The 57,253-nt window shown below is 39.9% G+C and carries 61 protein-coding genes and 1 tRNA gene; 26 read left to right on the top strand and 36 right to left on the bottom strand.

Translation table 11 applies throughout. From position 1 onward, the window contains the following. Window positions 1-65: 65 nt before the first annotated feature. Both BAU16_RS12105 and BAU16_RS12100 read right to left on the bottom strand, forming a co-directional pair. A complete protein-coding gene (locus BAU16_RS12105; RefSeq protein ID WP_137605685.1) occupies window positions 66-911 on the bottom strand; it encodes a TIGR03943 family putative permease subunit in 846 nt (281 codons plus the stop codon). Window positions 912-976: 65 nt separating this feature from the next. Beyond that, on the bottom strand, window positions 977-1,873 hold the full coding sequence (locus BAU16_RS12100; RefSeq protein ID WP_137605684.1) for a permease: 897 nt from the start codon (window positions 1,871-1,873) through the stop codon (window positions 977-979). A 308-nt stretch (window positions 1,874-2,181) separates the two neighbouring features. On the opposite strand from BAU16_RS12100, the gene BAU16_RS12095 reads away from it, so the two are divergent. Further along, the gene (locus BAU16_RS12095) at window positions 2,182-2,526 is read left to right on the top strand and encodes a thioredoxin family protein (protein WP_137605683.1); all 345 of its coding nucleotides are present in this window, start codon (window positions 2,182-2,184) and stop codon (window positions 2,524-2,526) included. Window positions 2,527-2,573: 47 nt separating this feature from the next. On the opposite strand, the gene BAU16_RS12090 is transcribed toward BAU16_RS12095, so the two are convergent. After that, complete coding sequence (locus tag BAU16_RS12090) at window positions 2,574-3,221, bottom strand: redox-sensing transcriptional repressor Rex (RefSeq protein WP_048604049.1); 648 nt, start codon at window positions 3,219-3,221, stop codon at window positions 2,574-2,576. Window positions 3,222-3,485: 264 nt separating this feature from the next. Between BAU16_RS12090 and BAU16_RS12085 the strand changes: the two genes are divergently transcribed. The 3 genes from BAU16_RS12085 (at window position 3,486) to ald (ending at window position 7,491) form a co-directional block, all read left to right on the top strand. Next, the gene (locus BAU16_RS12085) at window positions 3,486-5,420 is read left to right on the top strand and encodes an ABC-F family ATP-binding cassette domain-containing protein (RefSeq protein WP_137605696.1); all 1,935 of its coding nucleotides are present in this window, start codon (window positions 3,486-3,488) and stop codon (window positions 5,418-5,420) included. A gap of 159 nt (window positions 5,421-5,579) precedes the next feature. Then, window positions 5,580-6,251: a C39 family peptidase gene (locus tag BAU16_RS12080; RefSeq protein ID WP_137605682.1), complete on the top strand. Its 672-nt coding sequence runs from the start codon at window positions 5,580-5,582 to the stop codon at window positions 6,249-6,251. 130 nt (window positions 6,252-6,381) lie between these two features. Next, window positions 6,382-7,491 (top strand): alanine dehydrogenase, encoded by a 1,110-nt coding sequence (ald, locus tag BAU16_RS12075; protein WP_137605681.1) that lies wholly within the window; start codon window positions 6,382-6,384, stop codon window positions 7,489-7,491. Window positions 7,492-7,563: 72 nt separating this feature from the next. Here ald and BAU16_RS12070 read toward each other — a convergent pair whose 3' ends face one another. The 6 genes from BAU16_RS12070 to BAU16_RS12045 all read right to left on the bottom strand — a co-directional run bounded on the left by BAU16_RS12070 (window position 7,564) and on the right by BAU16_RS12045 (window position 12,621). Then, window positions 7,564-8,031 (bottom strand): YbaK/EbsC family protein, encoded by a 468-nt coding sequence (locus BAU16_RS12070; protein ID WP_137605680.1) that lies wholly within the window; start codon window positions 8,029-8,031, stop codon window positions 7,564-7,566. A 217-nt stretch (window positions 8,032-8,248) separates the two neighbouring features. Beyond that, window positions 8,249-9,322 carry an ABC transporter substrate-binding protein gene (locus BAU16_RS12065; protein WP_161527174.1) on the bottom strand — a complete coding sequence of 358 codons (1,074 nt, stop codon included), beginning with the start codon at window positions 9,320-9,322 and terminating at the stop codon, window positions 8,249-8,251. Next, window positions 9,319-10,155: an ABC transporter permease gene (locus BAU16_RS12060; protein WP_048604042.1), complete on the bottom strand. Its 837-nt coding sequence runs from the start codon at window positions 10,153-10,155 to the stop codon at window positions 9,319-9,321. Before BAU16_RS12060 ends, BAU16_RS12065 begins: the two co-directional genes overlap by 4 nt. Continuing rightward, window positions 10,152-10,967 carry an ABC transporter permease gene (locus BAU16_RS12055; protein ID WP_137605679.1) on the bottom strand — a complete coding sequence of 272 codons (816 nt, stop codon included), beginning with the start codon at window positions 10,965-10,967 and terminating at the stop codon, window positions 10,152-10,154. The genes BAU16_RS12060 and BAU16_RS12055 overlap by 4 nt, the downstream gene beginning before the upstream one ends. Window positions 10,968-10,979: 12 nt before the next feature. After that, window positions 10,980-12,062: an ABC transporter ATP-binding protein gene (locus BAU16_RS12050; protein ID WP_137605678.1), complete on the bottom strand. Its 1,083-nt coding sequence runs from the start codon at window positions 12,060-12,062 to the stop codon at window positions 10,980-10,982. 16 nt (window positions 12,063-12,078) lie between these two features. Beyond that, window positions 12,079-12,621: a helix-turn-helix domain-containing protein gene (locus BAU16_RS12045; protein WP_048604039.1), complete on the bottom strand. Its 543-nt coding sequence runs from the start codon at window positions 12,619-12,621 to the stop codon at window positions 12,079-12,081. 262 nt (window positions 12,622-12,883) lie between these two features. Between BAU16_RS12045 and BAU16_RS12040 the strand changes: the two genes are divergently transcribed. Genes BAU16_RS12040 through BAU16_RS12025 form a run of 4 tightly spaced genes read left to right on the top strand, consistent with a single transcriptional unit; the run spans window position 12,884 to window position 15,831 of the window. Then, entirely contained in the window at window positions 12,884-13,864 is a 981-nt protein-coding gene (locus BAU16_RS12040; protein ID WP_137605677.1) for an acrylyl-CoA reductase family protein, read from the top strand. Between the two features lie 8 nt (window positions 13,865-13,872). Then, on the top strand, window positions 13,873-14,631 hold the full coding sequence (coaB, locus tag BAU16_RS12035; RefSeq protein ID WP_137605676.1) for a phosphopantothenate--cysteine ligase: 759 nt from the start codon (window positions 13,873-13,875) through the stop codon (window positions 14,629-14,631). Then, on the top strand, window positions 14,628-15,182 hold the full coding sequence (gene coaC, locus BAU16_RS12030) for a phosphopantothenoylcysteine decarboxylase (RefSeq protein WP_137605675.1): 555 nt from the start codon (window positions 14,628-14,630) through the stop codon (window positions 15,180-15,182). Before coaB ends, coaC begins: the two co-directional genes overlap by 4 nt. A 4-nt stretch (window positions 15,183-15,186) precedes the next feature. Then, a complete protein-coding gene (locus BAU16_RS12025) occupies window positions 15,187-15,831 on the top strand; it encodes an ECF transporter S component (protein WP_137605674.1) in 645 nt (214 codons plus the stop codon). A gap of 66 nt (window positions 15,832-15,897) precedes the next feature. Here BAU16_RS12025 and murB read toward each other — a convergent pair whose 3' ends face one another. Further along, the gene (gene murB, locus BAU16_RS12020) at window positions 15,898-16,797 is read right to left on the bottom strand and encodes a UDP-N-acetylmuramate dehydrogenase (protein WP_272927847.1); all 900 of its coding nucleotides are present in this window, start codon (window positions 16,795-16,797) and stop codon (window positions 15,898-15,900) included. Window positions 16,798-16,862: 65 nt separating this feature from the next. Then, window positions 16,863-17,774 (bottom strand): Gfo/Idh/MocA family protein, encoded by a 912-nt coding sequence (locus BAU16_RS12015; RefSeq protein ID WP_137605673.1) that lies wholly within the window; start codon window positions 17,772-17,774, stop codon window positions 16,863-16,865. Between the two features lie 84 nt (window positions 17,775-17,858). Here BAU16_RS12015 and BAU16_RS12010 point away from each other — a divergent pair, with 84 nt between their 5' ends. After that, window positions 17,859-18,617: an exodeoxyribonuclease III gene (locus BAU16_RS12010; RefSeq protein ID WP_137605694.1), complete on the top strand. Its 759-nt coding sequence runs from the start codon at window positions 17,859-17,861 to the stop codon at window positions 18,615-18,617. Window positions 18,618-18,689: 72 nt separating this feature from the next. Then, entirely contained in the window at window positions 18,690-19,223 is a 534-nt protein-coding gene (locus BAU16_RS12005; RefSeq protein ID WP_048604032.1) for a 3'-5' exonuclease, read from the top strand. A gap of 57 nt (window positions 19,224-19,280) precedes the next feature. On the opposite strand, the gene BAU16_RS12000 is transcribed toward BAU16_RS12005, so the two are convergent. The 4 genes from BAU16_RS12000 to BAU16_RS11985 all read right to left on the bottom strand — a co-directional run bounded on the left by BAU16_RS12000 (window position 19,281) and on the right by BAU16_RS11985 (window position 22,202). Further along, complete coding sequence (locus tag BAU16_RS12000) at window positions 19,281-19,805, bottom strand: GNAT family N-acetyltransferase (RefSeq protein WP_137605672.1); 525 nt, start codon at window positions 19,803-19,805, stop codon at window positions 19,281-19,283. After that, entirely contained in the window at window positions 19,798-20,271 is a 474-nt protein-coding gene (gene tsaE, locus BAU16_RS11995; protein ID WP_137605693.1) for a tRNA (adenosine(37)-N6)-threonylcarbamoyltransferase complex ATPase subunit type 1 TsaE, read from the bottom strand. Before tsaE ends, BAU16_RS12000 begins: the two co-directional genes overlap by 8 nt. A 111-nt stretch (window positions 20,272-20,382) precedes the next feature. Further along, entirely contained in the window at window positions 20,383-21,366 is a 984-nt protein-coding gene (gene pta / locus BAU16_RS11990) for a phosphate acetyltransferase (protein WP_048604029.1), read from the bottom strand. A gap of 155 nt (window positions 21,367-21,521) precedes the next feature. Further along, window positions 21,522-22,202 carry a uracil-DNA glycosylase gene (locus BAU16_RS11985; RefSeq protein WP_137605671.1) on the bottom strand — a complete coding sequence of 227 codons (681 nt, stop codon included), beginning with the start codon at window positions 22,200-22,202 and terminating at the stop codon, window positions 21,522-21,524. 133 nt (window positions 22,203-22,335) lie between these two features. On the opposite strand from BAU16_RS11985, the gene BAU16_RS11980 reads away from it, so the two are divergent. Further along, on the top strand, window positions 22,336-23,205 hold the full coding sequence (locus BAU16_RS11980; RefSeq protein ID WP_137605670.1) for a Cof-type HAD-IIB family hydrolase: 870 nt from the start codon (window positions 22,336-22,338) through the stop codon (window positions 23,203-23,205). A gap of 24 nt (window positions 23,206-23,229) precedes the next feature. Beyond that, window positions 23,230-23,748, top strand: a complete 519-nt coding sequence (locus BAU16_RS11975; protein WP_048604026.1) for an LURP-one-related/scramblase family protein — start codon at window positions 23,230-23,232, stop codon at window positions 23,746-23,748. A gap of 36 nt (window positions 23,749-23,784) precedes the next feature. Here BAU16_RS11975 and BAU16_RS11970 read toward each other — a convergent pair whose 3' ends face one another. Beyond that, on the bottom strand, window positions 23,785-24,357 hold the full coding sequence (locus tag BAU16_RS11970; RefSeq protein ID WP_137605669.1) for a GNAT family N-acetyltransferase: 573 nt from the start codon (window positions 24,355-24,357) through the stop codon (window positions 23,785-23,787). A 98-nt stretch (window positions 24,358-24,455) separates the two neighbouring features. Beyond that, complete coding sequence (locus tag BAU16_RS11965) at window positions 24,456-25,889, bottom strand: basic amino acid/polyamine antiporter (RefSeq protein WP_161527173.1); 1,434 nt, start codon at window positions 25,887-25,889, stop codon at window positions 24,456-24,458. Between the two features lie 173 nt (window positions 25,890-26,062). Between BAU16_RS11965 and nrdI the strand changes: the two genes are divergently transcribed. From nrdI to BAU16_RS11950, 3 genes are read left to right on the top strand one after another with little or no spacing between them, the layout of a single operon-like run. Next, window positions 26,063-26,533 carry a class Ib ribonucleoside-diphosphate reductase assembly flavoprotein NrdI gene (gene nrdI, locus BAU16_RS11960; RefSeq protein WP_048604023.1) on the top strand — a complete coding sequence of 157 codons (471 nt, stop codon included), beginning with the start codon at window positions 26,063-26,065 and terminating at the stop codon, window positions 26,531-26,533. Window positions 26,534-26,584: 51 nt separating this feature from the next. After that, window positions 26,585-27,421: a LysR family transcriptional regulator gene (locus tag BAU16_RS11955; RefSeq protein WP_137605667.1), complete on the top strand. Its 837-nt coding sequence runs from the start codon at window positions 26,585-26,587 to the stop codon at window positions 27,419-27,421. Window position 27,422: 1 nt separating this feature from the next. Then, on the top strand, window positions 27,423-29,069 hold the full coding sequence (locus tag BAU16_RS11950; RefSeq protein ID WP_161527172.1) for a MutS-related protein: 1,647 nt from the start codon (window positions 27,423-27,425) through the stop codon (window positions 29,067-29,069). A 49-nt stretch (window positions 29,070-29,118) separates the two neighbouring features. On the opposite strand, the gene BAU16_RS11945 is transcribed toward BAU16_RS11950, so the two are convergent. From BAU16_RS11945 to BAU16_RS11930, 4 genes are all read right to left on the bottom strand, one after another. Further along, on the bottom strand, window positions 29,119-30,930 hold the full coding sequence (locus BAU16_RS11945) for an LTA synthase family protein (protein WP_137605665.1): 1,812 nt from the start codon (window positions 30,928-30,930) through the stop codon (window positions 29,119-29,121). 232 nt (window positions 30,931-31,162) lie between these two features. Beyond that, the gene (nadE, locus tag BAU16_RS11940; RefSeq protein ID WP_137605664.1) at window positions 31,163-31,990 is read right to left on the bottom strand and encodes an ammonia-dependent NAD(+) synthetase; all 828 of its coding nucleotides are present in this window, start codon (window positions 31,988-31,990) and stop codon (window positions 31,163-31,165) included. Beyond that, window positions 31,987-33,471, bottom strand: coding sequence for a nicotinate phosphoribosyltransferase (locus BAU16_RS11935; protein ID WP_048604018.1), 1,485 nt, complete (start codon window positions 33,469-33,471; stop codon window positions 31,987-31,989). Before BAU16_RS11935 ends, nadE begins: the two co-directional genes overlap by 4 nt. Before the next feature lie 174 nt (window positions 33,472-33,645). After that, the gene (locus tag BAU16_RS11930) at window positions 33,646-34,011 is read right to left on the bottom strand and encodes a DUF1827 family protein (RefSeq protein WP_048604017.1); all 366 of its coding nucleotides are present in this window, start codon (window positions 34,009-34,011) and stop codon (window positions 33,646-33,648) included. A gap of 151 nt (window positions 34,012-34,162) precedes the next feature. Here BAU16_RS11930 and BAU16_RS11925 point away from each other — a divergent pair, with 151 nt between their 5' ends. Beyond that, a complete protein-coding gene (locus BAU16_RS11925) occupies window positions 34,163-34,930 on the top strand; it encodes a MerR family transcriptional regulator (protein WP_137605663.1) in 768 nt (255 codons plus the stop codon). Between the two features lie 93 nt (window positions 34,931-35,023). On the opposite strand, the gene BAU16_RS11920 is transcribed toward BAU16_RS11925, so the two are convergent. The 5 genes from BAU16_RS11920 to groES form a co-directional block, all read right to left on the bottom strand. Beyond that, entirely contained in the window at window positions 35,024-35,944 is a 921-nt protein-coding gene (locus tag BAU16_RS11920; RefSeq protein WP_137605662.1) for a LacI family DNA-binding transcriptional regulator, read from the bottom strand. A gap of 10 nt (window positions 35,945-35,954) precedes the next feature. Next, entirely contained in the window at window positions 35,955-36,227 is a 273-nt protein-coding gene (locus BAU16_RS11915) for a hypothetical protein (RefSeq protein ID WP_048604014.1), read from the bottom strand. 140 nt (window positions 36,228-36,367) lie between these two features. Next, window positions 36,368-36,715, bottom strand: coding sequence for a DUF6176 family protein (locus BAU16_RS11910; protein ID WP_048604013.1), 348 nt, complete (start codon window positions 36,713-36,715; stop codon window positions 36,368-36,370). A 119-nt stretch (window positions 36,716-36,834) separates the two neighbouring features. Beyond that, entirely contained in the window at window positions 36,835-38,460 is a 1,626-nt protein-coding gene (gene groL, locus BAU16_RS11905) for a chaperonin GroEL (RefSeq protein ID WP_048604012.1), read from the bottom strand. A 22-nt stretch (window positions 38,461-38,482) separates the two neighbouring features. Then, window positions 38,483-38,767, bottom strand: a complete 285-nt coding sequence (groES, locus tag BAU16_RS11900; protein WP_048604011.1) for a co-chaperone GroES — start codon at window positions 38,765-38,767, stop codon at window positions 38,483-38,485. 232 nt (window positions 38,768-38,999) lie between these two features. On the opposite strand from groES, the gene BAU16_RS11895 reads away from it, so the two are divergent. Both BAU16_RS11895 and BAU16_RS11890 read left to right on the top strand, forming a co-directional pair. Beyond that, window positions 39,000-39,632 carry a CPBP family intramembrane glutamic endopeptidase gene (locus tag BAU16_RS11895; protein ID WP_161527171.1) on the top strand — a complete coding sequence of 211 codons (633 nt, stop codon included), beginning with the start codon at window positions 39,000-39,002 and terminating at the stop codon, window positions 39,630-39,632. A 78-nt stretch (window positions 39,633-39,710) separates the two neighbouring features. Beyond that, on the top strand, window positions 39,711-40,340 hold the full coding sequence (locus tag BAU16_RS11890; RefSeq protein ID WP_161527170.1) for an NAD(P)-dependent oxidoreductase: 630 nt from the start codon (window positions 39,711-39,713) through the stop codon (window positions 40,338-40,340). 42 nt (window positions 40,341-40,382) lie between these two features. Here the strand turns inward: BAU16_RS11890 and BAU16_RS11885 are convergent, their stop codons facing one another. The 5 genes from BAU16_RS11885 to yycF are packed head-to-tail and all read right to left on the bottom strand — an operon-like array spanning window position 40,383 to window position 45,923. After that, the gene (locus tag BAU16_RS11885) at window positions 40,383-41,189 is read right to left on the bottom strand and encodes an MBL fold metallo-hydrolase (RefSeq protein WP_048604005.1); all 807 of its coding nucleotides are present in this window, start codon (window positions 41,187-41,189) and stop codon (window positions 40,383-40,385) included. Between the two features lie 48 nt (window positions 41,190-41,237). Continuing rightward, window positions 41,238-42,089 carry a two-component system regulatory protein YycI gene (locus tag BAU16_RS11880; RefSeq protein ID WP_048604004.1) on the bottom strand — a complete coding sequence of 284 codons (852 nt, stop codon included), beginning with the start codon at window positions 42,087-42,089 and terminating at the stop codon, window positions 41,238-41,240. Continuing rightward, window positions 42,090-43,388 carry a YycH family regulatory protein gene (locus BAU16_RS11875; RefSeq protein WP_161527169.1) on the bottom strand — a complete coding sequence of 433 codons (1,299 nt, stop codon included), beginning with the start codon at window positions 43,386-43,388 and terminating at the stop codon, window positions 42,090-42,092. After that, window positions 43,385-45,211 carry a cell wall metabolism sensor histidine kinase WalK gene (gene walK / locus BAU16_RS11870; protein ID WP_161527168.1) on the bottom strand — a complete coding sequence of 609 codons (1,827 nt, stop codon included), beginning with the start codon at window positions 45,209-45,211 and terminating at the stop codon, window positions 43,385-43,387. The genes BAU16_RS11875 and walK overlap by 4 nt, the downstream gene beginning before the upstream one ends. 7 nt (window positions 45,212-45,218) lie before the next feature. Then, window positions 45,219-45,923 carry a response regulator YycF gene (gene yycF, locus BAU16_RS11865; protein ID WP_048604001.1) on the bottom strand — a complete coding sequence of 235 codons (705 nt, stop codon included), beginning with the start codon at window positions 45,921-45,923 and terminating at the stop codon, window positions 45,219-45,221. Between the two features lie 362 nt (window positions 45,924-46,285). Between yycF and BAU16_RS11860 the strand changes: the two genes are divergently transcribed. Then, window positions 46,286-46,358 (top strand) — tRNA-Lys (locus BAU16_RS11860). 139 nt (window positions 46,359-46,497) lie between these two features. Here BAU16_RS11860 and BAU16_RS11855 read toward each other — a convergent pair. Beyond that, the gene (locus BAU16_RS11855) at window positions 46,498-47,169 is read right to left on the bottom strand and encodes a hypothetical protein (protein ID WP_161527167.1); all 672 of its coding nucleotides are present in this window, start codon (window positions 47,167-47,169) and stop codon (window positions 46,498-46,500) included. A gap of 238 nt (window positions 47,170-47,407) precedes the next feature. Between BAU16_RS11855 and BAU16_RS11850 the strand changes: the two genes are divergently transcribed. From BAU16_RS11850 to BAU16_RS11835, 4 genes are all read left to right on the top strand, one after another. Next, window positions 47,408-47,710 carry a MazG-like protein gene (locus BAU16_RS11850; protein ID WP_048603999.1) on the top strand — a complete coding sequence of 101 codons (303 nt, stop codon included), beginning with the start codon at window positions 47,408-47,410 and terminating at the stop codon, window positions 47,708-47,710. Between the two features lie 75 nt (window positions 47,711-47,785). Next, window positions 47,786-48,118 carry an inorganic diphosphatase gene (locus BAU16_RS11845; RefSeq protein ID WP_161527166.1) on the top strand — a complete coding sequence of 111 codons (333 nt, stop codon included), beginning with the start codon at window positions 47,786-47,788 and terminating at the stop codon, window positions 48,116-48,118. 360 nt (window positions 48,119-48,478) lie between these two features. Beyond that, a complete protein-coding gene (locus BAU16_RS11840) occupies window positions 48,479-49,033 on the top strand; it encodes a DUF1836 domain-containing protein (protein ID WP_161527165.1) in 555 nt (184 codons plus the stop codon). Further along, window positions 49,026-49,883, top strand: coding sequence for a DegV family protein (locus tag BAU16_RS11835; protein ID WP_161527164.1), 858 nt, complete (start codon window positions 49,026-49,028; stop codon window positions 49,881-49,883). The genes BAU16_RS11840 and BAU16_RS11835 overlap by 8 nt, the downstream gene beginning before the upstream one ends. Window positions 49,884-49,934: 51 nt before the next feature. Here BAU16_RS11835 and BAU16_RS11830 read toward each other — a convergent pair whose 3' ends face one another. The 3 genes from BAU16_RS11830 to BAU16_RS11820 are packed head-to-tail and all read right to left on the bottom strand — an operon-like array spanning window position 49,935 to window position 52,686. Further along, window positions 49,935-50,066 carry a FeoB-associated Cys-rich membrane protein gene (locus tag BAU16_RS11830; RefSeq protein WP_161527176.1) on the bottom strand — a complete coding sequence of 44 codons (132 nt, stop codon included), beginning with the start codon at window positions 50,064-50,066 and terminating at the stop codon, window positions 49,935-49,937. Further along, entirely contained in the window at window positions 50,066-52,219 is a 2,154-nt protein-coding gene (gene feoB / locus BAU16_RS11825) for a ferrous iron transport protein B (protein ID WP_161527163.1), read from the bottom strand. The genes BAU16_RS11830 and feoB overlap by 1 nt, the downstream gene beginning before the upstream one ends. A gap of 2 nt (window positions 52,220-52,221) precedes the next feature. Beyond that, complete coding sequence (locus tag BAU16_RS11820; protein ID WP_161527162.1) at window positions 52,222-52,686, bottom strand: FeoA family protein; 465 nt, start codon at window positions 52,684-52,686, stop codon at window positions 52,222-52,224. Between the two features lie 361 nt (window positions 52,687-53,047). On the opposite strand from BAU16_RS11820, the gene nrdH reads away from it, so the two are divergent. The 3 genes from nrdH (at window position 53,048) to nrdF (ending at window position 56,780) form a co-directional block, all read left to right on the top strand. Next, window positions 53,048-53,272 (top strand): glutaredoxin-like protein NrdH, encoded by a 225-nt coding sequence (nrdH, locus tag BAU16_RS11815; RefSeq protein ID WP_048603993.1) that lies wholly within the window; start codon window positions 53,048-53,050, stop codon window positions 53,270-53,272. Between the two features lie 102 nt (window positions 53,273-53,374). Further along, window positions 53,375-55,534, top strand: a complete 2,160-nt coding sequence (nrdE, locus tag BAU16_RS11810; protein WP_161527161.1) for a class 1b ribonucleoside-diphosphate reductase subunit alpha — start codon at window positions 53,375-53,377, stop codon at window positions 55,532-55,534. Between the two features lie 277 nt (window positions 55,535-55,811). Further along, on the top strand, window positions 55,812-56,780 hold the full coding sequence (gene nrdF / locus BAU16_RS11805) for a class 1b ribonucleoside-diphosphate reductase subunit beta (protein ID WP_161527160.1): 969 nt from the start codon (window positions 55,812-55,814) through the stop codon (window positions 56,778-56,780). Between the two features lie 134 nt (window positions 56,781-56,914). Here nrdF and BAU16_RS11800 read toward each other — a convergent pair. Continuing rightward, on the bottom strand, window positions 56,915-57,253 hold a 339-nt coding region (locus tag BAU16_RS11800; RefSeq protein ID WP_161526377.1), incomplete at its 5' end, for a transposase.

Raw genomic sequence — 57,253 nt, 5'->3', positions numbered from 1 at the left:
TATTTTCACAACTTTTTTCAGTATAGCATACTTCTTTTTGAGTTTCAGCCCTCACCGTTTTTCTACTAAAAAGAACGATAAACATATTGATTTTCCGGAGCAGCAATCGTCACCGTGTTTTCTGCCTGAACCAACGGAAGTTCCCGTTTTAATGGCTGATAAAATTCCGTTGTTAGTGTTCCTTCAATATGGACCCACTCATCATTTTTATACGCGGTTTCCTCCGGCATCCGTACCCGCAAGCCAAAAACGCCTGAATCGGCGACACAATGGATAATTCCAAAACGAAAAACAAAATCATCCTGCGAAGCGTCTTGTTTTGCGTGATAAATAAAACCTTCAAAAATAATTTTCCGACCGATAAACTCGCTGGGATAGTTATAAATCAGTTCCATGACTTCCAAATAATTGGCATCAGTGATTTTTAATACCCCGTTTTCGCCATATTTTTTCATCAATTTGTTCATTTGTTTTTGGTAGTCGGATTTATTGAAATAAATGCTGGTGTTCGGCTGCAAATATTGTGTCTGCATCTCCGGATCACCTACGGATTCTTTACTGACAGGAAATTGAAATCCTTTTGCTTCAACGATCGTTGTATCCAAACTTACTGTTGGGAAAAAAGTTCCTACAAGAATTGGTAATGCCAGCAATAGGTACGCAATTACCCGTTGGTATCTTTTTTGCAATCCATGGTCATGGTCGTGAAATGCGTGTTCCTGCGTTCTATCGGTTTTCGGATCACTTTTCACCCATTGAATCAATTGAACCATTGCCAATAAGAAAGATAAAATCATAGATAAAATAGCTAAATACCGGTAATGAATATTGATAAATTGATCGAGTTTTCCAGAAACCTGCAGATACATCATTAATTCAAAATAGCCTGCTAAAATTAAAAATCGAACCATTTTTTTCTCCTCAATGTTTGAAATAGAAATTTTCTCTCTTTATTATTTCTAAAGAAATTGTTTGCCTAAACAATCAAAGCATAGCCGGTCACACAAAGTAAAATGAGCCCCACCATCGAAGCAATGAATTTCTTATTGAAATACCGGTTCATCATTAACAAATTTTTGATATCCACCATTGGACCAAATACTAAAAAGCCAACTACCGGACCGGTTCCAAATAAACTGAGCAACGAAGAACCGATAAATGCGTCTGCTTCGGAGCATAACGACATCACTACTGCCAAAAACAGCATCACTAAAACGGCTAATAATTTATTTGAACCTAACGTCAGCATAACGCCTGTTGGTAAGTAGGTTTGCATTGCCGCTGCTAACAGTCCGCCGATCATCAAGTAACGTCCTGTATCAAAAAATTCATCGATGCTATGGTGCAATACCCGCTGAATTTGTTGCCAGAAAGTTGGTTTTTCCTGTGTGTCCGAAGAATGTTTGGCTTCTCTTACGACAACCTGTTTTAAAATCGGTTTTTTATTGACATAAGCTAACCACGTGCCAATTACGATTGCTACAAATAAACTACCCAGCACCCGCAAAATCGCATACCGCGCTGAATTTCCAAAAGCAATAAAGGTGGAAAAAATTACAATTGGATTTACGATCGGTGCTGTCAGCATAAATGCAAAAGCTGTGTGTTCTGGAACATCCTTTTTGACAAACTGATTCACGATAGGCACAATTCCACACTCACAGGAGGGGAAGAATACACCCAATAGGCAACCCACCAAAATTGACGCAAATTTATTTTTTGGTAAAAAAGCATTGACTCGTTCCGGGGTCAAAAATACATACAACGCTCCGGAGATAATACATCCCAACAAGACGAAGGGAAAGGCTTCGATGACGATTGAAAGAAAAATCATACTCATCTGCAGCACAGAATTAGGAAGCTGATTGAACATTGGTTTCTCCTATTCACATATTTGATGAAATTTTTTCAAAATTTCTACGGATTTTCATTACGTATACCATTCCACTAGGCTTCTTAGTTAAAGTGGAATTGCATCCTTCCTATTTTAAAATAACTTCTCCTTTGAAAAGTTCACTTATTTTCGCGCTTTACTATACTGCCGAATGGAACTGGAAACAAGGGGCCACAAAAAATTTTAGAATCTCCTTAACAAAAAGCAGAACGCCATTTAATTAAAAACAGAAAAATTGACATTTGTTTAAACAGCTCTTATCGTTACTTTTAGTAGGAGGTGAACGCATGTTTCATGCCACCACGATCAAAGAAATCAACGAACAACTTGCTGCGACTCCATTAGCATTGGTCTATCTCTCCATGCCAAATTGTAGCGTTTGTGTGTCCGTCAAACCACAGCTTCTTCAACATTTTGAAGGAAAAGTACCCATTATACATGGCGATGCCGCTGAAATTCCAGAAATAGCCGGTGAATTTCAAGTGCTGACTGCTCCTGCCGTATTGCTTTTTGCCCATCAAAAGGAAGTTGCCCGTCAGGCTCGCTTCATTGATTTTCATAAACTGGAAACGTTGATTGAAAATTATTTAGCCGCACCGGAATCTGTTGATTATGAGCAATTATTCCATTAAAAATACCGCGACTTCACCAGACGCGGTATTTTTTTCTATTCAAAAAATTATTCTTCGTTGCCAATAACATTTCCAGAATGCAGGAAATAAATCAAGGTTTGCAACTCATTTGTCAAGTCAACATTTTGAATCAAGACTTCTTTGGGTGCGTTCAAACGAACTGGCGTGAAGTTCAAGATTCCCTTGATTCCAAATTCCACCAATTTATTCACGATATCTTGAGAGTGTTGAGAAGGCACGGTTAGAATCGCCACTTCGATTTGTTGGATCTTAATTTGTTCCTTCATATCCTCCATTGGATAAACAGGAATGCCATCAACGATTCGCCCAACAATATCTTTATTGACATCAAAAGCTGCACTGACACGAATGCTATTGCTTTGATGAAATTTGTATTTCAATAATGCACTACCGAGATTCCCCACCCCGACCAGCGCCACATTTGTCATGTGATCATCATTTAATGTACGGGCAAAAAAATTCATTAAGTCTTGGACATCATAGCCATAGCCACGCTTGCCTAATTCACCAAAATAGGAAAAATCTCTGCGAATCGTTGCGCTATCTACTTGAACGGCCTCACTCAACTCTGTGGATGAGACTTTTTTCTTGCCAGCATTATGTAAGATTCGTAAGTAGCGATAATATAAGGGTAAACGTTTGGCTGTAGCTTTAGGAATAACATGTTCTTTCACGATATAACCTCCATTTGTGAAGTTTTCACTTTTAACGAATATCATCATAACAGGAATACCACTATAAATGCAATCTACATGCTTACAATTTGTGAACTTTTATCTGACGAATGGGATAGGAATCCCTCGCACCGCTCTTTAAAATGTGATAGACTAACACATGATGAAAAAATAGATGACGAAAAAAACTTTCACAAGGTTTTGCTGGAGAATTTTCAGCAACGAACTTTTTAACAATAAAGAAACGTCAGGAAAGAGGAAATGATGATTTTATTGCAAGCAAATCAAATTGCCCGTCTGTTTGGTGCAGAGGTTTTATTTGAAAATATTCATCTGGAAATCAGTTCTCACGCTCGAATTGCACTAGTAGGTAGAAATGGTGCTGGCAAATCAACGCTGTTAAAAATTCTGGCAGGAATCGAAGCGCCCGATCAAGGAACGATTGCCAAAAATAAAACGGCAACCTTGGGCTATCTTGCACAGGATACCGGTTTAGTCTCAGAAGAAACTGTTTGGAATGAAATGCTGAAGGCCTTCACGACATTAAGACAAATGGAAAACCGAATGCGGGATTTGGAGCTTGCTATCAGTGAAGCTGCCCCTGATTCTGCCAATTATCAAGCAATTTTAAAAGAATATGACACCTTACAGCATGATTTTTCTGATCAAAATGGTTATGGTTATGAAAATGAAATTCGTTCAGTGCTCCACGGGTTTCAATTTGATGAAAGTTTTTATGAGCAGTCGATTGCAACCCTTTCTGGCGGACAAAAAACTCGATTGGCATTAGCGCGAATGCTGCTGCAAAAGCCTGATATCCTCATTCTGGATGAACCGACGAATCATTTGGATATTGATACCCTTTCATGGCTCGAAACCTATTTGCAGGGTTATTCCGGCGCTTTATTGATTGTTTCCCATGACCGCTACTTTTTAGATAAAGTAGCAAATGAGGTCTACGAACTTTCAAGACAAAAAATGCGCCATTACAAAGGAAATTACAGTCGCTATTTGGATTTAAAAGCTGGTCAACTAGCCAGCGATTGGAAAGCCTACGAAAAGCAACAACAGGAAATCAATAAGTTGGAAGATTTTGTGGCAAAAAATCTGGTGCGGGCTTCTACCACCAAACGCGCACAAAGCCGCCGTAAACAGTTAGAAAAAATGGAACGGTTGGATCGACCTCAAGGCAAAGAAAAGTCAGCTCATTTTTTATTTGCCATTGACAAGTCCTCGGGAAATGTCGTTTTGCAGGTGGAAGATGCCGCAATCGGCTACCAAGACGGCGAAGTATTGTCGCAACCGATTGACTTGGATATTCGCCGCAAAGATGCCATTGCACTGGTAGGTCCTAACGGTATCGGCAAATCAACTTTGCTAAAATCTTTGATTGGTACCCTGCCTTTTCTAAAAGGAGAAACCCATCTTGGCGCAAACGTAACGATTGGGTATTACGATCAAGGGCAAGCCGAATTGAATACCAACAAAACGATTTTGAAAGAACTTTGGGATGAACACCCCACCACACCTGAAGTGGAAATTCGTAGTGTGCTCGGCGGCTTTTTATTTTCCGGTGAAGACGTTGAAAAGCCGATTGGTCTGCTTAGCGGTGGCGAAAAAGCCCGCGTGGCATTGGCGAAGCTTGCCATGAATCGGGAAAACTTTTTGATTTTAGATGAACCGACGAACCATTTGGACATCGACAACAAAGAAGTGTTGGAAAATGCGCTGATTGATTATGAAGGCACCCTGCTTTTTGTTTCCCATGACCGCTATTTCATTAATCGAATCGCCACCAAAGTCGTTGAATTATCTCATGAGGGCAGCCGATTATTTTTAGGAGATTATGATTATTATCTAGAAAAGAAAAAAGAAGAAGCCGAAATTGCTGCATTATTGGCAGAGGAAGCTCCAGAAAAAACTATATCAACTGGAAAAAAATCATTCCAGCAAACGAAAGAAAGCCAAAAACTTCTTCGAACCCTTCAACGAAAGGTCACTGAAGTGGAAGAAAAACTGGCCACTCTCGATGAAACCATCGCAGAACTAGAAACTGCCATGACTGCACCGGAAGTTTTGGAGGACCACCTGCAACTCAATGAGTTGAACACCCAACTTGAAGAAAACCACGCAGCTCAAGAAGAACTATTGGCTCAATGGGAAGAATTAAGTTTGGAGTTAGAAGAAATGGAAGAATAGCGAACACCTCTTTTTCAGTTAATTTACTGAGAAGGAGGTTTTTTTATTTCTTATTGTCCTTCATACTATTTTATAAAATTTTTCTAATTCAACCTTTAGACGGATGTTCTTCCTCTGGTTTTTCGTTACAGTAGGACAAAAGCACATGAGGTGAAAAAAATGGCGAAAAAAAACCGTCGCAAGCAGCGGCATCCTCTTCTTCTATTTATTGGACTCTTGCTGGTTCTCAGCGGTGTCTATTTTGTTTCTCGAACGGAACCCACTTTTTCCTCCCAACCTTCTCAAGAAAAATTCAGCAAAAATGCCAATCAGCAATTAACCGCTGAGTCACTGGGCACACCTTTACTTTTGCAGACGGATGAACGTTGGGCACAGCGAATCTATGGTACCGGAGAGAACAATGATATTGCCAATAACGGTTGTGCCTTGCTTTCTTTAAGCATGGTTTTGTCTCATTGGCGAGAAACAACCGTCGATCCTAATGAAGTCTTTGACTGGGCACAGAATACTTATTTCGTGGCGGATGCCGGCACTGCTTGGAGTATTTTTCCAGATTTTGCTCAGCATTATCAATTGAACTTTCATGATCTGGGCAACGACTTTACACAGGCAGAAGCCTATTTACAGCAAAATATTCCGGTTATTATTTCAATCACTGCCGGTGATTTTACTGATGGCGGACATATTCTCGTATTAGCTGGCACCAATGACGACCAATCCGTTCGGGTTTTAGATCCCAATGATGATTCGCAAAAATTACATTATCAACGCAATTTCAAGGCAGATGAAATTAAAAGTCAAACGATCCACTACTGGACCTTTACGGCTTGATAAAAAACGTTTTTTCAAAAGAAACCAACTACTGGTCCTTTTGAAGTAGACGTTTTTTATTTTCGGAGAAAATTATCCCTTTCTTCTTTTCTTCGGTATAATAAAAGAAAAGCTTATTGGAGTGAAGAAAATGAAGATTGGTATCCCTAAAGAACGTAAAAACAATGAAAATCGAGTGGCGTTACCCCCAACAGGAGTAGATGAATTGATTCGTGAAGGGCATCAGGTCTTCGTAGAATACGGAGCAGGTTTGGGTTCAGGCATTCCAGATGAGGGGTATCAGGCAGTCGGTGGTGTGCTTGCGGACCAGCAAACAGTTTGGCAGGCGGATTTGATTCTCAAAGTAAAAGAACCGCTGCCGGAAGAATATTCTTTCTTTCGTTCTGGACAACTACTCTTCACTTATTTACATTTGGCTGCCAATAAAGAGTTGGCACAAGTTCTCATGGAAAAAAATGTCTCTGCACTTGCCTATGAGAATGTTCAATTGGCGGATGGCAGTTTGCCCCTTTTAGCACCAATGAGTGAAATTGCCGGACGGATGGCGGCACAAATTGGCGGACAATTTTTGGAACGTCCGAATGGTGGCAAAGGGATTTTATTAGGCAGTGTGCCGGGTGTTAAACAAGGAAATGTCGTTATTATCGGCGGCGGTGTTGCCGGAACGAATGCCGCAACGATTGCACTAGGACTGGGAGCACGTGTCACAATTCTAGACATTGACCTTGCCCGCTTAAAAAAATTAGATGCCCAATTTCAAGGGCAAGTTCAAACGCTTTTTTCAAACACAATGAATCTGGAAGAAGTTTTAAAAACAGCTGATTTAGTGATTGGTGCGGTTTTACTGCCCGGCCACAAAGCACCTACTTTGGTTACAAAGGAAATGGTCAAAAGCATGCCGAAAGATTCAGTGATCGTAGATATTGCCATTGATCAAGGCGGGATTTTTGAAACCGAGGATCGTGTAACGACCCATGATAATCCTACGTATCGAAAAGAAGAAGTAATCCACTACGCTGTCGCAAATATGCCCGGTGCCGTACCGCAAACCGCCACTTACGCACTGAGTAACGCAACGATCAGCTATATCCGATTATTGGCAAATCACCCATTCTCCGAGATAATCAAAACCAACTCGGTGCTTGCTAACGCAGTCAACACCCATCAAGGAAAATTGACGCTACAAGCAGTTGCCGAAGATCTCAGCCTACCTTTTACTCCACTATCCTCTGGTAAATAAAAAATTGGCGAATCATCCCCTATTGATGACTCGCCAATTTTTTGGTTCTACACTATCCGTTAACGCTGCTGTTTACTTCGGCAACAAATACGTATCGATTTTTAACAGTGCAATGATTTTTTGCAAATCTTTTACTTGAACAACCATCGTTTGATCTGGACGACCAGGAGCGAAAACCCATTTTTCAGATGAAAGCAGTTCTTCGTCAATAATGACCGGCACCGGTTCTTCATACCCAAAAGGGGCAACAGCGCCCGGTTTTTGTCCTGTTTGTGTTTCCATTGCTTCTGGTGAAACCACCGAAAGACGTTTGCCCACAAGTTTGCTCAAGGCTTTAAAATCACTTCGTTTGGTGGTGAAGGTCAAAAAAATATAATTAATTCCTTTTTTATCCTTTAGATACAGGCTTTTGGTCTCCGTTCCGCTAAAGCCCTGCTCCTTTTTGATGACTAACGCATCCTCGTTGGTATAAATCGCCCGATGATGGTACAGTTCAAAAGGAATTCCAGCGCCAGAAAATAGTTTGTCTAATTGAATCACAAGCAGCCCTCTTTTCAAAATTAGTAACGATTCATAATCGGTTCTACCTTTTATCTTAGCAGTTGACTATCGGAAAACCAATCCTATTTTTTACTTTGAAAAAAAACCTTTTAACGATGCGTCTTGGCATCATTAAAGGGTTTTTTCGCTTATTGAACGCGCATTGATATAAAATTGGTCTTATTTTTCAAATAAAAAGGATAGAACTAATCTACCATTATTTCCGATACATCTTCCATTCCAAGAAAATATCATTGTAGTACTCCAAATAATCTGATCCTAGATTTTCATATACTTCCAGATGGGACAATAATTCGTCGGAAGGATAGAATTGCGGATCTTCGCTGATTTCTTTTGGCAATAACGCCTTCGCTTCTTTATTCGGGGTAGAATAACCGATGTATTCCGCATTCTGTGCTGCATTTTCAGGAACTAACATGAAATTGATAAAATCGTATGCTCCTTGAACATTTTGAGCTGTTTTAGGAATAACGATATTATCAAACCAAAGATTCGATCCTTCTGACGGAATCACGTAATGAAGATGTTCATTTTCCCACATCATATCCGCCGCTTCTCCAGAAAAGGTCACAGCAACTGCACTTTCTTCATTTGCCATATACATTTTAATTTCATCCGCCACGATTGCTTTGATATTTGGTGTCATTTTTTTTAATTTTTCAAAAGCTTCCTGCAATTCATCGTCTTTCTTGCTGTTCAATGAATAACCCAACGAATTCAGACCCAAACCGATAACTTCCCGAGCGCCATCAATGACCATCAACTTATCCTTTAATTCAGGACGCCATAAATCATCCCAAGAAGTGATTTGATCGGCGTTGACGAACTTGTCGTTATAAACAATCCCCAAAGTACCCCAGAAATACGGAATTGAATACTGATTGCCGGGATCAAAACTCAAATCTAAGAAGCGGGGATCGATTGCAGATAGACCGGATATTTTTTGATGATCGATTGGAAGCAGCAATTTTTCTACCATCATTTTTTCAATCATGTATTCACTGGGTACTGCAATATCGTAAGCCGTCCCACCCTGTTGGATTTTTGTGAACATAGCCTCATTGGAATCGAAGGTGTCATAATTGACCTTGTAGCCGGATTCTTTTTCAAATTTTTTAATCAAAGCGGGATCAATATAATCCCCCCAGTTGTAAATGTTCAGCACTTTTGCGCCGGCCATTCCTGTCGATTTTTCTAATTGATGAACAGAAAAAAGCAACACTAGAATAATCGCAAGAATACCGATAATTAGTGATTGAAGTTTTTTCATCGAATATCCGGCACCTCCAACTTGCGGTTTCTCCGCCCTTTTCGTGGTTGGTTTTCTTTACTGATAAAATAATAACCTACAACTAAAATCAGAGAGAAAAGAAAAACCAACGTACTTAATGCATTGATTTCTAAACTGATGCCTTGTCTTGCACGAGAATAAATTTCTACGGATAAGGTACTAAAGCCATTACCGGTCACGAAAAAGGTCACTGCAAAATCGTCCAGTGAATAGGTAAACGCCATGAAATACCCGGCGATGATTCCTGGAGAAAGAAAAGGCAGAATAATGCTTTTGATAACTTGCAGATTATTGGCACCCAAATCTCGTGCCGCATCAATGGTAGAATCATTCATTTCCTGCAACTTAGGCAAAACCATTAGTACAACAATAGGAATACTAAAGGCGATATGACTCAATAAAACACTGCCAAATCCTAAATTAATGCCTCTAAAAACATTGCCAATCATAGTAAAGAAAATCAGAAAACTCGCACCGATAATAACATCTGGCGAAACCAATAAAATATTATTCGCACTTAACAACGCTGTTCGCAAATAGCGTTTTTTTGTGTAATAAATTCCCATCGCACCAAACGTTCCGATGAGTGTGGCGAACAAAGCCGATAAAAATGCCAGCATAAAAGTATTCAAAACAATGATGATCAAACGAGTGTCTTCAAAAACCGCCTGATAATGTTCCCAAGTAAAACCGGTGAAGGCATTCATCGTTCCGCCCTTATTGAAGGAATAGGCAATTAGATAAAAAATGGGAATGTACAAAAGCAAAAATACAACCGCTAAATAAAGGTGGGACCATTTAAATTTTTTCATTTTTTATGTCCTCCTTTACCTTTACGTTTTTCACCCGTTAAAATCATAACTAAGAACATCGCCAAAATCAGGACCACACCAATCGTTGAACCCATTCCCCAGTTTTGTGTCACTAAGAAATGCTGTTCAATCGCCGTTCCTAAGGTAATCACCCGATTGCCCCCGATTAATCGAGTCAACATGAACAATGAAAGAGAGGGAATAAATACTGCTTGCACACCACTTTTGACCCCATTCAAGGACAAAGGAAAAATCACCCGCCGAAAAGTTTCAAAACTATTTGCTCCCAGATCCCGACTAGCGCTGATTAAGGAAGGATTCAATTCTTCCAATGCATTGAAAATCGGCATAATCATAAAGGGCAGTTCAATATACATAGCAACAATCAAAAAACTGACATCTGTAAATAAAATCTGATGGGGTGCCAGACCGAACAATCCGATAAACTGATTGATACCGCCATGAATCCCAAAGATTCCGATAAAAGCATAGGCTTTTAGCAATAAATTGACCCACGTGGGCAAAATAATCAACAGCAACCAAAGATCTTTATGCTTTAATTTTGTTAAAAAATACGCTGTTGGATAACTGATCAACAGTGTCAATGCTGTAATCAAAAAAGCATACCAAATTGAATTCAAGGTCATGGTCAGATACTTTCCTGAACCAAGATAATTTTGATAATTTGCCAGCGTAAAGGCACCACTAGTATCAAAAAAGGATTGATACACGATCAGCAAGACCGGTGCAATCACAAACAACAACAACCAGATAAAATAAGGGATTGAATAAAAGCGTCGCATTTTTGTCATTTTCGCTTCCCCCTATTCTTCGTAGCTTTCCAGCCGCGCATCAAAATCTTCTTCTGATTCATTGAAACGCATGACGTGGATATCTTCCGGTTCGAATGCCAAACCGATTTGACTGCCCTCCACTGCTTTACGAGTCGAATGGACCATCCATTCGTTTCCCTGTTCATCGTAACAAATGATTTCATAATGCACGCCCCGAAACAGTTGCGTGTCTACTCGCACGACCAGTTTTCCTTTTTCAGCAGTGGTCAAAGACAAATCTTCCGGACGCAAGACGACTTCCACGGGTTCATTGGGTCGCATCCCCCCATCCACACACTCAAAGCGTTTACCGACAAATTCCACCAAATTATCTTCGATCATCGTACCGTTGACGATGTTGCTTTCTCCCACAAAATCGGCAACAAAATGATTGATTGGCTCATCGTAAATATCAACCGGCGTCCCACTTTGAATGATTTTTCCTTTATTCATGACAAAAATCTCATCACTCATCGCCAAGGCTTCCTCTTGGTCATGGGTCACAAAAATAAACGTAATTCCTAAACGCTGCTGCAATTCCCGTAACTCATATTGCATATCTGTGCGCAATTTCAAATCCAACGCAGACAAAGGTTCGTCCAACAGTAAAACTTTTGGTTCATTGACGATTGCTCGAGCAATCGCTACCCGTTGTCGTTGCCCGCCTGACATTTCACTGATTTCCCGTTTTTCATAGCCTTTTAATTGCACCATTCGCAAAGCTTGTAGCACTTTTTCTTCAATTTGTTTTTTCGGCATTTTTTTAATTCGTAAACCAAACGCTACATTTTCAAACACATTCATATGCGGAAACAGTGCGTAATCTTGAAAAACTGTATTTACTTGACGCTTGTTTGCCGGAACATCATTGATCCGTTCCCCATCAAAAAAAACATCCCCGTCTGTCGCTTCGGTGAAGCCGGCAATAATTCTTAAAATTGTCGTTTTGCCGCAGCCGGAAGGACCTAACAATGTATAAAACTTTCCTTCTTCGATCTCGAAACTGACTTTTTTCAAAACAGTATCTTCATCGTACTGTTTCACAACTTCATTAAATGAAATGATTGGTTTCACTTTTCACACTCCTAAACTATAAATACGAATCCGTCGCAATAATCAGCAAGCGACTTTTTCCGTTGGCTTGATTTTTTAATTGGTGGGGTTCAGTGGCTTGGTAATAAATCGACTGCCCTTTTTTGGCGGGATACATCGTTTCTCCCAAGGTCAACGTGACCCGTCCCTCCAGCACATAAATAAACGTTTCTGACAGAGAAGGCTCGAAGGTTTTGTACTCACCGGCCTTATCAAAGGTCAACAGCACCGGTTCCATTTCTTTTTCATTAGAACCAGGAATCAGCCATTTCAACTCATAACCGTTTTCCTCATCATAATAAATCGTGCTGTCTTCCTTGGTGTACACGATTTGTTGATCCACAAGGTCCTGACGGAAAAATTCTTCCGGCGTAACCCCCAATGCTTCTAAAATCGAAAAAAAGGTTTCCATTGACGGTGAACTTAAGTCTCGTTCCAATTGTGAAAGATACCCTTTTGATAAATCTGTTCGTTCCCCTAATTCTTCCTGCGTCAAATTTTTCTGTACCCGCAAATTGCGCAGTTTCTCGCCGATTTCCACAGCGTCACCTCCGATAAGCTCCAAAAGTTTGCTAATAGTAAACTCGATGTTTACTATTACCCTTTTCAAGTATACGAACTTTGGCAAAAAAGACAAGTATTTTTTGAAAACTTTTTTCTTCAAAAGAAATATTCTTTGCATTTTATGATTGATAAAACCAAAGCTCTTCTTCAAAAAACAGGCGGATAAAAAAGTAAGAATCTCCCAAGAAATCACGGAGTTGTGGTATGATTAAAGAAAATTTTGAAAGGAGTTTTTACTCTTGAAAAAATATACGGCACTGGTCGTTACTGATCAGCCAAACTTTCAAACTAGTATCCAGTCTCAGACTTTTTCTGAGCTTTTAGAAAATCAGGTTTTAGTCAAGATTGCCTATTCTGATATCAATTTTAAAGATGCATTGGCGACCCAACAAAAAGGCGGTGTGATTCGAAGCTATCCTATGATTCCCGGTATCGATCTTGCTGGCGAAGTCGTTGAAAGCAAACACCAAAATTTTGCTTCCGGAGATAAAGTCGTCGTGACCGGTTATGGTCTAGGAGTATCTCATCCCGGCGGTTTTAGCGACTATCAACAAGTTCCTGGGGATTGGCTCGTTTCTTTACCTAAAGAACTTTCCGAAAAACAGGCGATGCAATTTGGCACGGCCGGTTTTACAGCTGGCTTGGCAGTAGCCGCGCTTGAAGCAGGCGGTGTCAAAAAAGAAGAACCGATTTTTGTGACGGGAGCAAGTGGTGGCGTTGGTAGTTGTGCCATTGCTATGTTAAAAAAATTAGGTTACCAGCAAATCATTGCCGTTTCCCGCAAAGAAGAAGCTCAAGACTGGTTAAAAGAACTTGGAGCTTCTGACATTGTTCCACCAGAATCTTTGATACCAGAAAAAATCCGTCCCTTAGCCAAACAGCAATTAAGCGGGCTGATTGATACGGTCGGTGGCGAATTATTAACGGCACTTTTGCCTCAGCTGAGTTATGGTGGCACGGCAGCATTATGCGGAAATGCTGCCGGCATCGGCTTAGAAACCACCGTCCTACCCTTTATCTTACGAGGAATTCGCATCATCGGTATTGATTCCGTCAACGTTCCGATGCCTGCCAGAAAAAAACTTTGGCAGCGTTTAGCAACGGATTTAAACGTGGCGGATCAGATAAAAACCAATGAAATCACTTTGGTAGAAGCACCGGCAACCATTCAATCCTTACTTGCCGGAACCCACCAAGGACGAACAATAATTAAAATGTAGGTGAAAAAATGAGAATCTTACTTACGGCGGGCGGAACGTCTGAGCCGATTGATCAAGTGCGGGCCATTACAAATCATTCCAGCGGCCGCTTAGGCATTGGACTTGCTAAGCGGTTGCTTGCTGACGGTGCTATCGTTGATTATGTGACGACTGCAACCGCCTTGCAACCACTGGAAACAGATAATCTGACTCGACATATTATTTCTTCGACAAACGACTTATCCCAAACGCTTGGCAAGTTGCTGCAAAAGAATGTTTATGATGCTGTGATTCACAGCATGGCAGTCAGTGATTTCACTCCAGAACTTAGCCTTTCCCAAGAAGAATTTCTTGCAGCGATTAATGCGGAGGTTGCTAAAAATCCTCATCAACCACTGGACGAACAGCGGCTGCAAAAGCTGGTGGAGAAGTTGCAACAACCAACGGAGAAAAAAATCTCCTCCCAAACCAGTCATTTATTCTTAGTATTGAAACAAACGCCTAAAGTTATTCAACAAATCAAACAACTGCAACCAGACACTCTCCTTGTAGGCTTCAAACTACTCGTAGGTGTTTCCAAAGAAGAATTGATTCACGTGGCTCAAGAAAATCTGAAAAAAAATCAGGCGGATTTTATTTTGGCAAATGATTTGGAAAGCATTAGCGGGGAACAGCACCTGGGCTACCTAGTAGATTCAGCGGGCATTCTTGCCCAAGCACAGACCAAATCAGCTATTGCCGATATGATCGTCACGGCTTTGACAAAGCGATTGGAGGAGAAAAAATGAGACAAAAACATATTTTGCTTGGCATTTCCGGCAGTATATCTGCCTATAAAGCGGCGGATATTACGAATGAATTAACAAAACGCGGATATGCAGTGGATGTTTTGATGACCGAAAGCAGTACAAAATTTATTACCCCATTGACATTGCAATCGTTATCCAAACGGATGGTGCATACAGATGTCATGCAGGAACGAATTCCTGATTCCATCAATCATATCGATTTAGCCAAAGGTGCCGACCTCTTTTTAGTCGCTCCGGCAACAGCTAATATTATCGGTAAACTGGCAAATGGCATCGCCGATGATATGCTTTCTACAGTTGCCATGGCATTGAAACCAGAAGTACCGAAGTTGATTGCTCCAGCAATGAATACCAATATGTACCAACAACCGATTCTTCAACGCAATCTTGCCACGCTAAAAGAATTTGGCTACCAAGAAATCGAACCTCGGGAAGCTTTGTTGGCCTGCGGTGATTTTGGTCGCGGCGCACTCGCAACCTTAGATGAAATCATTAAACAGGCAGAAGCTGCATTGGCATCAAAGGAGTAAGCAAATGAAAAAGAAAACCAGTACCTTTGATTTAGTTCTTACTGCCATTTTTTTGGGGATTATGATCTTAATGGCATTAGTTCCTTTTTTGGGATTTATTCCCATTGGTCCAATCAAAGCAACCACCATGCATATTCCGGTAATCATTGCATCGATTCTTTTGGGACCTAGACTAGGTGGTTTTTTAGGAGGTTCCTTTGGGGTCATCAGCATCATTAACTCGACCTTCAATCCTACTCCGTTATCCTTTGTATTCTCCCCTTTTATTCCAATTATCGGAACGAATCAGGGGAGTTGGAAAGCCCTAATTGTAGCGTTGATTCCCCGCATCTTGATTGGTGTGGTGCCTTACTTTGTTTTTAAAGGATTCCAAAAATTAACCAGAAATAAAACACCGATTTCGTTATTTATCGCCGGTGTCGCCGGTTCGTTAACAAATACGATTTTAGTCATGAATCTGATTTATTTCTTATTTCAATCAGATTATGCACAAGTTATCAAACAAGCTGGTTCTGCTATCTACGGGGCAATTTTAGGTGTGATTTTTACCAGTGGCATTCCTGAAGCAATTGTTGCCGGAATTGCAACTGCGGCAGTTTCTGCCGTATTACTTCGCTTAATGAAAAAAAATCGAATCGACAGCTATTAAAAAAACTTCTTCTATGTAAAGAGAAACTGCAAAAAGCAGGTCTCTTACACAGAAGAAGTTTTTTAATTACACTTCCTCACCAATAATCCGGACTTCCGTTTCTAGGGTGACATTAAATTTTTCTTTGATTACTTGTTGGATATGGGCAATCAATTCTAAATAATCCGTAGCAGTGGCGTGATCGATATTCACGATAAAGCCTGCATGCTTTTCAGAGATTTGCGCACCGCCCCATTTCAAGCCTTGCAAACCGGCTTCTTGAATCAATTGACCCGTGAAATGACCCTCAGGACGTTTGAAGACACTGCCGCAAGAAGGATATTCCAACGGTTGTTTTGATTGGCGCATTTCCGTTAATTCAGCCATTCGCTCGCTGATTTTTTTCGGGTCGCCCACTGCTAATCGAAAACGAGCCCGCAAGATAATAGCATGTAATTCCTGTACTTGGCTGTGACGATAAGAAAAATCCATTTCTTCGTTGGTAAAGGTTTTGACTTGACCATCCTCCAGTAACACATCACAGGATTCAAAAACATCTTTGATTTCTCCCCCGTATGCTCCGGCATTCATGAAAACTGCACCGCCCACACTCCCAGGAATACCACAGGCAAATTCAAAGCCTGTTAATGATTCCTGCAAAGCGGCATAAGTGGTATCAATCAGTTTTGCGCCGGCTTCCACTTCCACCAAGGCTTCTTTCACGGTAATTTTGTTCATTCCTGACAGCATGATTACTAGTCCGCGAATGCCACCATCACGCACGATCAAATTGCTGGCATTTCCCAAAACCATCCAAGGGATTGCTTCTTCCCGACAATAATTGACCAACTGCTCTACTTCTTCCGCAGATTCAGGAAAAGCCAAAATATCTGCCGGTCCACCGGTTTTAGTAAACGTATAATTCATCAATGGTTCATCAATTAAAAGTGTGCTTTCTGGAAACACACGAACGATTTTTTCTTTCACTAAAATTTTCCCTTCTTTACAGATATCTCACTCATTTTAGCATGAGAAGGAAAAACTGACCACCCCTACAGCAGATGGCGCTCATGCTCCTGCAGCATTTGTTGACACAATTCATGACTGAGAAAAACATTTTCTTGTCGCATGATTGCAAAATTAGTGGTTTTTATTCCTTCGATAAAGCTTTCCACTAATTGTTCAAAGCCTCGCTTATACAGCGTCGTCTCCCAATCGCCAAAAGTTGTGAGGGTTTGTTGGGTGCTAAATGTTTGCAGATTAGTCAGATCCGTCAATAGATGGGTGGCTTGTGGACTGGTCACTTGATACAATTCTGTATTGGCGCCGCTTCGTAAATCCATTGTCAACAAAGCCGTCGAATCTGCCGTTTCCAGTTGCAGCGTTGCTGTTTCTAAAAAACCATCCGTTTCCCGAATGCGGCTGCTTACTTGATGGATAGGACCATCCAACAAATACACCGCAGTATCGATGACGTGTAGGAATAAATCATAAATAACAAAAGCAGTTGATTCCTTTGCTGAAACCCGATTTTTCTGTAATAAAATCAAGCGCTTATCAGGAATTTCTTTTAATTTTTGAACCATCGGCGCAAATCGCCGATTAAAACCAATCATCAAGAAACACTTTTTATCTGCTGCGATTTGTTGCAATTCAGCGACCTCGGTTACCCGTTCACTAGCAGGTTTATCCATAAAAACATGGATGCCTTGTTCCAAACATTTTTTTGCAATAGCATAATGGCTGCTTGTGGCAGTGTGAATAAAAATCGCTTCGATTCCGACTGCCAACAGCTCTTCCAATGTTCCTACCATATTTGCTAAATGATATTTTTCTTTGATTTCCTTTTGTACCTGAGGGTTACGGGTAGCAAAATAAAACTCCCCTTGATTTTGTACTTTAACATAGGTGGGCAAATAGGCTTTCTGTGCAATATTCCCTAGCCCAATGACACCAATTTTCATAAAACTCACTTCCTTCGATTCTGATACTTTCATCTTACCCCATTTTTGGTTAAAATAGGGGACAGAATGACTGGAGGGTTTATGGTGAAATTTATTTCTTGGAACGTCAATGGTTTACGAGCAATCGTCAAAAAGAATTTTATGGAGGCATTTGACGAGTTAGAGGCGGATTTTTTTTGCCTGCAGGAAACGAAATTACAAGCAGGACAAATTGAGTTGGATTTACCCGGTTATCATCAATATTGGAATTACGCCGAGAAAAAAGGTTATTCCGGCACTGCAATTTTTGCAAAGGAGCCTGCCTTGAGCGCAACTTACGGCATTGGAATTCCTGAGCATGATACAGAAGGTCGGGTCATTACCTTGGAGTATCCTGAATTTTATTTAGTCACCTGCTACACGCCAAATTCTCAAAATGAATTGCGGCGCTTGCCTTATCGCATGACTTGGGAAGATGCATTTCGCGACTATTTGAACCAGCTAAAAGAAAAAAAATCAGTGATTCTCTGCGGTGATTTGAATGTTGCCCACGAACCAATCGACTTGAAAAATTGGAAGACCAATCAAAAAAATGCTGGGTTTACACCAGAAGAACGAGAAAAATTCTCTACTTTACTGGACAACGGCTATATTGACAGCTTTCGTTATTTTTATCCAGAATTGGAAGGCGTCTATTCTTGGTGGAGCTACCGTTTCAACGCTCGCAAAAACAATGCCGGATGGCGAATTGATTATTTTGTTACCTCTGCTGACCTAAAAGAAAAGCTGACCGACGCAAAAATCCACACAGAGATCTTTGGCAGTGATCATTGTCCAGTGGAGTTGGATGTTCGCTTTCAATAATTCCTTAAGTTTTATAAAAAAATCTTTTGCCGACAAGGAAATTGTGCTAGATTACAGTCGGAGGTGACCGTGATGAATTTTATCGCAATGGACTTTGAGACAGCCAATCATCAGCCTTACAGTGCCTGTTCGTTGGCGCTGGTCATGGTCCGCAACAGTCAAATCGTCGGAGAATACTATTCCCTGATCCAGCCGGAAACCCCTTTTTTCTGGCGCAATATTCAAATTCATGGGATTCATCCCGAAGACGTGGCGACTGCCCCAAAATTTCCAGAAGTTTGGCAGCAAATCCAACAATACTATAATTTAAACAGCTTAATCGTTGCCCATAACGCCGGGTTTGATACTGGTGTGTTGGCGGGCTGTCTTGATTATTATCATTTGGAACAACCGAGTTATCTTTCCTTATGCACTGTCCGGACAAGCCGAAAATTGTATCCGGAATTTCCAAATCACCGCTTGAATACAATGTGCCAACAATTACACATTCCATTGGAACATCATCATGATGCGTTGGAAGACAGCCGTGCGTGTGCAAAAATTCTTTTGCATCAGGAAGAACAATTTGGAACAGCTCCGCTAAAAAAATTGGTATTAGTAAAATAAGCCAAAAAGCACAAAAATTACCAAAATTGGTAACTTTTGTGCTTTTTTACTTTTCTGTTAGTCGATTAATCGACTCATTAAATAAACATCGAGGAATTCTCCCTCACGGCTGCGGGCACCTCTTGGCAGCGTGCCTTCAATAGTAAACTCAAACCGTTGATAAAGGCGCACTGCTCGCTGATTACGCACCTGCACGGTTAATTCCAGCCGACGAATAATCTGAGTCTCCTGTGCCCACGCCAAAAGTTCTTCCATCATGACACTTCCCAAACCCATTCCCCAGAATTCTTTTAAAATGGAGATTCCTAATTCACCGATATGTCCCACTCGCTCATTGCTTTCTGCAAGAACCGAAGCCAAGCCAACAATCTTTCCGTCCACCAAAGCAACCAGTGACACATTATTGGGACTTTCTTGAAAAGCGGTCAATTGCAGTGCCAGTTGTTCTGTCGTTAGCTGCATACCTGTTTCATCCATAATCAAAAAATCTGTTTCTCCACCGATGCGTCTAGTAACTGCTAATAATTCTGCCGCATCTTCCGGCTGGCTTTCGCGAATAACCACGTCAACTTCTTCACGCATCTTCTTTGGTCCATTCTGCTAAAATCCGAGTTTTAAAAGCTTCCGCCTGTGGGCCGAAAGTTTTTAACTGGAAGGTACGCTTTTCGAGATCCTGCTGATCCTTAAGTAAAATTAACTCCAGATAATCTTGCGGCAATGCCTCCTTCAGCATATTGCCCCATTCAATGACGGAAAGTCCATCTCCTTCAAAATATTCATCCAATCCTAAATCATCCGCGCCATATTCTACCCGATAAACATCCATATGGTACAGTGGCAGTCGCCCATCTGGATATTCTCTGATAATCGTATAGGTAGGACTTTTAATCATTTGGGTGATTCCAAGACCTTTGGCAATCCCTTTTGTCAGTGTCGTTTTTCCAGCGCCCAAATCACCAGTCAAAACCAAATTATCTCCGGCTTGAGCGACTCTACCGATTACTTCTGCCAATGTTTCCGTTTCTATCGGATTTTTTAATGTCATCATGAGCAAGATTCCTTTCTGCATTTCTGTTTTAGAGTATAGCTTGCTAGGAAAAAGAAAGCAAAAAAAACGCCAAAACCGCGACGAGCGATTCTGGCGCTTCAATGATTTGTTTTAGTTTTCCATCAAGGTTTGTGCAGCTGTAATGATCGAAAGTTTGTAAACATCTTCTTCATTGGCACCACGAGACAAGTCAGAAACAGGTTTGTTCAAGCCTTGTAAGATTGGTCCAATCGCTTCAAAATTACCGAAACGTTGAGCAATTTTATAGCCAATGTTTCCTGATTGCAATTCTGGGAAGACAAAGACTGTTGCTTCACCAGCAACTTCTGATTCAGGTGCTTTTAATTGTGCAACTGCCGAAATGTAAGCTGCATCAAATTGCAATTCGCCATCGATTTGATAATCAGGAGCTAATTTACGAGCGATCTGAGTCGCTTCAGCTACTTTATCCACTTCAGGTGCTTTGGCTGAACCTTTTGTTGAGAAACTTAATAAGGCAACTTTTGGTTCAATGCCGAATAATTCAGCTGTTTTTGCAGAGTCAACAGCGATTTCAGCTAATTCTTGTGCAGTTGGATTCACGTTGATCGCACAATCTGAGAAAAGATATTTTTCTTGGTCACGACCACGAACCATCAAGAAAGCGCCACTTGTACGACTTACGCCAGGTTTTGTTTTGATGATTTGCAATGCTGGGCGAACTGTGTCACCAGTTGAGTGAACGGCACCGGAAACCATACCATCTGTAATGCCCATATAAGTCAACATCGTACCGAAATAGTTTACGTCTTGCAGGATTTTTTCGGCTTGTTCTTTGGTTGCTTTGCCTTTACGACGTTCAACAAAAGATTCCACCATTTCATCCCAACGATCAAAGTTTGCTGGATCGATAATTTCAAAATTATCAGTAGTAATTCCACGAGCAGAAGCTGCTTTCGCAATTTCTTCTTTTGAACCGATCAATACTGGTTCCACAAGTTCTTCTGCTTTTAGACGTGCAGCTGCACCTAGGATACGGGGATCTGTTGCTTCTGGGAAAACGATTTTAATAGTACGACGAACGATCTTAAATTTTAAACTGTCAAATAATTCCACGAGTATATACCCTCCTGATTTTTTTCTTCCAATCCATCATACACCATCTTGAAAAGAAAGGACAGTTATTTTAGCTGTACTACTAAAAAACCTTGAAATTCGTTACTTTTTTCACGTTCCGATGGTTTTATTATATAACAGAAAACGCTATCCTATTACACTGTATCAGGCAATTGCCAATCGATTGGTGTTTCGCCAAATTTTTTCAGTCCTTCATTGGTTTGAGAAAAAGGGCGGGAACCAAAGAAGCCGCGATGAGCAGATAACGGACTTGGATGTGGTGATTTAATGATCAAATGTTTTGATGTATCAATCATTTTTTCTTTTTCCTGTGCCGGTCTTCCCCACAAAATAAAAACGATGGGTTGTTCCCGCTCGTTTAGTTTTTGAATGATGGCATCTGTCAATCGTTCCCACCCCTGTCCACGATGAGAATAAGCTTGTCCCTCTCGAACCGTCAAAACAGTGTTCAACAATAAGACCCCTTGTTTCGCCCAACTGGTCAGGTAACCGTGATTAACAGGTTTAACACCGACATCCGTTTGCAATTCTTTGTAAATATTTTGTAACGAAGGAGGAACTTTGACCCCCGGCTGAACGGAAAAAGAAAGTCCGTGGGCTTGATTAACACCGTGATAAGGGTCCTGCCCTAAAATGACCACCTTCACTTTTTCATAGGGAGTCAATTCCAGTGCTTCAAAAATGTGAAACATATCTGGATGAATCTTTTGTGTTTGGTATTCCTGTTTTAAAAATTGATGCAGTGCCCGATAATAAGGCCGGTCAAATTCACTTTGTAAAATATCTTGCCAACTATTGTGAAGAATCGTTTTCATGGAGCGCTCCTCCTTATTTGTTTTCTTAACTCTAGCGCAACTTTTTTCGAGAAACAAGTCCTGATTCGCCACTCATTTTAAAATATTTTGTGGTAAACTAGAATTGACAACAAAAGAGGACGGTGCAACAAGAATGATCAAATTAATCGCTTCTGATATGGATGGCACATTATTGGATTCGCAAATGCAAATTTCAAAAGAAAATGCGGCGGCTATTCAATATGCCGCCTCAAAAGGAATTGAATTTATGGTAGCTACGGGACGAAACCGACCGGAGGCATTGCCTGCACTGGAAGCTGCCGGCATCAAGTGTGCCATGATCAATTTGAACGGCGCACAGGTTTTTGATAACGAAGGAACTTCCCTTTTCACAGTTCCGATTGCAAAAAATAAAGTCCAAACGATTTTGGAATTACTGAAGGAACACCATATTTACTTTGAAGTAGCCACAACTAAAGGCTTATTTTCGGAAAATCAGGCACAACGAATCGAAAATTTTGCTTCCCATATTGCAGAATTAATGCCTCATTTGACCCATAAAATGGCGATTGCCATGACTTCTGCCCGCTTGGAATTTTTACCAATCACTTACGTTGAAAGTATTACTTCCTTATTGGAGCAGGAAGATCTTGATGTACTGAAAATTATCTGCATCCATTCTGAAGGCCCCGCCGTGTTAGGTCCAGTGGCTGCTTTAATCGATGGCTTCGGTGAAGTGGTGGTCACTTCTTCCGGCCAAAATAATATTGAAATCAACCATCGGGATGCGCAAAAAGGAATCGCTGTTGCTCATGTCGCAAAAGAACGGGGCATTGATTTGTCAGAAGTTATGACTATTGGTGACAATTTAAACGATGTCAGCATGATTCAAATGGCTGGTGTCAGCTTTGCGATGGGAAATGCCGCTCTTGAATTGAAGGAATACGCCCGCTACCTGACGGACACAAATCTAGAATCTGGTGTCGGCAGCGCGATTCGCCGAGCGATTGATGAAAACCTGTAGACCCTTTTTGAAGGAGGAACAGCTATGTCTGAATTTTTTATTCAAGACAAACAACTAAGCCAAGTGACCCGAACGATCGTCAAGGACGAAAAAGGGAAATCTCTTTTCTTGATGGTCGGCCGCTGGGGAACAAAAGGCGATGCCTTGTCTTTGTATGCCATGAATGGAGAATTAGTTGCCAGCATCAAACAGATCAGCTTTACCTTTGGCACCCGCTTTGAATTGTATAGTGATTTTCAAAAAGTTGGGACGCTGCAAAAAATATTTAATTGGCCGGGAGATTTTTATTACATCCAACAGTTACATTGGACGGTCCAAGGAGATATTTACAATCATCAATATGCGATCCACCATTTTAATCATCAAATTATGACCATGGATAAAGCCAGCTTTCTAACGGGAGATTATTATGTCTTGAATGTCACAGAAGATGCCGATGCACCGGTTTGCATTTGTATCGCTGCGGTCATGGATTATTGGCTTTACAATCGTAAAAAAAACAAAAAGCGCTCTTCTTTTTTGAATTACTCACCAACCAATTAAAAAATGGCTGCTCCTCACGGGAAGCAAGCCATTTTTTTAGATTTCTGAAATTTTCTTTTGCATGTGATCGTATAGATGACCACTGATCATTTTTTGACCAACGACTTGGAATCCTTTACGTTCATACAAGCGTTTGGCATTTGGATTGCCGCGATCAACACTCAGCCCAATCGTTTTCTTCTGGTCGCGAAGTGCCAATTTTGGTAACGCATCGAGTAATTGTGAGCCGATCCCCTTGCCGCGAAATTCTTCTGCCACACTGATTGAATCCAAGTACCATTCATCAGGAAAGGTTTCCGGATCAACGAATAATTTTGTTTCTTCTTTGATGCCATACTTTTTCAATAATGGTCGCAAGGGTTCATCAATCAACGGCTCTTCCTTGTCGGGATAGCCGAACGCCACACCGGCAATTTTCCCATCAATTTCATTGACTAATCCATGGGTAAAACCGTAACGATAATCCGGCAACGTCACCGCCTCTGCCAACGCCTTTGTCGTCAGTTCTTCTCCGTATTCCTTCACAAAAGGCAATTCCATATCCTTTAAAATCACGAGAATCAGCGGTGCAATCGCTGCACCATCTTCTTTTCTAGCAAAACGAATCATAAATAACAAGCTCCTAACAAATTATTAGTTGTTTAATAATAAAATAGTAACATATTATAACGCTTTTTTCAAAGTATCAGTGGGCGTGGGTTTTTCATTTACCCGATTGCCAAGATCCCTGTCGCAAATAAGGCGAAAGAAATAAACCCGGTCGCAGAAACAAAAATAATCGCCAGATGCTCCAGCTTTTGTTCAGCTAACTTTAATTCTTGCTGCTTTCCAGCGTAGAGGAAAAATAAAACACCGGGAATATACAAAACAGAGACAATCAGCACTTCTTTGAATGCAACGAAAAAGATCGCCCACAGCAAGAAAAGGCTGACTGCTGCCCCAATCATGAATTGGCGTTTTTCTTTTCGCTGATAGGACAGTTTCATTTGATACAATCCAAGAAACAGCCAGGTGAAAAATATGGACGCCGTACCGAGGGTATAAGCAAAATTATACGCTTCATCTGTCACTAAAAGAGATAAGAGAAACAGATTCGTGCAGATTGTCGTCACTACGATGGCAAATGTCGGTGCCCCTTTTTGATTGACCTTCTGCCAGCTTTTTGGCAACAATCCATCTCTTGACATGTTGCGCATTGTTTCCACCGGCAAAATCGTCCAAGAGAGCCAAACACCAATCAAAGAAACAATTAAGCCACCATTGATCAAAATTGCTCCCCATCTACCAACCATTAATTCAAATAAATACCCCATCGCTGGTTGGGTTTGAATCGACGCCAATTCTTCCGTAGTTAAAATTCCATAGGGCAAAAGAGAAATCAGCATATAAACAACCAGTAAACCGATCAGACCTAAGACCGTCGCTTTTCCGACATCTGTTTTTTTTCGTGCTCGTGAACCAACGGCCGATGCTCCTTCAATTCCAACAAAGACCCATAGCATCACCATCACACAGCCCATCACCTGATGCTCAAAAGGAAGCGATAATCCCGCAGGTCCAAGAATATTGCGGCTTGAAAAATTTTCCAAAAAAAGGGTGAGATCAAAACGAAATAGGGCAATAAAGGCAAAGATTGCTAAAGGAATCAACTTACATAGTGTTACGATGGCGTTGACGATACTGGCATTTTCCACACCACGATTGACCAACCACGCATACAGCCATAACAACACCGTACTTAAAATAACTGACGATTTGTTTTGTCCTCCTTGAAATATCGGAAAGAAATAACCTAACGCACTCATCAGCAATGTAGCAAACGCCACATTGCCCAGCCAACAGGTCAACCAATATCCCCAGCCACTGATCAAGCCGGCAAAACGACCGAAACCTGCTTCAGCATAACTGTAAATTCCGCCATTTAAATCCGGACGCTTTTTATTCAAATTATTAATAGCTAAGGAAAGCAATAACATCGACCCACCTACCAACAGCCAGCCCATCAGTGCCGGTCCACCAGCAGCCCCCGACAAATCAGTCATGATTCCAAAAATTCCACCGCCGATTGCTGAACCGATCACTAATCCGATTAAAGGAATCAAGCTGATTCCCGTCACTTTCTTGTTGCGTATTTCTTTCATATAAAAAACATCCTCTCGTCACTCTTTTTTTGCAACGCTTACATTTATTATAACAAACCCAGATTTTTTTGTGTTATAAAAATGAAATTAATTTAAAAAAATCCACGAAATAGTTTATCCAAAGTTTTTTTCGATTCCGACATGCTATAATGGCTCAGAGGGAGGATGTTTTTATGACACTTACGATTTTATATATCTCTATTTCAGGAAATACCCGTTCATTTGCACAACGATTGCAAAAATATGCCCAAGAACACACAGCAGACGAAGCGCCTGTAATCCAATTAAAAGAAATTCACGAAAATTCTGTTTTGGCCGCTGAAACGGCTCCTTTTTTTGTTTTCGTTCCTACTTATTTAGAAGGTGGCAATGGCGTAGACAACGGCGACCACGAAATTTTGACAGAAAGTATGCGGGACTACCTTGCATTTCAAGAAAATTACCGCTACTGTCTCGGCGTCGTCGGCAGCGGCAATAAAAATTTCAATCGACAATATTGTCTGACTGCTAAACAATATGCCCAGCAGTTTCAGATTCCTTTTTTAGCAGATTATGAACTTCGAGGAACAAACGAAGACCTTAAAACCATCTATAAGGTTTTGACAGAAGCTGCAGCAAACAAAAATACGCTAGAAAATTCTTAAATTTAATGGTATAAATACATATCGTTAACTGATTTGTAGGAGGTCGTTGGTATGTTTCAGCTATTGCAAACCTTTGTGTCTGTGTATGAAACAAAAAATTTTACTCAAAGTGCAGAACGTCTTTTTCTTTCACAGCCGACGGTTTCAGCACAGATAAAAAAATTGGAAGATCAACTTGGTGTGATCCTTTTTTTACGCAATGGCAAACAGGAAATTGTGCCGACAGTAGAAGCCGCCTTTTTGTATCCCCGCGTCTTACAGATTTTGGAAGAATGGCAGGATACGGAAAAACGTTTGATTGATCATGAAAATTTCCGTGAACGCTGTGTAATCGCCTGTTCTCATACCTGTGCCATCTATTTTCTGCCAAAATTTTTGCCGAAATTAGTCGAACGCTTTCCATTGATTGATTTTAGTCTGCTGATGATGAATTCAGATGATGTCGTCCATCAAATGGAACAGAATAAAGTAGATATTGGTTTTATTGAAAAAGCAGAACGCAGTGAGGTTTTAGTCCAAGCTCCGATTTATAAAGATGAATTGGTCTTGGCCGGTAAAGCCGACTCCAAGTATTGGCTGTTGCGAGAAAATGATTCTGCCCTGCGCTTTTACAATGAGGTCTATCTGAAACAGCACAATTTGACGCCAAACATGATCTATGTAAACAATTCCGAAGCCATCCTAGCTCTTTTACGGGAAGGAATCGGGAAAGCAATCATTTCAAAATTATCTGTTGATTCTGGGATTACTTGGGAGCCTTTGAAAGAAAACAATATACGTGATTTTTTCCTATTAACCCATAAAGTGATTTTCCGCAAAATACTGATTGAAGTTGCAGAAGCAATTGAAGAAATTGTTGCAAAAATGAATAAAGAAAGCTTGGAATGACATGTCACAACTAACTTTTATCCTTAGTGCTCTTTTACTGGTGATTGCAGTAATCATCGGACTAACCATTCACAACCGTTTGAAATTAAGACAGCAGGTACAACGAAATTGGGGCAAGCAGCCTCACCAGACCCGCTTAGATAAAGAAGAAAGTTTGAAAAAAGCCTGGCAGATTGAAAAAAATTTCCATCAATGGGAAAGTGAAATCGATGATATTACTTGGTATGATCTTGATTTATACATGATTTTTGATTTAATCAATGCCACTTATTCCAGTGTTGGCTCCGAGGCCCTTTATCAACGCCTGCGAAATTTTGATTTTCAACAGGACGATTTGGAGAGTATCATTACTTTTTACAAAGAACAGCCAAAAGTCAGAGAAGAAATCCAATATCTGTTTGCCCAATTGGGAAAGCAGGACAATAATTTTACCAAACAGTATTTAGCAGATGGCAATCACAAAAAAATGGGGCAGCCTTGGCTTTATTTGTCGCTTGGATTCCTGCCTATCGCCAGCCTACTTCTTGCTCTTTTTCAGCCTTTTTTAGGCATTATGCTACTGATTGGTTCTGTACTTTTTAATACTTGTTTTTATTTGGTGAAAAAAAATCAATTGGATACCGAACTGAATAGTATGCGGTATCTGGTTCAAACAATTGCAACGGCTGAAAAACTCAGCAAGCTAAAAGGACCTTGGCAAAGCGAACTACAAACATTGGTGCGCCCCTTGAAAGCCATTGCTCATTGGGGATTTTCATTTCGTTCAAAAGAAGCCAGCGAAGCCGATTTATTGTTTGATTATCTTAATATGATATTTATGATTCCGTTCATTGCTTACAATGTGGTAATCAGCCGCATCAGCAGTCATTCCGATAAAGCAATCAAGCTATGGAATCTCCTTGGAAAATTAGAAGTTGCCGCTGCAATTTTAAATTTCCGAACCTTTATGCCATTAACCTGTCAACCTCAGTTTAAAGAAGGCGGCGTGTCAGCCGAGAATAGTTACCATCCGTTAATCAATGGTGCGGTCGCTAATCCTGTCAATTGGCAAAAAAATACGCTGGTCACCGGTTCCAACGCTTCTGGAAAATCTACCTACGTGAAAAGTATCGCCCTTAACTGTATTCTTGCACAAACCATCAATACAGCGATTGCCGAGAGCTTTACGTTGCAACGGGGACATGTTTTGACCTCAATGGCAGTGGAAGACGATTTATTCGAAGGTGACAGCTATTTTGTGGCGGAAATCAAATCTATCAAGCGCCTCTTGTCTCAGGTCGAAAAAGGCACCCGTTGCTACTGCTTCGTAGACGAAATTCTAAAAGGAACCAACACTGTTGAACGAATCGCCGCCTCTTCTAGCGTTGTCAGTTGGCTGGATAAATACCCAAGTCTTGCATTTGTGGCCACACACGATATCGAATTAACGGAAATTTTGAAAAACAAATGTGAAAATCTACATTTTGAAGAACAGGTTACAGAAGAAAGTGGCATCGCTTTTGATTATCTTCTCAAATATGGTCCAGCCACCAGCCGCAATGCCATCAATTTATTGAAAGTTCTCCATTATCCAACATCTCTTGTCAGCCAAGCTATGGAGGAATCCCATTATTTTGATGACCATCGAACATGGCAGATTATCGAATAAAAAGCACCAGACCAACGATCCATTTATGATCGAGGTCTGGTGCCTTTTTCTATTCAAAAAATGTTTGCTGCAGGCTGTATTGTTTTCCTGCTAAAATATCGTATTGAATCATTTGATAAGCCTGATAAATTTCTTCCTGCTGCTTGTTTAGCTGCATTTCTTTTTTCCACGTACCTTTTTGCTGATACATTCCCTTTTCAAAAGCGGGCAATTCTTTTTCCAATGCTAACAGCAATTCATAAAAACCAGTTGTTGGCTGTTGGGTCTGTTCCATCAATGTAGGAGCAAAATAAAAAGGACTGGTGATACTATCTTGGTCTTTTGTTAATTCATCTTTTGAATCATACATCAAAAATTGGGTTTCATGAAGGGTTGCACCAGCATTTTTCTCTTGAATCGCCTCCGAGTAGATGCCCGGCAGATGATCTCCCCAAAAAACTACCACCGTTCGTCGAGAAAGACTATCCAATTGTTGCAAGAATTCCTTTAATGCCTCACTACTGTAAGCAACATCTTGCAAATAGTTTTCCAATGATGCCGTGTTGTCATTGCCGGTTGCAGTGTATGGGATATTCTCATATTTGCCGTTATAAGGCATATGGGTTTGCATCGTGACTAAATGGACAAACTGCGGATCATCACTGTCTAATAGCGAAAGCACTTCTTTATAGGCGGATTCATCCGAAATGTAAGGATTTTTTTGAATTTTATCTGTATAAGTCATCGTGTCTTGATCCAAGAAAGAATCAAATCCTAATACATTGTACACATCTTTTCGTTTATACATTGAGGTATCGTAGGGATGGATCGCCGTTGCCTGATAATCCTTTTGTTTTAAAAAGGAAACCAGTGAAGGCAATTTTTCCAGCTTGGGAACCAATAATGTATAGGGCGTCGTCATTTGCGGATTGAACAATTCCATCGAAAAACTGGTCAATGCTTCAAATTCAATGTTAGCTGTTCCCCCACCATAATTTTGGGACAACATTTTTCCACTATAGGTTTTGTCAGCAACTTCGTAATAATCCTTCAACGGATCACCGGTAATCGTTAATCCCTTTAAATGACTAGGATCAGAAAAACTTTCACTCATCACGTAAACGATATTCGGCTTTTCCTCTGTACGATTTGCATTTTTGGTTTCTGCTTGTGCTTGGTACGTCTTCGTGATTTCTTTAATCGTTGCTTTTGAATAATTTTCCGGCTGATCCATAGGTACCACCCGCAAATTATAAAGAAAGCCACCAATAAAACCAGTATTGTAATAATTCATTTTCTGTGAATAGGGAATCCATAGTGCGGTTCGATTGTATGCCTTACGCAGTAGATTACTGGAACTGTTGAAATGACTGATATAAAACAAAGACAGCACTGACACTAACAGCACTGATCCTCGCCAAAACTGTGCTTTTTTTGACAAATGTCGGCTGCGGTAAATGCTCCAAATCAACGCGGCAATCGCCAAGGCTGCTAGAAGCAACACAAATACAAAAGCGCCAGTTCCGACCATTTCTCGTAATAAGCCCAATTGAGTCACCATTTTTAAATCATCGGGATAAATCGGTTCTTGGCGATAAATCATTTTTAAATGATCCGCATAGCCCAGCACACCAATCAATACCGTATAAAATAAAGCTGCAAAGCCTAACGACCCCGCCACACTTGCCAAAAAGCCATAAAAAATCAGCAACACCAAACTGCCTAAGAAAAATTTTTCTGTATGCCAAGAAAAAGCAAATTTCAGCGCCAGCGTAAGAGAATGATTGTTTTGACTCCATTGCAAATAAAGATTGCTGAGGATTACCAATGCCAGAATTGCTACTGCCAGTAGAATTTTTTTTGTTAAATGATATTTTTTCATGCCTCAAGTCCTAACTTTTTTTTCATTACTTTATGTATTTTAGTCGTTCCTATTTTGAAAGTAAAGGCAGAGAGCTGAACCCCCAATAAATTTTAAAAAAGGACGAGATAAAATCCACCGATTTTATCTCGTCCTTTTGTCGCTGTTGACGGAGTCTTCCCCAAAACTCCTATCTTTATTATAAAATAGGAGTTGTTATTAAGCAAAGTTTTTACTCAGAGACCTTATTTCCTTATTTCTTCCAAAAATCGTCCAGCAAACTGATAGGTAAATGACGTTTATGTTGCGTTTTTTTCCACCAATTTTCGATGATGCGCTGCGCATCCGGTGCTATTGTTTTTCCTTCAAGATAATCGTCAATCTCTTCATAGGTCACACCCAATGCCGCTTCATCTGCCAACAATGGCTTGTCCTCTTCCAAATCAGCAGTAGGGATTTTTAAATACAACGCTTCTGGTGCTCCCAATGTTTGCAAAAGCTTCCTTCCTTGACGTTTATTCAACCGAAACAGAGGCAAAATATCTGCACCGCCATCACCAAATTTTGTGAAAAAGCCAGTGATATTTTCTGCCGCATGGTCGGTACCAATCACGGCGCCATTTCTGGCACCGGCAATTCCATACTGAGTAATCATACGTTGCCGAGCTTTGATATTGCCTTTGTTAAAATCTGAGATTGAAATATTTTCCGCTTCTAAAGCAGCAACTTGTGCATCCACGGCTTCTTTGATATTTACTCGCAATTCATTATCCGCATGAATAAAAGCCAACGCTGCCATAGCATCCGCTTCATCCACCTGTTCACCATAAGGCAGACGGACTGCGATAAATTGATAGCTGTCATCCCCGGTCTCTACTCGCATCTCCTCCATTGCAAGCTGCGCTAAACGACCGGCTAAAGTTGAATCCTGTCCACCGCTGATTCCTAAGACAAAGGTTTTCAAGAACGGATACGCCCGTAAATATTCTTTCAAAAATTCCACACTCTTGCGAATTTCTTCTTCTGGATTGATTTGTGGTTGAACGCCTAATTGCTGGATGATTTCTTGTTGCAAAGTCATTCAAATACCCCTTTCTCCTGAGAAATTTTTGCCACTTGCTTGCGGACTTTATCCATCGTTGCCATTTTATGATTCCAACAATCTGTTGAAAGATCCACTGGATATTTTTGCGGATTCAAATCACGCTTATATTCTTCCCACAAGGAATCCAAGCAATCTTGCGCATAATTTTTGATATGTTCCAAATCAGGCAACGAATAGATTAATTTCCCATCAACAAAAATGTCCTGTAAAACAGGTCGTGCCACAAAATCCCGCACCGTTTTATTGATATAAGTATGCACAGGATGGAACATAAAAATCTCGCTTTCTTCCCGTGGATCTTCATCCCAAAGAGTGATGTAATCCCCTTCTGACTTGCCGTCTTTTTTGCGGGTGATTCGCCAGATTTGTTTCTTACCCGGAGTCGTTACTTTTTCCGTGTTGCTGGATAGCTTGATGGTATCAATCATTTGTCCATGCTCATCTTCAATCGAAACCAGTTTATACACGGCACCCAAAGCTGGCTGGTCGTATGCAGTAATCAGTTTGGTTCCTACTCCCCAGACATCAATTTTAGCTTTTTGCATTTTTAAGCTTAAAATCGTCGTTTCATCCAGATCATTTGATGCATAAATTTTAGCTTCCGTGAAACCTGCGTCATCCAACTGCTCCCGCACTTTTTTTGAAATATACGCCATGTCGCCACTATCGATTCGAACACCTAGAAAATTGATTTTATCTCCCATTTCCTTTGCAACCTTGATGGCCATCGGTACGCCCATCTTCAAGGTGTCGTAGGTATCCACAAGAAAAACACAATCTTTGTGGGTTTTGGCATAAGCCATGAAGGCATCGTAATCATTGCCATAGGATTGAACTAGCGAATGGGCATGGGTTCCACTGGCTGGGATACCGAAAATTTTTCCTGCCCGCACATTGCTGGTTGCATCGGCTCCGCCAATATACGCTGCCCGGGTTCCCCAAATTGCCGCATCAACCTCTTGCGCCCGTCGTGAACCAAATTCCAATAAAGGCTGCTCACCAATCACAGATTTGATTCGTGCAGCTTTCGTCGCAATCAACGTCTGGAAATTCACCATGTTCAAAATCGCGGTTTCCACCAATTGCGCTTGTGCCAAAGGTCCTTCTACTTGCAGAATAGGTTCGTTGCTGAAAACCAAATCTCCTTCTAAAGCAGAACGAACCGTACAAGTAAATTTAAATTCCTTTAAATAAGTCAGAAAGCCTTCCGGATAACCACCGACTTCCCGTAAATAATCAATATCTGATGAAGAAAAACGCAAATTTTCCAAATAATGGACCAGTCGTTCCAAACCGGCAAAAATCGCATAGCCGTGATTAAAAGGCATGTCACGGAAATAGCATTCAAAAACAGCATGACGCTCTGCTCTTCCCAACTCCCAATAAGTTTGCATCATGTTGATTTGGTATAGATCTGTGTGCAGTGTTAAACTATCGTCTTGATAAAGTTTTTGCATTGTTCTACTCCCTTGTTTATATTCTTGTGTCCTATTATAACAAAAAAAATTTATTTTCCTTCTTTTTATGTCTAAATGGTGGAAATTCCTTGAGAAGCGCTGAAATTTTTCTGAAAAAATGCGCAAATAAAAAATCGACCACCCAAATCGGGGCCGATTTCTATGTAAGTTTTTTTACTCGTTGTTAGGTTCCTTCTGATCCATTTCAATCAAAATAATGTCCTTACGAGGTTTGGAAAAGGAAAAGCCTGCTGCTTCCATTTCCTGTTTCACGTTGACCTTGATTTTTACATCCTTGCGATCTGCTTTTAGCAGCCGATGAATCACAGTATCGACCTCTTCTCGTTTGATCTTTTTCTTGCTATCGATCAAAACGATACGAATCTTATCAAAAGTATCTGCGTAAATAACATGGATACGATCTAATGTATATAGTTTATAATACTTGAAAGCTAAATCGTTGAAAATAAATTTCGTGATATTCGGATATAAATTCTCAAGATTCAGGTTTTTGTTGATTGGTGTTTCAATTAATTTCATAAATCATTTCCTTTCTTTGATTCTTGTACAACTGACAACAGTTTTCACTTCCGTTTGTTCTCTCCTTAGTATAACATAAAAAAAAGAAAATTTTTTTCTTGACCTTCTCGTTACGTCAAGGTTTATGCTATATATGTCAGGAGGAATTCACATGGAATACACCATCAATCATTTAGCAAAACTTTCCGGGGTCAGCAGTCGTACCCTGCGATATTATGATGAGATCGATTTGCTGAAACCGAAACGAATCAACTCATCAAATTATCGAATCTACGGAAAAGAAGAAGTCGATCGTCTGCAACAGATTTTATTTCTAAGAAAATTCGGTATCCGTCTGGAGGTCATCAAAGACCTGCTGCAGCAGCCAGATTACGATGTCACCGTTTTATTAGACGACCAGTACCAACGCCTGCTTGCACAAAAAAATGAATTGGAAAACCTTCTGAACACCTTAGAAAAAACCATTGATTATTACAAAGGAGAACACACCATGACAGACAAAGAAAAATTTGACGCTTTTAAACAAGAAAAACTACAAAAAAACGAAACGACCTATGGTGAGGAAATTCGTGAAAAATACGGTGAAGAAGTCGTTGCCCAATCCAACAAAAAATGGGCAGCTATGACCGAAGACCAATATGCTGCATTGCAAGAAGCAGAACAAACGATGATCGCTGCTTTAAATGAATTGCTGTCACAAGATGCAGTTGATTTAGATAGCCAAGAAGCAAAAACTGTTTTTGAAGCCCACAAAAAATGGCTGACGATTGCTGCTCCATATTATAATGCAGAATACCATCGAAATTTAGCAGACATGTATGTTGCCGATGAACGCTTCGCCAAATACTATAACGACCAAACCAGTCAAAAATCAGTTGATTTGATTCGCGACATTATTTATCACTACACCGCAAAATAGGAATTAGATGCCACTACTTTACATTAAACTTTAAACTAGCAAAAAATACTCCGAAGCCTGCACCGCCTCGGGGTATTTTTTTTTGCGATATCATCATGTTCGTGGAATAAAAGTATAAGGAATGCGAATCTGCTCCTGTCGATTTTCATAAAACAATCGAAAAGCAGCAGCACCACAAGCTGGTAAATGATGATCAATCGTAGAAAAATTCATAACCTGACTGATTAGAAGATTCTCTCTCCCGACTACCAGGGGCGAGGCTTCCTTCTCGTAACTCTTTTTTATGACCGCCGCAATTTCATCCCCATTAGTAAAAATTCCGTCCACTTTTCCATGGAAAAATTCTGCTGCTTGCAACCCATCTTCGGCAATCACACAATCCCAAAAAACCAACGAATCATCGAAAGCAAAAATCTCCTTACACAATTCTATGGTTATTTGGGAGTTGAAACTCATTTTGCCACTGCGTCCCAGCGTGACACCTAAACGTTGAACTCCTTGTGCTTTCATAAAAAGCAACGCTTCTTTAATAGAAGGTTTGCGATCAATAAACGCACTGGAAACGTTCGATCCGGGCAATTCTTCACAAAAAATAATTTTTCCATACTGTTGATAATGCAACACTTTTTCGAGCAAATTAGCACGAGAGGTAATAATCAGCCCGTCAAAGCCTTTCGCCGCGAACTCATCCAGATACCCCAACTCAACATCAGGATCATAATTTGTGGGCAGCAAAGTCACCTTGTACCCTTCTTTAAAAGCCGCTTGAATAATCCCGCTAACCAATTGATCAAAGTACGGATGGTCAGTAAATGGCACGATGACCCCGATATTTTTCGTTTTGCCATAGCTCAAATTTCGAGCCGTTCGGTTAGGAATATACTGAAGCTCCTTCATGATCGCCAAAACTTTTTGTCGTTTCTCTTCATTGACGTAGGGATAATCATTGATTACTCGAGAAATCGTTGAAACAGAATAGCCGGTTAGTTTTGCGATGTCGCGAATATTTGCCATAGCTTTTCACCTATCCATAAATACTTGTTTGTAAATAGTCTATCACACCTTTGCCACATTCAAAAAAGCGATACTCTTCGTTTTCATACGTAAAACACAACCGCTCAGAGCCAAAAAATTGTTCCATCCGCAATTCTTTGATTTCAGACAACTTGATTCGTTTGTGAATTGGCTTAATCAACCCTTGCGGACTCGTTAATTGCAAAACCTCATCTTTGATTGTCAGATAAACAAAATAGTAATCCACACCTAGCTGATCGTTGACTTCAATATACGTGTTCATTCCTCTCATCCTCCTTTTTCTTGAGTATAGAGTATGAAACGCGTATCAGAACAAGCAGTTTCTTTTAGAATCCACAAAAAAAGCAACTCGCTGGAATATGTTGTGTTCCTAGATTTATGCTATATCTGCTAAATAAACAATTAAACCATATGTTTCTTTATATTTTTAGGTATCATTACAACTTCAGTAGTTAAGTCTACTGGTATAAACGTGGTATCAATACACTCTTTCCAGTACGCTAAATGTTTTTTATCTATCCAATCCTCAGATTCTTCAACTTCTTGACCGCCTTTTCCCTGTACAGAATACCAGTACAGATATTCTTCTCCATCTACTACCTCTCTAAATATCGTTTCTATAAACATTTTTTCTTTTTCAAGAGTAATCAGCGTCTCTTCCATGTTCTCATTTAAAAATAGTAACCATTCATCTACTATTTTTGATTTTCCAGTTTTCACTTTAAAACGTGTCAGTTCAATATTTGGCATACTAAAACTCCCAAGATAAATAAATTTTTGATATTGCCACTATATCATGTTACATCTTTCAGAATCCACAAAAAAAGCCGCAAATTTTTCATTTGCGACTTTCCTGATTTCTTAGAAAATTACATCATACCGCCCATGCCAGTTGGGTCCATAGCTGGAGCAGCAGGTGCTGCTGGTTCTGGTTTGTCTGCAACAACTGCTTCAGTAGTTAATAATAAAGCAGCGACAGATGCAGCATTTTGTAGCGCTGAACGAGCAACTTTCGTTGGGTCAACGATTCCTGCTTCGACCATGTTTACCCATTCACCGGTTGCAGCATTGAAGCCCATGCCCAATTCTGCATGTTTTAATTTGTCGATGATTACGGAACCTTCGTAACCAGCATTTTCAGCGATTTGACGAACGGGTTCTTCTAAAGCACGAACCACGATTTTCACGCCAGTTTCAACGTCACCTGAAGCTTCAATTTGTGAAACTTTATTGATGACATTTACTAAAGCTGTTCCACCACCGGAAACCATGCCTTCTTCTACTGCAGCACGAGTTGCATTTAATGCATCTTCAATTCGCAATTTCATTTCTTTTAATTCTGTTTCAGTTGGCGCACCAACTTTAATAACTGCTACACCGCCAGCTAATTTAGCCAAGCGTTCTTGTAATTTTTCACGATCAAAATCTGATGTCGTGTCAGCAATTTGATTTTTGATTAATTGTACTCGAGAAGCTACGGCATCTTTTCCACCGGCACCTTCAACGATTGTTGTATTGTCTTTGTCTACAACAACTTTGCTTGCTTGACCAAGATTTTCGATTGTTGCATCTTTCAATTCAAGACCAAGATCTTCCGTAATTACTGTTCCACCAGTTAAAACAGCGATATCTTCTAACATTGCTTTACGGCGGTCCCCAAAACCTGGTGCTTTTACAGCAACTACATTAAAGGTTCCACGAATTTTGTTCAAGACCAAGGTTGGTAAAGCTTCACCGTCTACATCATCGGCAATAATCAACAATGGTTTTGATTGTTGTAGGATTTGTTCTAACAATGGTAATACATCTTGAATGTTTGAGATTTTTTTATCTGTAATCAAAATGTAAGGATTATCCAAAACAGCTTCCATTTTATCGTTGTCCGTTACCATGTATTGAGAAAGGTAGCCGCGATCAAACTGCATTCCTTCAACAACGTCTAATTCTGTTTCGATTCCTTTTGATTCTTCAATAGTAATAACACCGTCGTTGCCAACTTTTTCCATTGCGTCTGCAATGTAGTTACCAACTAATTCACTGCCAGAAGAAACAGCACCTACTTGTGCGATGGCTTCTTTTGAATCAACGATGGCAGAAATACTGTGCAATTCTTCAACTGCTGCTTTTGTTGCCAATTCAATCCCGCGGCGAATGCCTAAAGGATTAGCACCGGCAGTAACGTTTTTCAATCCTTCACGAACGATTGCTTGCGTCAACACAGTAGCAGTAGTTGTTCCGTCACCAGCGATGTCGTTGGTTTTTGAAGCAACTTCAGAAACTAATTTTGCACCCATATTTTCGAAATGATCTTCCAATTCGATTTCTTTGGCGATCGTCACGCCATCATTTGTAATCAATGGTGAACCGTAAGATTTTTCTAAAACAACATTCCGTCCTTTTGGTCCTAAGGTCACTTTTACTGTATTTGCTAATTTATCTACCCCGCGAAGCATTGCTGCACGAGCGTCTTCTGAGAATTTGATATCTTTTGCCATTTTTATTTCACCTCAAGTTTTTTTATTCTACGATTGCGATAATATCTTTTCCTGCTACAATCAAATATTCTTTGCCTTCAAATTTTACTTCAGTACCAGCATATTTTTCAAACATGACTTGGTCGCCGACTTTTACGGACACAGGATCTTTTTCGCCGTTATCTAACGTACGTCCTTCACCAACCGCAACAACAGCACCGGTTTGTGGTTTTTCTTTAGCAGCGGATGCTAATACGATCCCGCCAACTGTTTTTTCTTCCTCTTTTGCGACTTCAATGATAACACGATCGCCTAATGGTTTTAACACGATAAATCCCTCCATTAAATCTATACTTAATCTTTGATTAGCACTCTCGATTATCGAGTGCTAACCTACAAGATTTATATTACTCATTTTGTTTGAACATTGCAAGTTTTTTTGTCTACTTTTTAGCGCTTTCTCCTTTAAAGGGAGTTTCATTGTTTCCTCTATCTCCTTACGTTATAATAATGAATAATTATCTGACACAACTTATTACTTTACTAAGAGGGAGAATTCTATGTCATTAAATAAATACACTTTTTTTACGATTTTCTGTTATGGTCTGGCTTTCTTTATTCCCGCTTTTTTTCCTACACCGGATCAGGCGATTCTAGCGACTACGGTGACCTATCTTACCGGTGCTTTGCTGATGATTTTTCTTTACCAAAAACAAACAGAACCCCTTCTTCATGAAAAAAAAGTTTCTTCAAAACTTGCCATTTTACTTTGGGGACTCGGCGGAATTTTTATTGCTCTGTTATTGCAAGCTGTCGCTACATCCATTGAAGGGATGTTTGGACAAACCACTCCTTCAGAAAATACGCAAAACATTATTAGTATCATCATCCAACGACCTATTTTTGCTATTGCCGTGACGATTGGCGGACCAATCATGGAAGAATTCGTTTTTCGCCGGGCAATCTTAGGCTTTGTCTCTAAGCACTTTTCTTTTTGGATTGGTGTGGTGGTCAGTTCCTTAGCGTTTGTCTTTGCTCATAACGATGGCCATTTGCTGGTTTATTTCCTGCTAGGTAGTTTTTTTGCTTGGCTGTACGCACATACCGGAAAAATTTGGACTTCGATCATTACTCATGTTGGAATGAATGCTTTGGTGGTACTTGTTCAATTATTTGCCCAGTCTCAGTCTTAATAAACAAACAAAGCTTTTGACAAAAAAATAGCTTCCTTCTACACTAAACCTAATCTTATTATCCAAGGAGGAATAACCATGAAAATCGCAATTATCGGCGCAACCGGTCATGCCGGTTCATTTATTTTACAAGAAGCAGTAAACCGTGGAATAGAAGTTACAGCAATCGTACGTCATCCAGAAAAACTCGCTACTGGGATTCCTTATCTACAAAAAGATTTATTTGATTTAACCACGGAAGATTTACAAAAATTTGATGTCGTTGTGGATGCCTTCAATGCACCTCAAGGCAAAGAAGAACTGCATCAAACCAGTATCGATCACCTGTTAAGTATTTTGGCACCTACTACCACGCGTCTACTAGTCGTTGGTGGGGCTTCTTCTTTGTTTATCGATGAAGAAAAAACACAACGCATGATTGATGGTGTACCAACGGATGCGCCTTTTTATCCAACTGCCCACAACATGTACCTTGCATTATTGGAATTGAAGAAAGATACAAAAGTTAACTGGACGTATCTCAGCCCAGCCGCCTTCTTTAACCCAGATGGTCAACGTACCGGCACCTACCAATTGAATGATGATCGCCTGATTAAAAATGCAGCCGGAAAAAGTGAAATCAGCATGGCGGATTATGCTATCGCTTTGTTAGATGAAATAGAAAATCAACAACACGTGAAAGAGCATATCAGCGTTGTTAGCCGATAAGTTCAAAAAAAGCACTGAAATTTAAAAATTTCAGTGCTTTTTTTATACGGCAAATAAATCCGTTGCTTTATCTGGATCTGTATCGTAGACTTCAAAGATTTCTCCGACACCTAAATCATGTTCCTTGAGTGTGGTTTCCATCGTCATATGTGCTAATTCTTTGATATTGTTTTCTTTACTTAAATGACCTAGATAGATTCGCTTTGTGTGATCACCAATAATATCGGTCATCACCAACGCCCCATCTTCATTGGACAAATGTCCACGATCACCAAGTATTCGCTGCTTCAAACTCCAAGGATAAGGTCCCATCCGCAGCATTTCTAAATCATGGTTGCTTTCAACCAGATAGGCATCTGCATCACGGATGATTCCACGAACATGGTCGCTGCAATAGCCGGTATCCGTTAGCATCACAAAGGACCGACCATCTTTATAAAAACGGTAAAATTGGGGTGCTGCGGCATCGTGAGAAACCCCAAAACTTTCAATATCCATATCCCCAAAGGTCAACACTTTGCCCATTTCAAAGATATGCTTTTGTTCTGTTGCAATATTCCCAATCATCCCGTCCATTGCTTGCCAAGTTTGTTCATTAGCATAAACATCTAACTTATATTTTCGAGCCATGACTCCAACTCCGTGAATATGGTCACGGTGCTCATGAGTCACTAGCAACGCGTCTAAATCTTCCGGTTTTTTTCCCACTTCAGCGAGTAACGAAGTGATTTTTTTCCCGCTCAGACCAGCATCGACTAATATTTTTTTTTGATTGCTTTCAATATACAGTGAATTACCAGAACTGCCGCTGGCTAAAATACTGATTTGAAAAGCACTACTTTCTGACATGCGGCTGACTCCCTCTCTTTAACAACTTGCTCCATTATACATAGCTTTTTAAGAATTTTCTACCTTCTGCAATGTATTATTTGTGATGATGCGGTTACTAAAGGCATTCACCATTTCTACTTGAACTAAATCATCACCGGTTTTTATCGCAACAAACCAAGCTGGCACGTACACATTTTTTTCCCGTACCTTCAAAATTCGCGTATAGGCCAGTTGCCGCCAAACAATTCGTGATTTGCTGGGAATTTTATTATTGATATACAGCGTATTTATTGCATCTTTTTCTGTATACAAGGTCATCTTTTCCCGTAACTTTTCAATTTGTGAAAGGTGTGTCTGGGTGTACCGGGCAATTTTTAACAAATCATCAACTTTCTCCAGCGAAATCGTTACACGACTTGTAGGATCGTTGAAGGGAATCGTTTCAAAAGTTTGTGCTGCCACGACTTCTGGGTATTCCTCATCTGTCAGGGAATAATTTGGCAGATACTCGTACTCGGTTCCAAATAGAATCTGACTTTCTTTACTTAAAAAGTTTTTCAGTGCGGATTCGGTTTTCTTGTCATCGCTGATATAATAGTTCTCACTAGTAACATGTGTCAACTCATCGTCCTCGACCGTCGTTCCATTTTGCAACGACTGATTCCCCGCATCCTCTTCCAATATTTGTGCCAAATCCGTTTGCTCACCACTCAAATAATAGCCTTCAAGCTTTTCATTTGATAATTCGCCGCTATATTTTATTTTATCCGAAGCTAATCGCTGTTCAATATCGATTTTTTGGTTAGACATAGAGACATTGTTTTCATCACTTTGAGCATCATGATAGAGACTGAAAAGGAAAATATTTAAACCCAGAAACGCGAGAAAAAAGATCCATTCGATTTTCTTAAAATCCAATTACTCCGCCTCCGTTTCACTTAATTGGGTCACTAATTTTTTATAAGGATACCAAGTTTCATCGTATTTGATGTACCAGGTTGGTACCAGATCTACCACGCCATTTGTATCCTTGATATCCTGCCATTGATAACCAATAATCATAGAGCGGATTTGTTCCCGATTGCCCCCAGCAGCAAGAATCTGATCAATGATCGTTTCATTATTTGCCAATTCGATTTCTTCTTCTGAAGGAATCGGCACTTGAATCGTATTCAAACTAGTCTGAATATGCACTGGCAATCCATCGCCGCTCTTATCTTCAGAGATCGTCAAATTGATCTCTCCGCGAATATCTTCACTAAACACCGGAAAGCCTTCCACAAAAATTCGATAATTTGCCGTATCCTTACTGCGGTCAAAAAAGCGGACATTACCTAAATTAGTTCCTAATCGGCTGATAAAATGAAAGCTTTGGGAATAAATATCCGTGCTGTCTTCATCCGGCAACAATTCTCCACGAAAATCCACTAATTGTTGTTCCTGCTGAATCGTCATATTTTCCGAACCGTCATACAATACGACATCTTGACTGTCCTCATTACTTTTTACATCTGCAGCGTCCTTAAAAAAGGCATCGCGAAAAACAGTATAGGCCTGTGAAGAAGAGATATAGCTGTACATCTTCATTTTCACCGGTTCTTTTAAATTAAACTGCAGATTTTGCAGACGATTTTCCTTTGTCATCGCTGTCCAAGTTGTTTTCGCTTGTTCAAGTACCTCTTGAAAATCGGTTTGATCAAACGCCATCGCCGCTTTCGTGATTTGATACCATTTCACATTGATGAAGCGAATTTCCTTTTGCTCAAAATCAAGCTGCACTTTCGTAAAATACCCATCTGCATTTTTTTCACTGCTGTTTAAATCAAACATCGTGAGATATTCCTGCAGAGAAAACGGACCGACATAATCCAGCTCAATTCCCCGTTGAATATCCGCCTGTTCTTGAAATTCATCAAAACTATCATAGGTAGTAGTCGCTAATTTTTCAATCTTTGCAGAAGTAATCAGCGGTTGTAGTTCAGAAATCAAGGTTTCTGATGTCGTTTGCTGAATGTCTTCTCCATCGATCCAAGAAACACTCAAGGGCATAAATACATCCGAAGCCTTGCGATAGTTTTGTGTGGCGATAACTTGATTCATGGTTTGTTCGTGAACCGTTCGATTGGAAGGACTCAGCCAAATCACATAAGAAAAGTACAAACTCAACGCAATCAGCAAAATCAGACCGAGACGAATAAATTTTTCAGATAATTTCATTCCCACCAGTCCCCCTCATACGGTTCATACGGTAACGTAATGTAAAATGTCGAGCCTTTTCCTTCCTTACTATCCGCCCAAATAGCGCCACCATGCGCTTTCATCACTTCACGCGAAATAGCTAATCCCAGACCAGTCCCCCCTTGTCGGCGGGCCCGCGCTTTATCCACGCGGTAAAAACGGTCAAAGACACGAAACAGATCTTTTTTCGGAATTCCCAATCCTTGATCACTGATACTTAACATGATGTTATTGTGGGTTTCTACTAGACGAACTTTAATGATTCCACCATCTGGAGAATATTTGATGGCATTATTCATGATATTGTCGATCACTTGAATCATTTTATCCGGATCAATTTCCACCCATAATTCTCGTTGTGTAAATTCCCGTTGAATCACGTATTTTTTCTCTTGATTCGTTACCATCATGTCAAAACGATCCAACACAAAACTCAGCAATTCATTGAAATTCACATATTCCAATTGTAGCTGGGCATTGCCACTATCCATGCGAGACAAACTCAGCAAATCATTGATCATCCGGATCATCCGATCGGTTTCATCCAAGGTTACTTTAAGAAAATTAGGAGCGATTTCTTCATCTTTCCACGCGCCTTCACTCAAAGCTTCAATGTAACTGCGCATGCTGGTCAACGGTGTCCGCAATTCGTGGGAAACATTAGAAACAAATTCTCGACGTTCCTGCTCCGTTTTTTCTTGCTCCGTTACATCATGCATTACAGCAACTAAACCACTAATAAACCCTGATTCTCGACGAATCATCGAAAAATCGGTGCGCAAAATAATCGTACCCCGATCAGCGGTTTCTCGTTCAATCAAAATTTCGTCAGGATTTTCAAGGATTTTTCGCAAAGTATATTCTTCTTCAATATCCAATAATTCCAGCATTGATTGACCAATCACATCTTCGCTTTGAACATTTAAAAGCATCAATGCCATCTCGTTGATCGTAATAATTTTTCCCCGACGATCTGCGGCAATTACACCATCCGTCATGTGAGACAACACACTGTCTAATCGGTTACGTTCCGACTCCATTGCATCCTGTGTTTCTTCAATCCGCTCAGCCAGCTGATTGAAGGTTTCAGCCAATTGTCCTAATTCATCTTTTCCATGAACAGCAACTTTTCGACTATAATCTCCCCGGGCAATCCGCAACGCTTGCTCTCGCATTTCACCGATCGGCTGCGTAATCGAGCGAGAGACCAATACCGCAACAATCATTGAAATTGCCGCAGCAATCAACGAAGCCGTGACAAAAATCAATGCTGTATCATAAATTTCCTGATATTTTTTTTCTATATCACTTTTCACGTACAAAACGCCGATTGCAGCATCCCCCGTGGGTGACTGAATCGGTTGTACAATAATGTACACTCTTTTTCCTGTGGCTTCATCAATCGCCCGTTTGGCAGTAAAATCGGTGGTATCTTGGTAATCATTTTTTTTGCCAATCGTACTTTTGTCAGCAGCATTAGTCGTCGCACGGACGATTCCTTTTTCATCCACCACCCGCATTTCGATCATGTCAGAAGACATTGTATTGTCCAAAATACGTTGGATTGTAGTGTCTGCCACTGTGGTATCAGAAGCATCTTTTTTACTCAACTCCGAACCAACCGTTCCGGCAAGGCTGGAAACCTGCTGATTCATATTCTTCGTAAAATTATCGATCGTTGAGTTTTCCAATCCGCGAATAAAATACGCCCCGATAATCTCGATTGAAATTAACAAAATCAAGATAAATGCGAGGGCGATTTTAAAGTTCACTGATTGAAAAAAGCGAACTTTTTTCTTCATAAATTGTCTACTCCTGTTCCGGGCTTCTTAAATAATAACCAACTCCGCGGCGAGTAACTAGGTAATTAGGATAGCTGGGTCTGTCTTCGATTTTTTCCCGTAATCGGCGAACCGTTACGTCTACTGTCCGTACATCCCCAAAATAATCATAGCCCCAAACCGTTTGCAGCAAATGTTCTCGTGTCATCACTTGACCGATATGTTTGGCAAGATAATGCAGCAATTCGAATTCTCGGTGTGTCAATTCAATGGCTTCTCCATTTTTTGTCACCATATAAGCATCTGGATGAATCGTTAAATCTCCGATAGTCAAATCAGAATTTGGTGCTTCCTCGGCTTCTTTTGCCGCAGAGGAGCCTCGGCGCAGATTTGCTTTTACTCGGGCAACCAATTCACGATTTGAAAATGGTTTGGTTACATAATCGTCTGCCCCTAATTCAAGTCCCAAAACTTTATCGATTTCTGAATCTTTTGCCGTCACCATGATGATCGGCATATCATAATTTTTTCGAACTTCACGAGCAACTTCCAAGCCATCGATTTTTGGCAACATCAAATCCAGCAAAATTAAATCTGGTTCTACTTCCTTTACTTGTTCTAAAGCCTCTTCGCCGTCATAGGCAGTATAGACCTCGTATCCTTCTTTTGTGAGATTGAACTTGACGATATCTGAAATTGGCTTTTCATCGTCAACAACTAATATTTTTTTCACAAAAAGTCACCTCTCGATCTTTTTTGTCCTACTCATTATACCTTATTTTCAATGGGTTTTCATTAATACATCCGTTATTTACCATTTTCCTAAGAAACGGACCTATTCTGATTCTCTTCTTTTTTCTTGCTATAAAGTTCCTTCTCTATCTATTATAACTTAAAAGTTGGGGAAAAAGAAAAACCAGCCACAGATGAGTGACTGGTCAAGGGAAGAAAATGAAAAGAAAAGTTTGGGTTATTGGGTATGAATAGAATATACCCTCGTTGACTTAACTGAAGCTTAAAGACAAAAAATTTTTTATTTAAAATGCCTTGCTTTTACGAATTGGCAATGCTAAAATATCTAAGTGTTAAACAGATGGGCTGTTAGCTCAGTTGGTAGAGCAGCTGACTCTTAATCAGCGGGTCGTGGGTTCGAGCCCCCCACAGCCCATTGGGTGCCAAACCCATGGATAGACAAACGCCGGTGCGAAAGCATTTTGAAGACGTTTGTGCTATCCTCTTTTTTTATTGATTATTTCTGTTGACCTAAAAACCACTCTGAAAAATCAGAGTGGTTTTTTTCTTCTATTTTAAACCTTGCTAATCTTTGTCATTGCAGGAATATCTTCAATTACTTGATAAACCTCCGCATTAATTGAATCCATGTGTTCTTTAGACAAGAAGGGAATTAACGCATCATTCACATTTATCTTCGTTTTCTTTAGATAGTTACTGGTATAAAGTAATATCGCAGCATTTAATCCTAATATGAAGAATCTGTAAATTTTACCATCCACCATACAAATATTGAGATAAAAACTAATTCTTGGTTCTTCGATAGAATCACTCGATTTGCCAATAAGAAAATCCAGACTCATAATTCTTTTCATATTTAATTTGTAAAGAACTTTATTCGTTCTTTTTAAAAATACACCGACAATTCTCCCGCTCTGTACAATGTCAATATATCCGTCTTTAATCATAATGGTGCAGTTGGTAGTCATTGCAAAATGTTTAAAAGAACTGATTGGATAGGAGCATCCATCAATATTGATCAATGCCGAAACTCTCTGATTATTTTCAAAAAAAGACTTCAAGTCATTGGTCAAAAGACTCAATGTCCAAGAATTATCCCTAAATTGCTGACTATAAACGACACTACCCTTTTTCCCAGAACTATTCATAGAAACCGACCTTTCTTTTATACCATAACTATAATTTTTAACTATCTTAAAATAATCATGCCCAAGAAGAAATTCCATCGTTCACTACATATCAGGATTAATCAGCTAGATTATACCATTTAAGGTGGGAAAAACATAGGAAATGTCTCGCTTTTTTCCTGCTTATTTCAACACTACTCTTTCATTATTCTCTTGTAAAAAATCTAATTTAAAGCTCTCTACATACAAAAAAAGAATTTACTGATAGGATAAAAGAAACTAGTTTAAATAGCATGAGCAATCTAAAATCAGCTAAATGAACAAAGGAGAATTTAAAATGGATGTAAAAGAACTAATTGAACGAAGCAATAAAATAAGAGAACGTTACCACGAATTAGAAGTAAAAAACCATGATCGTCCATGGACTGTCGAAGAAGATTTACTAGCACTTTCAAACGATATCGGAAACTTAAACCGGTTGGTTATGACAAAATTTGGCAGATACTATGATGAAACACCCTATAATTTGGAACATAAATTAGCTGAAACTATCTGGTGGTTAATTGAACTATCAAACCGATTAGATGTCGATATCGAATCAGAGCTAGAAAAATTTTTATCCGAAAAAGAAAAGCTGTAAAACCATTTAAAAGAATAGCTATCGCTTGTAGTGAGTATCCCTTTTTCTAAATTATATTACTAGGGAGGTAGTCGTATGTCGTCGTATTTGGGAAAGAAAGTGACAGTAAAAATGGATCGACCTCTAGGCTCTAAACATCCAGAGCATAATTTTATCTATCCTTTAAATTACGGTTTTATTCCTGATACGCTTTCGGGTGACGGAGAAGAAATCGATGCCTATATTATCGGAGAATTCGAACCATTGGAGGTATACGAGGGATATGTTGTAGCAATAATAGAACGACTCAATGACACCGAAGATAAGTTGGTCGTTTGTAAAGAGTTAAACAAATACAGCAAGGAACAAATCCAAGCACTCGTAGAATTTCAAGAGCGCTTTTTTAACACTACAATACTTACTTATTGATGTAAGTAAAATACAGATTGTGGCATTCACACCTAAGAAAATATTTTCATAACCAAAATTTTCAACCAACTAGTGCGGCAGAATTCGGCTGCACTATTTTTATACAAAAAAACCAGTCGCAGGAAACGACTGGTTAGGGAGAAAATGAAAAGAAAAGTTTGGGTTATTGGGTATGGATAAAGAATACCCTGCTTTGCTTAACCGAACCTTAACCTACGTGAATTAATTAAAATTTCCCCCAATAAGTTGTTCAAGTCTTTTCAATCCTTCCTGCGTATGTTATCATTTATCTAGTTTCGAAAACTAGATAAGCCTATAAATAACTTCCATTAGATAATTTTAACAAACGGAGCTGATACAATGAACACGATTAAAACCGATTTGGCTAGTTGGGGATCAGAATTGGAAAAATTTCACTTGCCTCGTTGGGAAGCATTGCCTGATTTTAATTTGTATATGGATCAAGTGATTCAGTTGATTGATCAATACCTTTCCCAAGTCATTCAACCAGAAAAACACACCTTGTTGACCCCTTCGATGGTTAACAATTATGTAAAACTCGGTCTGATCCCAGCACCACAAAAAAAACGCTATACCCGAAAACATGTCGCTTTTTTAATAGCAATCACCATGCTTAAACAAATCCTGACGATTCCTGAAATCAAAGATGGGATCATTTTCCAAGGAAAAACTAGCGGCATTCAAGAAGCCTACAATATTTTTTGCCAAGAACAAGAACAAGCGATCTATCGTATCGGCGCCCATGCCCAAAGCCAAAGTTACAATGAATCTACAGAAACAGTCGTTGAATTCATTGCCGTTCGGGCGGCTACTTCCGCCTTTGCCATGAAAATGCTCGCAGAAAAAACAATTGCATTAGAAACAACCTATTTGAAGGAGGCACCTCATGAATAAAGAAAAAATTGCTCTTTTAGTGGATTCAGGTACCGATGTTCCCGCAGAAATCATGGCGGAAAATCATATGTACATGATTCCTTTAAAAATCATTTATAGCGATCGTGAATACATCGATAAAGTTGAAATCAGCGCAGAAGAAATTTACCAACGGCTTCCGCAAGAAATCCCCAGCACCTCATTACCATCCGGAGATGCCATCAATCAAATTTTTGATCAAATCAAAGCGGATGGCTATGAAAAAGTTTTGGGCGTGACAATCTCTGCAGGTTTAAGCGGCACCCATAACATCGTGCGGCTTTTAGGCGAACAGTATGATGGATTAGAAGTCTACGTCTTAGATACTAAAAATATTGGGATTGCTGCCGGTCTTCAGGCGATTCGTGCCAATGAACTGCTGGAAGCCGGGTTATCCTTCAAGGAAATAATCTCTAAACTAGAAGCAGAGGTCAGCAAAAATACTGTTTATTTTAATGTGGCGACACTTGAATATCTACAAAAAGGTGGACGAATCGGTTTGGTCGCTTCCCTTTTAGGAACTGCTTTAAAATTAAATCCCATTATCTCTTGCAATGACGAAGGTGTCTACTACACCGTTGCCAAAGCACGTGGACGCAAAAAAAGTTTAGAAAAAACGATTGCCTTGATTCATAAGTTTGTCGGTGAACATAAAAATGTCCGACTTGCTGTTGCTCATGGCGGTGCTTATGAAGAAGCATTAGCTGTCAAAAAACAATTGCAACAGGATTTTCCTTGGGTAAAAGAATTTTACTTTGGTGAAATCTCTCCTGCGCTCGTTGTGCATACTGGTCCAGGCTTATTGGGTGTAGGTGCCCAGTTACTGGACTAAAGAATTTATTATAAAAAAAGCGAAGTCTCCTTTTGGGAAACTTCGCTTTTTTTATTTCACTTGTTCTTGTTTAACTGGACAACTTGACGTGCAGTCTTTGCAGCTGCCACCACTTTTTTTCTGACGATAAACGATCCAGCCAGCACTACCAAAAATCAGAATACTCAACAAAAAAGTCGCCATCATCTTTCACTTCCTTTTACAATCTGCACAAATGGCAGTTTTTGTTCTTTTGGTTTACGAAGAATGGCAAACAGCATTCCTCCGGCGACGACAACTGCCAAAAACGTCCCCATCGTCCACGCACCGCCTTCAAAAAATACGTGACCAAATTGATACAATAGAAAACTGACGCCATAAGCTAACCCACATTGATAACCGATTGCCAACCATGTCCATTTCAAGCTTGCCATTTCCCGATGAATAGCACCGATTGCCGCAAAACACGGTGCACACAGTAAAATAAATGCTAAAAATGAATACGCAGCAGCAGGTGTAAAGTTCATTTGCATTTGTCCCCAAATTTCCGTACCGTTCTCAGAGATTTCCGATAAATGGCCGTATAGTACGCCAAAGGTGCCAATAACATTTTCTTTTGCGACCAATCCTGTCAGTGTTGCAACGGTCCCTTGCCATTGCCCCCATCCCAATGGTGCGAATAGTGGCGCAATCAGACGCCCCAATTGTGCAAGAATACTTTGATTTTCTGCCACTGGTTGCAGCAAAAAATTATAATTTGAAGCAAACCAAATGACGATACTGGAAACAAAGATAATCGTACCGGCTTTTTTAACAAATGCCCATGCACGGTCAGTCGTTTGATGAAAAACATTGTGCATCTGCGGCAAATGATACGCCGGCAGTTCCATAATAAAGGGTGCCGGATCACTAGAAAACAACCGTGTTTTTTTCAAAGCAATCCCAGACAAAACGATGGCGGTAATTCCTAAGAAATATGCAGAAGGTGCTACCCAACTACTGTGAGGAAAGAAAGCTCCTGCGATCAGGGCAATGATTGGTAGCTTTGCCGAGCAAGGCATGAAGGTCGTCACCATAACCGTCAACCGCCGATCTTTTTCATTTTCAATGGTACGGCTGGCCATTACTCCCGGCACACCGCATCCAGTCGCAATCAGCATAGGAATAAATGACTTTCCCGATAAACCAAATTTTCGAAACAGGCGATCCATGACGAAGGCAATGCGCGCCATGTAGCCGCAGTCCTCTAACAATGACAAACAGAAAAACAAGACGATGATTTGCGGTAAAAACCCTAAAACTGCGCCAACACCTGCTAAAATTCCATTTAAAATCAACTGTTGCATCCAATCAGCAACTTGCCAACTCACCAACGTTTTTTCCACCCATTGAGGAAGCACCGAACCAAATAACACATCGTTAATCCAGTCTGTACCGATCGTGCCGATGGTTTGAATTGACAGATAGTAGATTCCCCACATCATCAAAGCAAAAATAGGCAAAGCCAAAAAGCGGTTCGTTACTACTTGATCGATTTTATCACTAACGGTCTCCACAAAATTACTTTCTTGGTTTGCACACAACGCCACTAATCGGGCGATAAATTCATAGCGCTCATTGATTAGGATTGCTTCGCTGGTATCATTAAAGATTTTCTCCGTAATTTTTATGATTTCATTGATTTCTTTTTGTTGAATTTTTGACAAATTTACTTGTTGACAAACGACCGGATCTTGTTCGAATAATTTGACAGCATACCAACGCGCCTGTTTTTCCGGTACCGTATTGCCTAACACATCATTGATTTCACTCAAAGCGGCTTCCAATTTTGGATCATACACCGGATAATGGATTTCTGGCGGAAAAATTTCTGCCGCCTGCAAGCTTTTATGAATTAATTCATCCAGACCTTGTTTTTTCAACGCACTCATTCCGACAACGGGGGTTTGCAGTCCGTAAGCAAGTTTTTCCAGATTGATTTTTTTGCCGCTTTTTTTCACGACATCCATCATATTAACTCCTACAACCACCGGTATGCCGGTTTCTAAAAGCTGTGTTGTTAAATAAAGGTTACGTTCTAAATTGCTGCCGTCAATGATGTTAACGATGACGTCTGGACGATCCTGCAACAAATAATCCCGAGCCACAATTTCTTCTGGTGTATATGGAGAAAGGGAATAGATTCCCGGAAGGTCTTGAATGATAACTTCTTTATTTTTTCGTAAGTTTCCGGCTTTGCGTTCTACTGTTACACCGGGCCAATTCCCAACAGACTGGGTTGCACCTGTCAATTGATTGAAGGTACTGGTTTTTCCGCTGTTCGGATTTCCTGCTAATGCTAGATAGGTTTCTCGCATTTTTACTGCTCCTTTTCTACTAAGATATAGGCAGCTTCATTTTTTCGAAGAGTCAATTCAGAGCCGCGAACGGTAATTTCAATCGGATCACCTAAAGGAGCCCGTTTCCGAACTTGTACTCGAACATTTTTAGTCAGGCCCATATCCATCAACCGCCGTTTGACAGCTCCTTCACCATGAACACCCACAACAGTTGCTGTATCTCCGATCGCCAATTGATCTAATGACACCCACTCACCGGTTTCTTTGGCTTCCTCGATCATGATTTTTTCTAAAATTTGCTGATCCAATGCCAAGCGGCTATTGTGCAGCAGAACAATACCGTTTTCTCCTACCGTTTGCAGCAAGACAACTTTACTGCCGGGAATCAAACCAAGATGATTCAAATGAAGCTGAATTTCTGCCGTCGTCTGAATCTCTTTTACCTGATAGACTTTATGGGTTTTCGCTTCACTTAATTTTCTCATCCCGCCGACTCCATTCTTGTGTAGTTATTTACAATCGCAAATGATAATTATTCTCAGTTAAAGAGTACGTTCTTTACCTCAAAAAGTCAATCCAATTTCGAAAATTGCTATCTCTTTCACATAGAAAAATTTATTTGCTTTTTTTTACTCGTTTTATTTATACAACCCCCTGTTTATTTTCTTCTTAATCAAGAAACGGTGAGATTTCCAGCACATTCATTTTTGTATAAAAACACAAAATTTAGTACCCTTCGATTTCACAAACACAAGATGTAGTGTTTCTTTGTTGACTTTTTTCTGTCCTGACTTATACTTAGTTTATAATAATTTTTCCCAAAACAGGAACAAGGAGGGGCGCGTAATGACTATTACCGTATTTTCAAAAAATAATTGTATGCAATGTAAAATGACAAAACGCTTTTTAACGGAAAACAATATTGCCTTTCAAGAAGTGAATATCGACGAACAACCAGAAATGATCGATCAATTAAAGGAACAAGGCTTCCAGAGCGTTCCCGTCGTAACTTCCGACGCACAACCAATCATCGGATTTCGACCAGATCAACTACGTCAACTAGCGTCTTGATTTTTTCTTCGCTAACTTTGTAAACCTCGGATTTGTCAGCCTTGTAAGCCAGCAAATCCTTTTTTATCGCTTAAAAAACTTGAACGAAAGAAGGGTCTTCCCATGAGTTTAAAAAATATTTCCGACGTTAGTTATTTCAAGTTGAATAATGAAATCAACCGACCTGTCGATGGACAAATCCCTTTGAACAAGGATAAAGAAGCACTAGCTGCTTTTTTTGCTGAAAATGTCGAACCAAACACTAAGACATTCGCTTCTATTAAAGAAAAAATTGATTACTTGGTAGCCAATGATTATTTGGAAAAAGAATTTCTAGCAAATTATTCCGATGCCTTCATTGAAAAATTGTATCAATTTCTTGATGAGCAAAATTTTCAATTCAAATCCTTTATGGCAGCCTACAAATTTTATTCTCAATATGCGCTAAAAACCAATGATGGTACTGCTTATCTTGAATCCTATGAAGATCGTGTGGCGTTCAATGCATTGTATTTTGCCAATGGCGACGAAGCTTTGGCTTTAGCATTAGCTGATGAAATGATTCATCAGCGTTACCAACCAGCGACCCCTTCTTTCTTGAATGCTGGACGGAAACGTCGTGGAGAATTGGTTTCTTGTTTCCTAATCCAAATCACCGACGATATGAATGCTATTGGGCGTGGGATCAATTCTGCCTTGCAACTGTCACGAATCGGCGGTGGCGTTGGAATCACCTTGTCTAATTTACGAGAAGCCGGCGCACCCATCAAAGGGTATGAAGGAGCTGCCAGCGGTGTGATGCCTGTCATGAAATTATTCGAAGACAGCTTCAGCTATTCCAACCAATTGGGACAACGACAAGGTGCCGGTGTCGTTTATCTGAATGTTTTTCATCCAGATATCATCAGCTTTTTATCCGCAAAAAAAGAAAATGCCGATGAAAAAATCCGCGTAAAAACCTTGTCTCTTGGAGTCATCGTACCGGATAAATTTTATGAACTGACTCGAAAAAATGAAGACATGTATTTGTTCAGCCCTTATAGCGTTGAAAAAGAATACGGCGTGCCTTTTTCTTATGTCGACATCACCAAAGAATACGATAAATTGGTAGCAAATCCCAAGATTCGTAAAACAAAAATCAAAGCCCGTGATTTAGAAAACGAAATTTCTAAATTACAACAAGAATCTGGTTATCCTTATGTGATAAATATCGATACAGCCAACCGAACCAACCCGATTGACGGTAAGATCATTATGAGTAATCTTTGTTCTGAGATCCTGCAAGTACAACAACCTTCACTAATCAATGGCAAGCAAGAATACGAAGTGATGGGAACGGATATTTCTTGTAATCTTGGCTCCACCAATATTGTAAATTTGATGGAAAGCCCTGATTTTGGTAAATCTGTCCGAACCATGACACGAGCATTGACTTTTGTTACAGATGCCTCAGATATTGACGTGGTTCCATCGATCCAACATGGCAATAACTTAGCGCATACGATTGGTCTTGGCGGGATGGGCTTGCATACGTTCTTTGCAAAGCATCATATGGAATACGGCTCACCAGAATCCCTTGAATTCACAGATCTTTATTTCATGCTGTTGAACTATTGGACCTTAGTTGAAAGCAACGCCATCGCTCGTGAACGGCAAACCGTTTTCCATAATTTTGAAAAATCCGCTTATGCAGACGGCAGCTATTTTGATAAATACACGACGGGGAACTTCCAACCAAAATCAGAAAAAATCAAAGAAATCTTTGCAGATATCTTTTTACCAAGTGGAGAAGATTGGCAAAAATTACAAGCAGCCGTTAAAAAAGATGGTTTGTATCATCAAAACCGGCTTGCAGTCGCACCAAACGGCTCGATTTCTTACATCAACGATACTAGTGCTAGCCTGCACCCAATTACTCGAATGATTGAAGAACGGCAAGAAAAGAAAATCGGTAAAATTTACTATCCAGCGGCTTACTTGTCCAACGACACGATTCCTTTTTACAAATCCGCTTACGATATGGATATGCGTAAAGTGATTGACGTGTATGCCACTGCCCAACAGCATATCGACCAAGGAATGAGCCTGACACTTTTCATGCGTTCAGAAATTCCTGAAGGTTTGTATGAATGGAAAACAACCAATAAACAAACCACGCGGGATTTGAATATCTTGCGTCACTATGCCTTTAATAAAGGCATCAAGTCTATTTATTATGTACGAACATTTACCGATGATGCAGAAGAAATCGGTAGCAACCAATGCGAAAGCTGTGTCATTTGATGCAACTAAACGACAACACAAATTTTCTTGCAGAATATTATTACCAAAATAGGAACTAGGATGTCACTTCCACTTTTCTAAGTATTTCTAGTGGAATGATATTCGTTGTGAACATCAGACTAAATTTTCTTGCAGAAAATTTATTACCAAAATAGGAACTAGGATGTCACTTCCACTTTTTTAAGTATTTCTAGTGGAATGATATTCGTTGTGAACATCAGACTAAATTTTCTTGCAGAAAATTTATTACCAAAATAGGAACTAGGAGCGAAATCAGATGGCAACCTATTATGAAGCAATCAACTGGAATGAAATTGAAGACATCATCGATAAATCCACATGGGAAAAATTGACAGAACAATTTTGGCTGGATACTCGGATTCCCCTATCCAACGATTTGGACGACTGGCGAACACTTTCTGATCTTGAAAAAACCACCGTTGGGTACGTCTTTGGCGGCTTGACTTTATTAGACACGGTTCAATCAGAAAGTGGAATGGATCAGCTACGCAAAGATGTTCGGACCCCCCATGAGGAAGCTGTTTTAAATAATATTCAATTCATGGAATCAGTGCATGCTAAAAGCTATTCTTCCATTTTCAGCACTTTGAATACTAAAGCCGAGATTGATGATATTTTTGAGTGGACCAATACAAATCCCTACCTGCAAAAAAAAGCAGAGCGAATTAATGAAATCTATAAAAACGGTACACCTTTGGAAAAGAAAATCGCTAGTGTTTTTCTAGAAACTTTTCTTTTCTACTCAGGATTTTATACGCCCTTGTACTACCTTGGAAATAATAAATTAGCCAATGTTGCTGAAATCATTAAATTGATTATCCGTGATGAATCAGTGCATGGAACCTATATCGGCTACAAATTCCAACTTGGTTTTAATGAATTACCTGAAGCGGAACAAGACAAGCTGAAGGAATGGATGTACGACCTCCTGTATGAATTGTATGAAAATGAAGAACGATACACAGAAGAATTGTACAACGAAATTGGTTGGACGGAAGAAGTAAAAACTTTCCTCCGTTACAACGCCAACAAAGCCTTGATGAACTTAGGACAAGACCCACTCTTTCCGGATACCGCTAATGACGTCAATCCAATCGTCATGAACGGCATTTCCACTGGAACGAGCAATCATGACTTTTTCTCCCAAGTTGGTAACGGCTATTTATTAGGAACCGTCGAAGCAATGAACGATGATGACTACCTGATTGGCTTGGATAATGAATAAATTTGAACCGCGACTTTTCTAGTTGCGGTTTTTTTCTATTTTACAGCCCACTCCTTTTGGGCTCTTTGTCAAATAGTGTTGTTTTGAATTAAATCTGGAAAAGAGAGCATTCCGGTGTTCTCTTTTTTTGTTATTTAAATGATTATACAGAGATTCTGCTGAATAAGAATTCTCTTGCGCAGGTGGCGGAAAGTACGAAAACCAAAAGCAATCCGTTTGATCACTTTGATTAAATTATTTTTCCCTTCAAGCTTGCCGTTGGAATAAGGGTATTTTAAGGCGTTGCAAATCGCTATTCTGTGTTTGTTTAGGTAAAGAATTGCCTTTTTAAACTCCTGATTTAAATGCACTGGAAGGGTATCTATTAAGTTGAAAAAGGTCGTGTGGTCCTTATTTTCGAAGGATTCTAAAAGATCTTGGTAAACGTCATAACTTTCTCTTAACTCTGGATTGATTGATAATAGATGGTCCTT

Source organism: Enterococcus sp. JM9B (genome assembly GCF_009933265.1).
GTDB classification, from domain to species: domain Bacteria; phylum Bacillota; class Bacilli; order Lactobacillales; family Enterococcaceae; genus Enterococcus_C; species Enterococcus_C songbeiensis.
The sequence above is the reverse complement of the archived record's forward strand: the minus strand, read 5'-3'. Positions and strand labels throughout refer to the sequence as shown.

Bases quoted from the DNA above. Each gene is read 5' to 3' on its own strand.
- coaB (WP_137605676.1), top strand. From the start codon at position 13,873: ATGAGAATCTTACTTACGGCGGGCGGAACGTCTGAGCCGATTGATCAA.
- BAU16_RS12105 (WP_137605685.1), bottom strand. From the start codon at position 911: ATGGTTCGATTTTTAATTTTAGCAGGCTATTTTGAATTAATGATGTAT.
- BAU16_RS11925 (WP_137605663.1), top strand. From the start codon at position 34,163: ATGGAATACACCATCAATCATTTAGCAAAACTTTCCGGGGTCAGCAGT.
- tsaE (WP_137605693.1), bottom strand. From the start codon at position 20,271: ATGATGACATTAAAAAATCCGATAGAAACGGAAACATTGGCAGAAGTA.
- BAU16_RS11920 (WP_137605662.1), bottom strand. From the start codon at position 35,944: ATGGCAAATATTCGCGACATCGCAAAACTAACCGGCTATTCTGTTTCA.
- BAU16_RS12100 (WP_137605684.1), bottom strand. From the start codon at position 1,873: ATGTTCAATCAGCTTCCTAATTCTGTGCTGCAGATGAGTATGATTTTT.
- BAU16_RS11975 (WP_048604026.1), top strand. From the start codon at position 23,230: ATGTCTGAATTTTTTATTCAAGACAAACAACTAAGCCAAGTGACCCGA.
- BAU16_RS11915 (WP_048604014.1), bottom strand. From the start codon at position 36,227: ATGAACACGTATATTGAAGTCAACGATCAGCTAGGTGTGGATTACTAT.
- BAU16_RS12095 (WP_137605683.1), top strand. From the start codon at position 2,182: ATGTTTCATGCCACCACGATCAAAGAAATCAACGAACAACTTGCTGCG.
- ald (WP_137605681.1), top strand. From the start codon at position 6,382: ATGAAGATTGGTATCCCTAAAGAACGTAAAAACAATGAAAATCGAGTG.
- BAU16_RS12055 (WP_137605679.1), bottom strand. From the start codon at position 10,967: ATGACAAAAATGCGACGCTTTTATTCAATCCCTTATTTTATCTGGTTG.
- walK (WP_161527168.1), bottom strand. From the start codon at position 45,211: ATGAAGAAAAAAGTTCGCTTTTTTCAATCAGTGAACTTTAAAATCGCC.
- BAU16_RS12015 (WP_137605673.1), bottom strand. From the start codon at position 17,774: ATGAAAATTGGTGTCATTGGGCTAGGGAATATTGCACAGAAAGCCTAT.
- nrdF (WP_161527160.1), top strand. From the start codon at position 55,812: ATGGCAACCTATTATGAAGCAATCAACTGGAATGAAATTGAAGACATC.
- BAU16_RS11910 (WP_048604013.1), bottom strand. From the start codon at position 36,715: ATGCCAAATATTGAACTGACACGTTTTAAAGTGAAAACTGGAAAATCA.
- BAU16_RS12000 (WP_137605672.1), bottom strand. From the start codon at position 19,805: ATGCGTGAAGAAGTTGACGTGGTTATTCGCGAAAGCCAGCCGGAAGAT.
- BAU16_RS12065 (WP_161527174.1), bottom strand. From the start codon at position 9,322: ATGAAAAAACTTCAATCACTAATTATCGGTATTCTTGCGATTATTCTA.
- groL (WP_048604012.1), bottom strand. From the start codon at position 38,460: ATGGCAAAAGATATCAAATTCTCAGAAGACGCTCGTGCAGCAATGCTT.
- nrdI (WP_048604023.1), top strand. From the start codon at position 26,063: ATGACACTTACGATTTTATATATCTCTATTTCAGGAAATACCCGTTCA.
- BAU16_RS11835 (WP_161527164.1), top strand. From the start codon at position 49,026: ATGAATAAAGAAAAAATTGCTCTTTTAGTGGATTCAGGTACCGATGTT.
- BAU16_RS11840 (WP_161527165.1), top strand. From the start codon at position 48,479: ATGAACACGATTAAAACCGATTTGGCTAGTTGGGGATCAGAATTGGAA.
- BAU16_RS12005 (WP_048604032.1), top strand. From the start codon at position 18,690: ATGAATTTTATCGCAATGGACTTTGAGACAGCCAATCATCAGCCTTAC.
- coaC (WP_137605675.1), top strand. From the start codon at position 14,628: ATGAGACAAAAACATATTTTGCTTGGCATTTCCGGCAGTATATCTGCC.
- BAU16_RS12060 (WP_048604042.1), bottom strand. From the start codon at position 10,155: ATGAAAAAATTTAAATGGTCCCACCTTTATTTAGCGGTTGTATTTTTG.
- BAU16_RS11930 (WP_048604017.1), bottom strand. From the start codon at position 34,011: ATGAAATTAATTGAAACACCAATCAACAAAAACCTGAATCTTGAGAAT.
- nadE (WP_137605664.1), bottom strand. From the start codon at position 31,990: ATGACTTTGCAACAAGAAATCATCCAGCAATTAGGCGTTCAACCACAA.
- BAU16_RS11890 (WP_161527170.1), top strand. From the start codon at position 39,711: ATGAAAATCGCAATTATCGGCGCAACCGGTCATGCCGGTTCATTTATT.
- BAU16_RS11855 (WP_161527167.1), bottom strand. From the start codon at position 47,169: ATGGAATTTCTTCTTGGGCATGATTATTTTAAGATAGTTAAAAATTAT.
- BAU16_RS12025 (WP_137605674.1), top strand. From the start codon at position 15,187: ATGAAAAAGAAAACCAGTACCTTTGATTTAGTTCTTACTGCCATTTTT.
- BAU16_RS11980 (WP_137605670.1), top strand. From the start codon at position 22,336: ATGATCAAATTAATCGCTTCTGATATGGATGGCACATTATTGGATTCG.
- BAU16_RS11885 (WP_048604005.1), bottom strand. From the start codon at position 41,189: ATGTCAGAAAGTAGTGCTTTTCAAATCAGTATTTTAGCCAGCGGCAGT.
- BAU16_RS11945 (WP_137605665.1), bottom strand. From the start codon at position 30,930: ATGAAAAAATATCATTTAACAAAAAAAATTCTACTGGCAGTAGCAATT.
- BAU16_RS11850 (WP_048603999.1), top strand. From the start codon at position 47,408: ATGGATGTAAAAGAACTAATTGAACGAAGCAATAAAATAAGAGAACGT.
- nrdH (WP_048603993.1), top strand. From the start codon at position 53,048: ATGACTATTACCGTATTTTCAAAAAATAATTGTATGCAATGTAAAATG.
- BAU16_RS11875 (WP_161527169.1), bottom strand. From the start codon at position 43,388: ATGAAATTATCTGAAAAATTTATTCGTCTCGGTCTGATTTTGCTGATT.
- BAU16_RS11950 (WP_161527172.1), top strand. From the start codon at position 27,423: ATGTCACAACTAACTTTTATCCTTAGTGCTCTTTTACTGGTGATTGCA.
- BAU16_RS11970 (WP_137605669.1), bottom strand. From the start codon at position 24,357: ATGATTCGTTTTGCTAGAAAAGAAGATGGTGCAGCGATTGCACCGCTG.
- BAU16_RS12085 (WP_137605696.1), top strand. From the start codon at position 3,486: ATGATTTTATTGCAAGCAAATCAAATTGCCCGTCTGTTTGGTGCAGAG.
- BAU16_RS11935 (WP_048604018.1), bottom strand. From the start codon at position 33,471: ATGCAAAAACTTTATCAAGACGATAGTTTAACACTGCACACAGATCTA.
- BAU16_RS11845 (WP_161527166.1), top strand. From the start codon at position 47,786: ATGTCGTCGTATTTGGGAAAGAAAGTGACAGTAAAAATGGATCGACCT.
- BAU16_RS11955 (WP_137605667.1), top strand. From the start codon at position 26,585: ATGTTTCAGCTATTGCAAACCTTTGTGTCTGTGTATGAAACAAAAAAT.
- BAU16_RS11965 (WP_161527173.1), bottom strand. From the start codon at position 25,889: ATGAAAGAAATACGCAACAAGAAAGTGACGGGAATCAGCTTGATTCCT.
- BAU16_RS11985 (WP_137605671.1), bottom strand. From the start codon at position 22,202: ATGAAAACGATTCTTCACAATAGTTGGCAAGATATTTTACAAAGTGAA.
- feoB (WP_161527163.1), bottom strand. From the start codon at position 52,219: ATGCGAGAAACCTATCTAGCATTAGCAGGAAATCCGAACAGCGGAAAA.
- BAU16_RS12080 (WP_137605682.1), top strand. From the start codon at position 5,580: ATGGCGAAAAAAAACCGTCGCAAGCAGCGGCATCCTCTTCTTCTATTT.
- nrdE (WP_161527161.1), top strand. From the start codon at position 53,375: ATGAGTTTAAAAAATATTTCCGACGTTAGTTATTTCAAGTTGAATAAT.
- BAU16_RS11830 (WP_161527176.1), bottom strand. From the start codon at position 50,066: ATGGCGACTTTTTTGTTGAGTATTCTGATTTTTGGTAGTGCTGGCTGG.
- BAU16_RS11895 (WP_161527171.1), top strand. From the start codon at position 39,000: ATGTCATTAAATAAATACACTTTTTTTACGATTTTCTGTTATGGTCTG.
- BAU16_RS11820 (WP_161527162.1), bottom strand. From the start codon at position 52,686: ATGAGAAAATTAAGTGAAGCGAAAACCCATAAAGTCTATCAGGTAAAA.